Source organism: Providencia sp. PROV156 (assembly GCF_028480905.1).
GTDB classification, from domain to species: Bacteria; Pseudomonadota; Gammaproteobacteria; order Enterobacterales; family Enterobacteriaceae; genus Providencia; species Providencia hangzhouensis.
The window spans coordinates 115,343-173,013 of sequence record NZ_JAMPPE010000004.1 but is presented as its reverse complement, the minus strand read 5'-3'; the positions used below and the strand labels follow the sequence as shown (position 1 = coordinate 173,013).

48 protein-coding genes, 1 other RNA gene and 1 pseudogene (2 of these 50 running past the window's edge) are annotated in these 57,671 nt (G+C 42.7%); 14 read left to right on the top strand and 36 right to left on the bottom strand.

The features are described from left to right. Positions 1-917, top strand: the end of a protein-coding gene (locus tag PSF31_RS04350) for an ATP-dependent nuclease (protein ID WP_255254441.1). The gene continues 952 nt to the left of window position 1, outside the view; only the last 917 of its 1,869 coding nucleotides appear in the window; its start codon lies off the left edge, out of view; the stop codon is at positions 915-917. A 141-nt stretch (positions 918-1,058) separates the two neighbouring features. Here the strand turns inward: PSF31_RS04350 and PSF31_RS04345 are convergent, their stop codons facing one another. The 12 genes from PSF31_RS04345 to PSF31_RS04290 form a co-directional block, all read right to left on the bottom strand. Continuing rightward, entirely contained in the window at positions 1,059-1,511 is a 453-nt protein-coding gene (locus PSF31_RS04345; RefSeq protein ID WP_096863348.1) for an IrmA family protein, read from the bottom strand. A 65-nt stretch (positions 1,512-1,576) separates the two neighbouring features. Continuing rightward, on the bottom strand, positions 1,577-2,065 hold the full coding sequence (locus PSF31_RS04340; RefSeq protein WP_096863349.1) for a hypothetical protein: 489 nt from the start codon (positions 2,063-2,065) through the stop codon (positions 1,577-1,579). A 143-nt stretch (positions 2,066-2,208) separates the two neighbouring features. Then, entirely contained in the window at positions 2,209-2,682 is a 474-nt protein-coding gene (locus PSF31_RS04335) for a hypothetical protein (RefSeq protein ID WP_096863350.1), read from the bottom strand. A 4-nt stretch (positions 2,683-2,686) separates the two neighbouring features. Continuing rightward, a complete protein-coding gene (locus PSF31_RS04330; protein WP_164561163.1) occupies positions 2,687-2,863 on the bottom strand; it encodes a hypothetical protein in 177 nt (58 codons plus the stop codon). Beyond that, entirely contained in the window at positions 2,860-3,567 is a 708-nt protein-coding gene (locus PSF31_RS04325) for a helix-turn-helix transcriptional regulator (protein WP_096863351.1), read from the bottom strand. Before PSF31_RS04325 ends, PSF31_RS04330 begins: the two co-directional genes overlap by 4 nt. A gap of 211 nt (positions 3,568-3,778) precedes the next feature. After that, positions 3,779-4,615, bottom strand: coding sequence for a DUF932 domain-containing protein (locus PSF31_RS04320; protein WP_096863352.1), 837 nt, complete (start codon positions 4,613-4,615; stop codon positions 3,779-3,781). Between the two features lie 13 nt (positions 4,616-4,628). Further along, complete coding sequence (locus PSF31_RS04315) at positions 4,629-5,054, bottom strand: antirestriction protein (protein WP_096863353.1); 426 nt, start codon at positions 5,052-5,054, stop codon at positions 4,629-4,631. Positions 5,055-5,145: 91 nt separating this feature from the next. Continuing rightward, entirely contained in the window at positions 5,146-6,018 is an 873-nt protein-coding gene (locus PSF31_RS04310; RefSeq protein ID WP_096863354.1) for a GTPase family protein, read from the bottom strand. 243 nt (positions 6,019-6,261) lie between these two features. Beyond that, positions 6,262-6,642: a hypothetical protein gene (locus PSF31_RS04305; protein ID WP_096863355.1), complete on the bottom strand. Its 381-nt coding sequence runs from the start codon at positions 6,640-6,642 to the stop codon at positions 6,262-6,264. Positions 6,643-6,914: 272 nt separating this feature from the next. After that, the gene (locus PSF31_RS04300; protein ID WP_141395895.1) at positions 6,915-7,154 is read right to left on the bottom strand and encodes a hypothetical protein; all 240 of its coding nucleotides are present in this window, start codon (positions 7,152-7,154) and stop codon (positions 6,915-6,917) included. After that, positions 7,126-7,764, bottom strand: a complete 639-nt coding sequence (locus tag PSF31_RS04295) for a hypothetical protein (protein WP_096863357.1) — start codon at positions 7,762-7,764, stop codon at positions 7,126-7,128. Before PSF31_RS04295 ends, PSF31_RS04300 begins: the two co-directional genes overlap by 29 nt. A gap of 167 nt (positions 7,765-7,931) precedes the next feature. Continuing rightward, positions 7,932-8,417: a hypothetical protein gene (locus tag PSF31_RS04290; protein WP_164561162.1), complete on the bottom strand. Its 486-nt coding sequence runs from the start codon at positions 8,415-8,417 to the stop codon at positions 7,932-7,934. Between the two features lie 127 nt (positions 8,418-8,544). On the opposite strand from PSF31_RS04290, the gene PSF31_RS21080 reads away from it, so the two are divergent. Next, positions 8,545-8,625 carry a hypothetical protein gene (locus PSF31_RS21080; protein WP_336431805.1) on the top strand — a complete coding sequence of 27 codons (81 nt, stop codon included), beginning with the start codon at positions 8,545-8,547 and terminating at the stop codon, positions 8,623-8,625. Positions 8,626-8,667: 42 nt separating this feature from the next. Here PSF31_RS21080 and PSF31_RS04285 read toward each other — a convergent pair whose 3' ends face one another. From PSF31_RS04285 to PSF31_RS04275, 3 genes are all read right to left on the bottom strand, one after another. Further along, positions 8,668-9,117 (bottom strand): hypothetical protein, encoded by a 450-nt coding sequence (locus PSF31_RS04285; protein ID WP_096863358.1) that lies wholly within the window; start codon positions 9,115-9,117, stop codon positions 8,668-8,670. After that, on the bottom strand, positions 9,117-19,934 hold the full coding sequence (locus PSF31_RS04280; protein WP_164561161.1) for a hemagglutinin repeat-containing protein: 10,818 nt from the start codon (positions 19,932-19,934) through the stop codon (positions 9,117-9,119). The genes PSF31_RS04285 and PSF31_RS04280 overlap by 1 nt, the downstream gene beginning before the upstream one ends. A 78-nt stretch (positions 19,935-20,012) precedes the next feature. Further along, positions 20,013-21,740 (bottom strand): ShlB/FhaC/HecB family hemolysin secretion/activation protein, encoded by a 1,728-nt coding sequence (locus PSF31_RS04275; protein ID WP_096863360.1) that lies wholly within the window; start codon positions 21,738-21,740, stop codon positions 20,013-20,015. Between the two features lie 528 nt (positions 21,741-22,268). On the opposite strand from PSF31_RS04275, the gene PSF31_RS04270 reads away from it, so the two are divergent. Continuing rightward, positions 22,269-23,201 carry a hypothetical protein gene (locus tag PSF31_RS04270; protein ID WP_164561160.1) on the top strand — a complete coding sequence of 311 codons (933 nt, stop codon included), beginning with the start codon at positions 22,269-22,271 and terminating at the stop codon, positions 23,199-23,201. 45 nt (positions 23,202-23,246) lie between these two features. Then, entirely contained in the window at positions 23,247-24,677 is a 1,431-nt protein-coding gene (locus tag PSF31_RS04265; protein ID WP_232062906.1) for a DNA translocase FtsK, read from the top strand. 99 nt (positions 24,678-24,776) lie between these two features. On the opposite strand, the gene PSF31_RS04260 is transcribed toward PSF31_RS04265, so the two are convergent. The 4 genes and pseudogenes from PSF31_RS04260 to PSF31_RS04245 form a co-directional block, all read right to left on the bottom strand. Then, positions 24,777-25,331: an inovirus Gp2 family protein gene (locus tag PSF31_RS04260; protein ID WP_096863364.1), complete on the bottom strand. Its 555-nt coding sequence runs from the start codon at positions 25,329-25,331 to the stop codon at positions 24,777-24,779. A gap of 299 nt (positions 25,332-25,630) precedes the next feature. Continuing rightward, a complete protein-coding gene (locus PSF31_RS04255) occupies positions 25,631-26,215 on the bottom strand; it encodes a resolvase (protein WP_226617211.1) in 585 nt (194 codons plus the stop codon). A gap of 39 nt (positions 26,216-26,254) precedes the next feature. Continuing rightward, positions 26,255-26,992 (bottom strand): hypothetical protein, encoded by a 738-nt coding sequence (locus tag PSF31_RS04250; RefSeq protein WP_164561159.1) that lies wholly within the window; start codon positions 26,990-26,992, stop codon positions 26,255-26,257. A gap of 163 nt (positions 26,993-27,155) precedes the next feature. Further along, positions 27,156-27,364, bottom strand: a pseudogene (locus tag PSF31_RS04245) (helix-turn-helix transcriptional regulator). A 111-nt stretch (positions 27,365-27,475) separates the two neighbouring features. On the opposite strand from PSF31_RS04245, the gene PSF31_RS04240 reads away from it, so the two are divergent. The 3 genes from PSF31_RS04240 (at position 27,476) to PSF31_RS04230 (ending at position 29,637) form a co-directional block, all read left to right on the top strand. Then, entirely contained in the window at positions 27,476-28,267 is a 792-nt protein-coding gene (locus tag PSF31_RS04240) for a hypothetical protein (protein ID WP_164561158.1), read from the top strand. A 247-nt stretch (positions 28,268-28,514) separates the two neighbouring features. After that, entirely contained in the window at positions 28,515-28,739 is a 225-nt protein-coding gene (locus tag PSF31_RS04235) for a hypothetical protein (protein ID WP_096863367.1), read from the top strand. Positions 28,740-29,400: 661 nt separating this feature from the next. Beyond that, positions 29,401-29,637: a hypothetical protein gene (locus PSF31_RS04230; RefSeq protein WP_096863369.1), complete on the top strand. Its 237-nt coding sequence runs from the start codon at positions 29,401-29,403 to the stop codon at positions 29,635-29,637. A 35-nt stretch (positions 29,638-29,672) separates the two neighbouring features. Here PSF31_RS04230 and PSF31_RS04225 read toward each other — a convergent pair whose 3' ends face one another. The 8 genes from PSF31_RS04225 to smpB form a co-directional block, all read right to left on the bottom strand. After that, positions 29,673-30,350, bottom strand: coding sequence for a DUF1963 domain-containing protein (locus PSF31_RS04225; RefSeq protein WP_096863370.1), 678 nt, complete (start codon positions 30,348-30,350; stop codon positions 29,673-29,675). Positions 30,351-30,557: 207 nt separating this feature from the next. Then, a complete protein-coding gene (locus PSF31_RS04220) occupies positions 30,558-34,172 on the bottom strand; it encodes a DEAD/DEAH box helicase (protein WP_096863371.1) in 3,615 nt (1,204 codons plus the stop codon). Positions 34,173-34,726: 554 nt separating this feature from the next. Continuing rightward, positions 34,727-35,692, bottom strand: coding sequence for a 23S rRNA (adenine(1618)-N(6))-methyltransferase RlmF (gene rlmF, locus PSF31_RS04215; RefSeq protein WP_176489277.1), 966 nt, complete (start codon positions 35,690-35,692; stop codon positions 34,727-34,729). A 682-nt stretch (positions 35,693-36,374) separates the two neighbouring features. Further along, the gene (gene mcrC, locus PSF31_RS04210) at positions 36,375-37,526 is read right to left on the bottom strand and encodes a 5-methylcytosine-specific restriction endonuclease system specificity protein McrC (RefSeq protein WP_096863373.1); all 1,152 of its coding nucleotides are present in this window, start codon (positions 37,524-37,526) and stop codon (positions 36,375-36,377) included. Next, a complete protein-coding gene (locus tag PSF31_RS04205; protein ID WP_096863374.1) occupies positions 37,523-39,478 on the bottom strand; it encodes an AAA family ATPase in 1,956 nt (651 codons plus the stop codon). Before PSF31_RS04205 ends, mcrC begins: the two co-directional genes overlap by 4 nt. Positions 39,479-39,735: 257 nt before the next feature. Next, entirely contained in the window at positions 39,736-40,977 is a 1,242-nt protein-coding gene (locus PSF31_RS04200; protein ID WP_096863375.1) for an integrase, read from the bottom strand. Positions 40,978-41,160: 183 nt separating this feature from the next. Continuing rightward, positions 41,161-41,524, bottom strand: a transfer-messenger RNA (tmRNA) gene (ssrA, locus tag PSF31_RS04195). A 48-nt stretch (positions 41,525-41,572) separates the two neighbouring features. After that, positions 41,573-42,055 carry an SsrA-binding protein SmpB gene (gene smpB, locus PSF31_RS04190; protein ID WP_004265004.1) on the bottom strand — a complete coding sequence of 161 codons (483 nt, stop codon included), beginning with the start codon at positions 42,053-42,055 and terminating at the stop codon, positions 41,573-41,575. 153 nt (positions 42,056-42,208) lie between these two features. On the opposite strand from smpB, the gene PSF31_RS04185 reads away from it, so the two are divergent. Continuing rightward, on the top strand, positions 42,209-42,643 hold the full coding sequence (locus PSF31_RS04185; RefSeq protein ID WP_269473159.1) for a type II toxin-antitoxin system RatA family toxin: 435 nt from the start codon (positions 42,209-42,211) through the stop codon (positions 42,641-42,643). Next, positions 42,627-42,932, top strand: coding sequence for an RnfH family protein (locus PSF31_RS04180; RefSeq protein WP_004265002.1), 306 nt, complete (start codon positions 42,627-42,629; stop codon positions 42,930-42,932). Before PSF31_RS04185 ends, PSF31_RS04180 begins: the two co-directional genes overlap by 17 nt. Positions 42,933-43,105: 173 nt before the next feature. On the opposite strand, the gene bamE is transcribed toward PSF31_RS04180, so the two are convergent. The 3 genes from bamE to nadK form a co-directional block, all read right to left on the bottom strand. Next, on the bottom strand, positions 43,106-43,498 hold the full coding sequence (bamE, locus tag PSF31_RS04175) for an outer membrane protein assembly factor BamE (RefSeq protein ID WP_004265001.1): 393 nt from the start codon (positions 43,496-43,498) through the stop codon (positions 43,106-43,108). 112 nt (positions 43,499-43,610) lie between these two features. Continuing rightward, positions 43,611-45,272 (bottom strand): DNA repair protein RecN, encoded by a 1,662-nt coding sequence (gene recN / locus PSF31_RS04170; RefSeq protein WP_096863426.1) that lies wholly within the window; start codon positions 45,270-45,272, stop codon positions 43,611-43,613. 86 nt (positions 45,273-45,358) lie between these two features. Then, on the bottom strand, positions 45,359-46,258 hold the full coding sequence (nadK, locus tag PSF31_RS04165; RefSeq protein ID WP_110591985.1) for an NAD(+) kinase: 900 nt from the start codon (positions 46,256-46,258) through the stop codon (positions 45,359-45,361). Positions 46,259-46,359: 101 nt separating this feature from the next. Here nadK and grpE point away from each other — a divergent pair, with 101 nt between their 5' ends. Beyond that, positions 46,360-46,953 (top strand): nucleotide exchange factor GrpE, encoded by a 594-nt coding sequence (gene grpE, locus PSF31_RS04160; RefSeq protein ID WP_004264998.1) that lies wholly within the window; start codon positions 46,360-46,362, stop codon positions 46,951-46,953. A 53-nt stretch (positions 46,954-47,006) separates the two neighbouring features. Here grpE and ung read toward each other — a convergent pair whose 3' ends face one another. Beyond that, the gene (gene ung, locus PSF31_RS04155; RefSeq protein ID WP_096863427.1) at positions 47,007-47,687 is read right to left on the bottom strand and encodes a uracil-DNA glycosylase; all 681 of its coding nucleotides are present in this window, start codon (positions 47,685-47,687) and stop codon (positions 47,007-47,009) included. Positions 47,688-48,067: 380 nt separating this feature from the next. Here ung and grcA point away from each other — a divergent pair, with 380 nt between their 5' ends. Next, a complete protein-coding gene (gene grcA, locus PSF31_RS04150; protein ID WP_036959024.1) occupies positions 48,068-48,451 on the top strand; it encodes an autonomous glycyl radical cofactor GrcA in 384 nt (127 codons plus the stop codon). A 158-nt stretch (positions 48,452-48,609) separates the two neighbouring features. After that, the gene (locus PSF31_RS04145) at positions 48,610-50,055 is read left to right on the top strand and encodes an ankyrin repeat domain-containing protein (RefSeq protein WP_110591983.1); all 1,446 of its coding nucleotides are present in this window, start codon (positions 48,610-48,612) and stop codon (positions 50,053-50,055) included. A gap of 32 nt (positions 50,056-50,087) precedes the next feature. Here the strand turns inward: PSF31_RS04145 and srmB are convergent, their stop codons facing one another. The 4 genes from srmB to PSF31_RS04125 all read right to left on the bottom strand — a co-directional run bounded on the left by srmB (position 50,088) and on the right by PSF31_RS04125 (position 54,748). Continuing rightward, the gene (srmB, locus tag PSF31_RS04140) at positions 50,088-51,425 is read right to left on the bottom strand and encodes an ATP-dependent RNA helicase SrmB (RefSeq protein ID WP_004264992.1); all 1,338 of its coding nucleotides are present in this window, start codon (positions 51,423-51,425) and stop codon (positions 50,088-50,090) included. A 193-nt stretch (positions 51,426-51,618) separates the two neighbouring features. Continuing rightward, entirely contained in the window at positions 51,619-52,824 is a 1,206-nt protein-coding gene (gene gltS / locus PSF31_RS04135; protein ID WP_036959023.1) for a sodium/glutamate symporter, read from the bottom strand. A gap of 272 nt (positions 52,825-53,096) precedes the next feature. Then, complete coding sequence (hutG, locus tag PSF31_RS04130) at positions 53,097-54,014, bottom strand: formimidoylglutamase (RefSeq protein WP_096863428.1); 918 nt, start codon at positions 54,012-54,014, stop codon at positions 53,097-53,099. A 2-nt stretch (positions 54,015-54,016) separates the two neighbouring features. After that, the gene (locus tag PSF31_RS04125) at positions 54,017-54,748 is read right to left on the bottom strand and encodes an IclR family transcriptional regulator (RefSeq protein WP_004912819.1); all 732 of its coding nucleotides are present in this window, start codon (positions 54,746-54,748) and stop codon (positions 54,017-54,019) included. 158 nt (positions 54,749-54,906) lie between these two features. Between PSF31_RS04125 and trmN the strand changes: the two genes are divergently transcribed. Further along, positions 54,907-55,641: a tRNA(1)(Val) (adenine(37)-N(6))-methyltransferase TrmN gene (gene trmN, locus PSF31_RS04120; protein ID WP_096863429.1), complete on the top strand. Its 735-nt coding sequence runs from the start codon at positions 54,907-54,909 to the stop codon at positions 55,639-55,641. Positions 55,642-55,671: 30 nt separating this feature from the next. Here trmN and nadB read toward each other — a convergent pair whose 3' ends face one another. Beyond that, complete coding sequence (nadB, locus tag PSF31_RS04115) at positions 55,672-57,267, bottom strand: L-aspartate oxidase (protein WP_164561154.1); 1,596 nt, start codon at positions 57,265-57,267, stop codon at positions 55,672-55,674. A 394-nt stretch (positions 57,268-57,661) separates the two neighbouring features. On the opposite strand from nadB, the gene rpoE reads away from it, so the two are divergent. Further along, positions 57,662-57,671, top strand: partial view of an RNA polymerase sigma factor RpoE gene (rpoE, locus tag PSF31_RS04110; protein WP_004264984.1) — the 5' end (the start) only. The gene runs 569 nt beyond the window's last position; the window shows 10 of its 579 coding nt (coding positions 1-10); it begins with the start codon at positions 57,662-57,664; its stop codon lies beyond the right edge, outside the window.

Below are 57,671 nucleotides of genomic sequence, written 5' to 3'. Positions count from 1 at the left end.
GATCACAGTTATTACCTGTAATTGGTAAAGGACAGATGCCTACTGTGGCAAAGTTGCTACGACTACTTGGCAAAAAACCAGTTGCGTTGGCTGATGCTGATGGTTTCGCAGATGGACTTGAACTTATCAACTCATACCTTAATGAAAATTCCACTGCAGAGATACGTGCAAATTCGTTAGGTTTTTCATCCTCTAGTCAAATGGTTAGTGCGATATTTGCGGATTTTTGCAAATTAGTAGATTGTCGATGGAATGAAATTTCTGCAACTGCCGAATCGCATCCGTATTGGGTGAACAGAAAAAACGAAGAAGAGACACAAGCAAAGCGTCGCTCTGCTTTCTGTACACTTTTCATTATCGATGGCAACGCATTATCAAATTTAGCTAATGATGATGCATGGTATAATATGAAAACACGTTTAACTGTGCTGCTTGATTTGCTGGAACAGTGTGGCCTATTTATTTTACGCAAAGGATCTATAGAGTCTTACTATCAAAGTTCAGACCCATTCACTTCGATTGGGAAGCCAAGTGCAGCTGTAGATGAAATCGATCATATCAATCAGTTATTGCATCATGATGTTTACACCGGATATTCTGATTTGATTCGCTGCATCCAGCATGCCTCAAGCACTGAAGTAATATGTGAGGCTGATGCAATGAGAGATCTTTTACTTTCGATAGTAGCGCCTGCACACGCCAGACTAAGGAGTGGAGAATCCTCCGAAAATTTTAATAGCTTAGCGCGTTCAATATTGGGGGAGCGATCAAACATATTTGGTTTGGCTGTTGAAAGTGAAAAGCTTATTATCTCAATCGAGAGTAATATTCTCAACTTTACAGGTTTTCCTGTGACTATTGGAAAGGATGATGACGTACTAAAATGTATCAATGCAGCTCTTGCCGCTAGCCTTTGACCAACTAATTGCGCAAAAATTAATTAAGTAAGCTTATTCAGTGCTGACGTCCAGTCACCGCTCAAAGCCGACAAATCAAGGTAACGTATAGCAGATCATGTAACCTCCTACACGTTACTTTGATAGAAAGCTAAAAAGTGATTATTTATTTCCTGCTATCGAAACTTTAGCCAACTCTGGATTATTGGCCTCAAAGATCGATAACGGTAATTCAACCTTACGACCATTTTGATCTTCCACCGCTTTAACTACTTCAAACTCAGCAACATCCTCACACGGTATTTCCAATCCTGCAAAAGTGGCACGCGTTGCGCTAGAATCGCCAAAAGGTTCCACTTCCAGTACCGTATCCCCTAATACTTTTCCTTGCCCATCTTTCATTCTCAAGGTTATCTCAAGCGCACCAAACTCCGCGTGGTCTAGAACCATATGGTTACCGCCATTATCGAGGGTAAATGAGTAACCACAGTAACCTTGGTTAATAAAATTTGAGCTCGTATGTGTGATGCTCGCATAACGCTGTTGTTCTTCAGCCAAGCTAAATGCACTGACTGCCAATAAACTCATCGCAAAAATGCTCTTTATCTTATTCACTACGTTACCTTTAGTTATCTTGTATCGTCCTCGCTACCGCCATTGACGGCAGCGAGAATATAGATTTATTGTTGGTAGGTTTGCAATCCGCCTTTAGTACGGTCCTTTTCTTTCCAGCGTGGTCGATTCTTGCCTGAGAACTCTTTTTGCATACTCCAATACCCAATGGGGTAACGAGCTACAATCGTCCCACCAACACCAATATCGACCGAAGAGTACTGGCCATTATTAATGGTTCCTTTTTGGACATAAGCGTTAGGGCTACAAGTGCCCGTATCGCGTTGTTGCCAGTTTCCGTCAGTTCTTGCCACGATGTAGAAATCACCAAATGCGCAACCTGACGCAGATTTATGATTCAGTACAGCAACATAATGCTTGGTTGAGCCCACAATCCTACAGGTACTATTTTGGCTTCCACACACTTGCCATAAGGTTTTACCGCCATCACCTTTATGCTCCCAAATGGCATTTTTAGGGGGCTGGCTGGTGGCAGAGGCGGGTGATGTCATTAACCACAGTGAGGCTAATGCAGTTACGAATACATATTTTTTCATTATAAATTCCTATCAACATAAATAGAAACGTCAGATTGACGCTTGATGAACACCGTCTAATGGGCGCTTGGTTTTCCCTGATATGGCGTATTCGGTGGTTATCTGGTGAATAAGGCACTCACAACAAAAATGGCTGATCATGGTTAATGTGATGACTGACGGTTTAGTCGCACTGAAATCCAGTGACGAATTCGCCGATGAAGATAAAAGGCAGTGCCAGTGGCGATAAGCAAATCAACCAGTAATATCGTGGTGGCGATACCTTCAGTAAAACCGTATAGCCAACCGGATGACATGATAATCAGTAGGCTAGAGAGGGCTAATCCGATAATGATGGACGAGATAATGGCAATTAATTTGGGGTTGAAATGGATTTTATAATCAATCCCTTTAAAGGCACTTAAAACCCACAAGCCTAATTGCGCCAAGAGTTGTGGGATAACCAACGCCAAGAGATATAAAACGAAGTACATCAATGTGATCCCATACGGGTTCATGATGAGAGCGATAAGCTGGAAGTGAGTTAACAATACGCCAGTGATCCAAAGGCATAACAAAATACTGATAACAATAGCGATGCGTTCTAAACCCAGTTGTAAGTGTGAAACGGTGTTCATATTTTTAAGCTTCCTTATGTGATGATGAATTCACGATGTGAGGGTGATTTTGAATAGGCTCGGCCCATTCGTGACCGCAATCGCGGCACATCCAGCCCGTACCCCATGCAATGATGTCTTGCTCAGAAGAGCAGTGAGGGCAATGTGTTGGATGTAATGCTGGTGGGGTTAATAGCGTCATGGTCGGCTCCTTTCTTTGTGTGATGGAAGAGAGGTAAGTACTTGTGATATCAATCGAAAATGCGGTAAGGCTGCGATAAAACTGTTTTGTTGTGACAATTGCGTCACTGCGTGTTTCGGTGTGAAGGAGGTATTGAGCGGCTGAACTTGCTGGATATCCTCCAACAACAAGACATGCACTTGCTGGTGGTATTCCGCCAATAAATACCACTGGCCTTCACGGTAAATCAGTTGATAAGGTTGTAGTGGATTGAAGCGACGCTCAGGCGTAAGTAAGCTAATAGATTGCTTACTGGTAATGGCATACACCAATTGATAGAAATGGTCGGCATGCAAAGCCGAAATCTTATGGGCATGATGCCAAATCAAACAAGGCGCATGGGGTTGTTGGGTTAACAGTAACCCCAGTAAGCGGCTGTCTAGCCCCGGAAACAATCGAGTCATTCCAATCTGTTTCACAAAGGTAAGAACATCTTTGTCTCGGTAAGCTTTTAGCGTATTGATGGGCAAGCGATAACAACCTTGCCGACCTTCTACACCCAGATAAGCCAAGCGTTCACGTAAATCCCGTTGTAACGTGCGTTCAGAAACATTGAACTCTTGTGCTAAACATGAGAGCACAAGGCTTTCTCCTGCCATTAAGCGGGCAATCAACGCAGAGAGTCGCACAGCCATGCGGTCATATTTTCGGTTAGTCTGAAACATAACGTATTGCTCTCAATAACAGACGTTAGGAAATTAAGAAGTGAGGGAGTTTAACTTAGGGGATTGACAGGTTATGTCTGTTGGGAAAAATTCTCATTAGGCATTTTAATGAAAAATCACTATAAGTAATTCATTGATAAATAAAGTTATGCTTTTTATTTGAACGATAAGAAAGTAAGGCGTAACGACACAACCTGTCAGGGTGGGAAAATTAGTTGGGTTGGCGAGGAGCGAGTTGGTTAAATAAGGTATCCGCCATCACCCACAGGGCTTTATTGAGTTTGATATCTCCATCAATCCCATTCACCGAACGAGTACGAGCGCGTTTACCTTTTGCAGTGCGGCCTGATAATCCTCCTTTAATCAGGTTTTCTTGTAGACGTTGGTACACCGTCCAAAGGTCTTCTTTTTTATCTTCAAAGCGTCGAGGCTGTAGAATTTGCTCTCGTGTGACGGGCTGGAACTCTTCACCAAAGCGGTAGGTCAACGCCGCTTCAGCAAAGGCTTGCTGGGCGGGTGGAGGTAACAATAACGACTGCATACTTTCGCGTTTTTCAGCGACCTGCTCAAACGTATCGAGTACCTCATATGCCCCTTCAATCACTTTACCCACCACATCCCCTTTATGGGGTACACGCACTTCCCCCAATACATCACCGCACACCAAACCGTTAGAGCACACGGCTCTAAAGAGCCCCGGCAACATCTGATAGCTGCTTGAGCCATCATGGCTATTGAGCAAAATAATTTCAGGGACTTGTACGCCCGTGATTTGGTCATGACGCCGAAGTCGTAACATGTGCTTTGTATGCTCTCGACGACTGATATCACGTACACGGGTCTGGCAAGCAAAGAACGGATAGAAGCCTTCTTTTTGCAGGCTGTCTAACAAGGTGATGGTGGGAATGTAAGTATAGCGTTCACTGCGTGACCCATGCTTATCTTCGGAGAAAACGCTCGGTACAGTACGGAATAATTCTTCGATGGTCAGTGGACGCTCACGACGAATACTGTTAGCAGAACCAAAACGCGAAGCTAATAAACTCATGATAGACTCCAAATTAATCAATTAATTGGAAAATGGCTGAGGACTCGGAATGTTGTGAAGCGTAGTCGCGCAGTTGATAAAAGCGGTCGCACATCACTTCGCTTTCTGTTTGGAATGACCAGATGCTGTACAAGATAAGGCATACGGCAATGCCTGCCGCTTCTTGGCTCACTGTGGCTTCATTGCCGTTGTGCATGTTAAATAGCGTTAAGGTGTCCATGTTGATATCGGGGTAGATAAAGGCACCGCCATTACTAAGCGAGCCATACTCCCAGTAACCGCCATGATACTCATCGCAGAATTGATCCATCGTGGTGAAGATCACCACTTCAAAGGTAGCCCAGCCTTTCACAGCACCAAAATGGTTGAACCAAAAATCAAGGCGTTGTTCATTAGGGACTAATTCCATTGTGATAGTAGATTCAGTTGTGTTACTCATAAGTTGATACTCCAATAAAAAGAAATAAAAAAGCGCCAATCCCGTTAAGGACTGACGCTGAGAGTGATAAATAAGGAATTAACGTAGGAGATTAAAAGAATAGGCTCCACAGGGATTTAGCGACGGAGACGATGCTGTTTTTGACCGTACCAATCGTACTTTTTATCAAGACAGGTAAGGGAAGGATGTCTATCAGCGTATCGACGATATCACTGACACATTGCCCAAAATCGTTACGTGCCGAATTTTCCACAGATTGCGTCCGGTAAGTGCTGTTCAGTTGCCTTGCTATCCCGCTACTGGCTTGCGCCGGTAACGCCTGTATTAATTGCTCTGCTAATTCAGTGAGTTGAAAGCCTTCTGCCGCAGAAACGGTCATCACAGGATGATGCGGCTTAAATACTGTTATCGCTGCTTGTTGCTTTAATTCCAAGTTAGCCGCTTGCTCATGGGATGGCTGGTGGTACTGTTCATCCCACTGTCGGCAGGGCTCTATTTTGTCGGCCTGATTCAATACAAACAGAAATCGTTCAGATTGGTAGCCACATTGCTCAGTAAGAAAGCGATAACACTGTTCATCAGAAGACCATGCCCTATCATCCGCCTTGAGTACCCAGATGATTAAATCCAGTTCTGGTAATAAGTTACGATATAGTTGGTGGTACTCTTTATCTCGCTCAAGGCTTTCACCTACGCCGGGTAAATCTATAAAGGTAAGCGTGTGATTGTTCATCGTCATACTGAAACGTTGGGCTTGGCGCGTGCAACCTGAAACATTACTCACAGAAGATAGTTGGGACTGGAACAGCGCATTGATAAGACTGGATTTTCCAACCCCTGTTTTACCCATCAGGCCGATGGTAGGGGAGTAGTTGATTAGGTGGTTGAGTTGAGTGAAAAAAGAAGTTTGGAATGAATGAGGTAGTGCTGATAAGAACTGTTTAAAGTGAATTTTACTAGGCATATTACCCCCTTGAAATAAAAGAAAATGACAGCTATTCAAGAAAGTAATATATATCTGAAATTTATTGAAATAATGCTGATTTATAAAAAGGGATTATAAATATCAACTCCAGCCTGCAAATGAAATTTAATGGCAAGTGGTTGAGTGAGTTAAGGTTTACAGTGGGTCTCCAGCTTACCCTCTCTCGCCAAGTCGGACAGTTGATTATCCAGTTGGCGAAGGAGAAGTAAAATTACTTTGATATCATGTATAGCGCTCTTTAAGCTTCGTCATAGAGCGCTCTATTGTATCTTTATTCTCTGGATACTCAGTTATATAACTATCCGTTATGACCTGCATTAGTTCAACAAATTTTTGAGGAGATAATGTAGAGCTTTCATAGTCTCCAAACATAAAGCTAACCTCATCAAATTCTTCAGGTATATCCCAATCTTGGTCTAATGCATAACCATTACCTTCTGAAGGAGAAAAACCATGCCCTTCACTAGCCATATTTAAAAATGTGGGGTATGTCATTTTATTTTTTTCTAACGTTTCAAAAATAATATCATATAAGTCCCTGCCATTGTTATCATACAGCTCTTTCTTTACATTTATTAACCAATTTAATTTGTCAATAATCATTTTTTATCTCTCGGTGGCATTGTTATAAATGCGTTGTTAATTTCTCCAGTTTTTGCATCTCGAGTTACTTGAAACCAGTAACCATCAACTTGAGCTGAATATTGCCTATAATCTGGATTGTTTTTGAAAAAACTCTCCGCTTTTTGAGAAGCCTTATAGGACATATCGTTAATTTTTGAGTCAGACAATACGGTAGGATCATATGTTGTTTTTGTTTGCTCTGCCTTAAATCCAATTTGCTGGCCTCTACCATTAACAGCTGGAATTTGATATTAATACTCCACTAAACTAGGATACTTTTTATCCGTTATAGTTAGATTTATTTTAGCCCCAGTCATTTCAACAGACTCTAGGAATGCGTCTTGTTTATGGGCTCCTGAAATAGTTCCTTGTCTGCGATTTAAGACACCTAATTGAGTGTTATGCTCTGCAATTTTATTGGTAAGATTTTCTGGAATTAGTTTATTTATTTCATTAGTCTTATCATAAATAAGGTAATGAATTTCCATCATATTTACCTGCATTAGTGACTGTTCCATTATCTTTGGGGCTATAGGCTCCATTTTTATCAACGGTCCAATTATTACCTATCTCACTGGAAACTTTACCTTCAGTCGAAACCGTTGTAGTAATCATCTCTCCAGTTTTAGCGGATTTAAACACTAACGTTGTTGTTCCTGCTAAATTAACACCAGTATAAACAACTTCTGAATATTCAGGTGGAACGCCTAATGTTTCCAGTAATTCAGCACCAACAGTTTTAGTATATTTCCCTGTTACAACGGTATTCGAGCCAGCATACAAATTATCAAAACCAGACGAAGCAACGATGGTTCCAGCAGCACAAGTCACTACCCCCACACAACTTGCTCCACCAGCGATGATTTCAACAGCACCACCGCTAGCTTGAATTAATCCCATTCCTCGCTCTGTGAGCTGATAGGTTCCGTCCATATAGGTTGCCCCATCAATAATGGCTCTAGCATTATCATATTGAAATAATGGAATAGAATACGTAATTGTTGCCCCAGTGTTTGGGTCAACATAACTTACTGTAAATTGCTCATTCGCAAGCTTATCACGTAATTCAGCATACTCTGGCTGATTACCAATTTGTTCCAACTTTTCGTAATACGCCTTTTCAGGGGTACCTTCTGCAAATCCAGCAGAGCATTTTAGTAACGCACAGGATGCGGCATCTAGCTCTTCTTTTTTTGCAATACCTTGAGTTGTAAATTTATCTATAACGTCTTTTTCTAAATGGTTAGCAAGGGCATTATTCTCAACCGTTAAACCCCATAAGCTCGAGAAAAATTATCAAATGATTCAGATAGATGATAAAAATCTGCATTAGGATCATTTTTTACTTCTTGGTATCTAGCTATTAGTTTGTCGATGAGCCTATCCGGTATTGGATGTGATGCGGGATCATTTTTTGCGCAATAGAAATAAAATAAGGCTTTTTCTAAGCAAGGAATACTTAATTCATGCGCATTCTTATTTAAAAATTCAAATGCATAACTCCATTCAAATTCGGATAACAATAACCGATTTAGACATAGAGACTTCAAAAAATCATCATTTATGTTTTTATCAGTTAATATTTTTTTATAATAAAAAAAAGCCTTTTTACTATCTAATGAGGTCAGCTCAGACAAATAGTCAAATAAGTCATCTGACGCTTCATTAAATGACATGGAGTCAACGTAACCATATGTTATATAATTATTTATACCCGTTAATAATCGTTCAATACTTTTATTTTTTTCGCTCATAACTACACTTCTTATTTAAAAGCCCCAGCTTCGACAGTCGATAAACGTTTCGAGCCATCAGGTAGGATAACCGCGGTAAACCCAACCCCAGCTACAACTCACTTTAAGCGATAAGTGGCTGAAAGAGATGGGATTTGAGGTGGGGAGTCACTACAGCCTCTCCCACCAAGCCGGACAGTTGATTATCCAGCTGGTTGAGAACGAGTAAGATATTTAAGGACGATCCCAGCAGATAACTGGGATCGTCTCATTAATTAATAGAGTAAAGATCTTGAATGTAACGCTCAACAAATAGTTTTAATTCAGAAGATGGATAAGGCTCTTTAGCTTGGATTAAATAAGCATCATCATAAATTACTCTTGAATTCAATGAGCTAGATATTATATACAAAATTAAAACTGAAAACTTTAAGTTGCTCTCACCTCTTGTGGAGACACTTACCATGTATGGGTACTCCATATCATCTATATCACGTAGATTTTCTTCAATAAAGTTAAAACTTATCCAACAAAAATAATCATATTGGTGGTCGTGTATATAGATAAACTTATCAAGTAAATTTAGTCCTTTTTTAGCTGATATACCTATAGTTAATTGTTGTGTAGACAAAGAAAAGTCATTAAACCCATCGACGATACTATTGAGGATATCTTCAAATTGAGGAAGCTTTTTAATTGGAAATAAAATTTCGTTAGACATTATTTTCCTCCATTGGTACTAATTGAGCCACTTGTAACATTAAGCCAGCCATCTTGGGTTTTAATGTAAATATTATTTACCGTGCCTTCTTTTGTGATATTGCTAACTGGAGAGCCAGATTTAAAGTGGTCAATCATTTCTTTCATGCTTACACCTGTTTTAGATGCATCCACATATAGATCCCCTTGATAGCCAGCTTTTTGCATATCTTTGGCACCACTCACAATATTGCGCCTAACAGCGTTGATGCTCTGCCCTTCTACTAATTTTAATTGGACCGGAACACCATCTAGCCATCCATCTATTCCTTGGAAATTTTCTTTTTCAACTCCTTTAAAATTACCGCCCTTATATTTAACAATATCTAATGCTTGCTGGTATTCATGAGGTTCTAATGCATTCTGTATGACTGTCCCTTGTTTTCCATTAGGTAATTTAAGGATATCTTTACCTGAGTTTATTACTGTTGACTCCGCACTCGTCAACTGATTCAAGTTAATCTTACCAGCCTTGGCTTCTGACTGTATTACTTGTTTAACTGTCGAGACTTCTTGTGCTGTTTTACCAATAATCAATGCACCGCCGGCACCAGTTCCTCCCGGTGTTACTACCTCTGCTGTAAATATACCCACTTCATTTAAGCATATTACAGGTGCTGCTTTACAGCCTGTTAAAGCAGCTCGAACAGTTGCTATCATTTCTGGTGCTATAACTAATGAGTAGCCAGCTGCAACGACGCCCATCGATGCTCCAGACACAACTAAATTACCATTATTAATGCCTTTAGTTATGTCTGCTTTACAGCTCGCATCACAATCTGGGATATCAGCAAATAAGAACCCAAGGTTTCCACCAAGTGCCATTGAGTTATTCTCAACCGCATTCTTCGCTGCTTGCGAGCCAGTAATTGCACCCGCCACATCACCCGTAGTAAGACCACCCGCTAATCCTGCTGCCAATTGGCTCAATGCACTGACTTGCTGTTTCTCACTTTCGGTTAAGTCTGAAACCTTCTTGCCCGGGAAGAGGGTGTTTAAGATAACATGAGCTGATAGCTCACCGCCACCGGCACCTAATCCACCAGCAACGGCAGATTGGTTATTTAGCTCAGCGACCACGGCACCCAATACTGCGTGCGCCATGGCATTGGTTGCTTTGTTAACTTCACCAGTAGCAGGGTCAGTTGTAAGCTCTTTAATCTTGGTCGCTAAGTACGGTGAAGAGGAATTAGCCAATGCACCTGCTAAATTATCACCTGCTAGGCCTTGTAGCAAGCCAGTGACGGCTTGGGCGGCTTTTTGGAAGTCGCTGCCCGTGCCATATTGTGCCATGGCGTTGTTGTAGGCTTGCTCTTTAATGGCTTGCTCGGTGGGTGTTTTACCCGCTGCTTCCAGTTGTTTTTTGGCGATGGCAAGCTCATCAGGGTCTTTTTGTGCTTTCAGGCCGGCTATCTCCCCTTCAGTGCGGATGATATCCATGGTCTGATTACCGATTTCACCAATCAACTGGGATTGTTTTAAGCGGTTTTGTTCTTTCTCTTTATCGAATATCGGGTTGATGCTACCGTCATTGGCATGTTCCGTATCACGGTTGAGCTCGCTCACATCCTGTTTTTGTTTGTCCTCATTACGCACAATGACAGTGCCTTCACTGACGGCAGATTTGGTGGTGCCTTCGGCATGACCGCTGTTATTGGCGTTAGAGAGTAACCCGCCCGCAGCATTGGTCACCAGTTGGCTACCAATTGGGCCACCGGTGCCAATCGAGCCGCCCGTGTGCTCGGCGGTAAAGTCGGCTTTGTTATCGATATCTTTCCAGCCCAGCGTACCGGTATCAAGGCGGTTTTTGTCTTTGTCCGCCGTTGAGGCAATCACCGCGCCATCAAGCTGAGTGTGCTCTTTGACGTTGACATCAAAGCCGCCTTTGCCTGCAAAAATACCGGTTTGTTCTTTCACACTGTCGTAGTTACTGTGTATCTTGTCTTTGCTGGCACTGATGTTGATGTTTGGCGTGCCACCTACCGTGTAACCGCCACCGACACTGCTCTCTTGCTGTTTGGCGTCATAGCGGTCGCTGTCTTGCTGGCTTTGCAAGGTGAGGTCACGACCGACATTGACCGTGACTTGTTCACCACTGACTTGTGCTCCTTTGAGGGTGGTATCTTGCCCACTGTTTAAGGTGAGCTTATTGCCTGCATCCAGTGTGGTTTCGGTGTGGGTAAGGCCATTACCTTTTTCATGGCCTTTGCCTTGGTTGATGGAGGCAGAGACATTGACCCCGTAGCCGCCTGCTCCCACGCCCACACCAACCCCGACACTGCTGCCTTTGCTGCTGTTTTTACTGGTGGTCTGCTCCGTGTTTTGGGCAGAAACAAGGTTGATATCTTGCGTCGCAGACAGTGACAAGTCTTTGCCCGCTTTGAGCTCACTGCCGACGACCGTGATATTGCCGCTTTCTGGGTTGCTGTCTTTATTTTTACCCGTTGAGGTAATCGACAGGTTCTGCCCTGCATTTAAGGTGCTGCCTTGCGACTGGCGACTGTCGGTATGCGTTTCGCTTTTCGACGATTGGCTGCCATAAGACACGCTGACGCCAACCGTATTGGTCGCGCCTTTTTGATAACCTTCATCGCCCGGTTTGAGGTTGTTGGCAAGGTTGTGTGCATTTGCCGCATCGGTTTTCAGCCCATCCAACTCATAAGCTTGCTGCGCTTGAACACCGGATAATACCGCTTTGGTATTTTGCAGGGCACTTAAACGACCGTCACTTTCTTTGCGAGCTTGCTGTGCGGTGCTGACGGCGGTATTGAGGGCGCTGCCTGCACTGCCAGAGAGCGAAATACCAAACCCACTTTGCTTGGTTTCAAATGTCTCAGTGCGAGTACGCGCATCATAGCCCGGGTCGATTTGGACGCTGTCGCCTGTGAGATTTAAGTCTTTTTGGGCAACTAGGTCAGCCCCACCCACATGCAGTTTATTTCCAGCTGTGATGTTGACATTGCCTTGTGTGCTGCCAATGGTACTGACACTTTGGCTTTGGGTGGTGCCTTTTTCATCCACTTCATGGCGGGAGGATTGTTTACCCACACTAAAGCCAATGCCACCGCTGCTCATGAGGCCACTTTTTTTCTTCTCTTCGAGGAAATAATGCGAGTCGGTTTCCGTGGCGGCGGTGATATCGACATTGTTGCCAGCGGTTAAGCTGACATCATTCTCTGCAACCACGGAAGAGCCTTTAACGGTCAGGTCGTTCCCTGCGGTAATGGTGACTTTTTCGCCACTGAGCAAGCTGCCTTTTTCTCGCGTGGTTTCATCGTTTTGGATGGTGTGCTCACTGCTGGCGCTTAAGAAGCCTTTACTGCTACGCTGCTCTTCAACAGTTTTTTTATTTTCTTCCGTGGCGGTATTGAGTGTCACATTCTGTTTTGCATCAAGGGTGATTTCGCCTTTTTCACTGTGGATGGTGCTACCCGTGACGGTGATGTCTTTATCACGCGCCGTGATTTCGATGCCGTTTTGCCCGCTGAAGGTGCTGCCGACCACCTCATGGGATGAGGTTTCATCGACTCGGGAGCCTTTGCTGCTGCCATTGCGCGTTTGCTCTTGGTCTAGCGCGTGGGTGTCTTGAGTTGCTGCCGTGATAGTCACATCTTGCGCTGAGACGCTGATTTTACCTGCTTGGCTATCGACTTGGGCGCCTTCTGCCACCAAGTTGTTACCTGCGTTCAATGAAACGCCTTTGTCGCCACTGAGCGTACTGAGCACCAAACGGTCTTCTTCACGGGTGTTGCTGACGGAAGAACCGTTGCCTTGTGCATCGAGTTGGCTTTTATTGGTGGTTTTATCCGATAGGATATTGATATCGCCACCCGCGTTGACATCTAATGTGCCGCCAGCTTGTGCTTGGCTGCCTTTGACGGTGACATCTTTTCCGGCATTGAGGCTGAGATTGCCACCAGCGCTGAGTTCACTGCTTTGTGCGAGTTGCCATTCGCCGCTGATATGCGCGAGGCTACCAGTCGCATCCATGCCTTCATTACCGCGTTCACCCATTGCCCCCGCAATCACATCAATACTGCCGGTATGGGTGCTTTTCACTGCGGTAATGGATAAATTGTCACGTGCATTGAGCTTGATATCGCCTGTTGCATCCAGTTTCGCGCCTTGCAGTTGAACGTCATGCCCACTTAAGGTGATATCGGTGGCGCTCATTGTCGCTTGACGCAGTGCATCTTGTAAGTTGGTGCTTAACGTGAGGCTATCGGCTTGGATATTGATAGTATCCGCTTTGATATCCCCATCACGGTGCATAAATTGTTTCGCATCGACCTCAAGGCCTTTTTCAGCTAATAAGTTCCCTGCATTATCGATGCTGTCAGCGGATAAGTTCAGTGTCTTACCGCTGATCATCGCCCCTTGCTGTGTCAGGCTAAGTGTCGTGTTAGCTAAATAGACTTTCGGAACCCAGACCGTTTGTGGGCCTTGTGGGGTGTTGATGGTCTCGCTGACTAGCCACACGATGTCCTGTTGCAGGGCAGCGATTTGTGCCGGGGTCAAAGCAACACCGGGACGCAAGTTGAACTCTTCCGCGACTTTAACACCATTATTCATCAGGTATTGATACTGTGCCATGGCATCTTCTTCACGCAGAGAAGGGCGACCAGTAAGTTTCAGCACCTGCTCGCGGACGAGACGTTGTTCATAGAAACCATCCCCTAAACGCTTATGCACATCGGCAGGGGAGTAGCCAACCCGCTCAAGTAGGTAGTCGCTACTGATAAACTTATTTCTGTCGGTAAAGCGCGGGTCGGTGACCACTAAGAATGGGCTGTCTGGGGTTAAGTTCGGACGGAATAAGCCATTATCTGGGATTGAGGTTGCCACATCACCAATATGCTGTTTTTCGGTTAAAGCCAGTTCAGCAGGAAGCAGAGGGCGGTCGATTGGCGAAGTGCCATCTGCTTGATTGAGTTCAGATTTCCCCTGCTCAGTAATTGCGGTATTGAGGTCTTGTTTATTCACGCCGTCAATATCAAACGCCAGTGGGTTACGTTCCCATTCGGCACGTTCGGCTTTAGCGGCATTCATTGCCGCTTCTAGCGCGGTGATTTGCGCGGCATTGACGGTGGTATTGGTGAGATTGGCACTGGTAATGGAGACATTGCCATTACCGGAAATAATGCCATCGATGGTCGCGAGTGCGGTGGTTTTGTCACTGCTCGATTCAGGGTACCAATGGCTTTTACTGACATCATAATGGTCAACATAGAACTCTTTACGGCGCTCATTCACGGAATAGCCAGTATTTTCAATGCGTCCTTTGCCTTTGATATCCAAATCACCCGTTGAGGTGATGGTGCTAGCATCATTTTTGAGTAAATCCGTGATATTGAGCGTCATATTGCCGCCCGACAAAATGCGCGCGCCAATGCCTTCAGCGATCAGTTTGTCACGGGTGACAGAGCCTGTTACCGAACGTTCGCGTATCCAACTAAAATCATCAATACCGGTTGCGGTCGCCACATCAATGTGTTGATTCGGATCCCACACTTCATAGCGATATTGGTTGTGCACGCGCCATACCGCACCATGGTAAGGGGTTGGTGGGGTTTTGATACGTCCCGGTACCCCGCGCGACTCATAGAAAGTCATGGCATAACTGCCATCGCTATTGGGGGTGAGCGCCAAATAATTGACCCACAGGGTGGTGACTTGACCATCCTGCTGTTTCACCTTCATTTGAGCGCGTTTATTTTTGGCATCGATGTCTAAGATAGTGCCATACTTGTTATCCAACGCGGCCTGATCGTTTTGAAAGGTCAACTGCTGCGTGGTTGGTGCCATCGCACTGGGGTTTTTATGGGCCTGCGTTTCAAATGAACGCCAGTAGAAGTTATATAGGTGTTTTTTATAATTTTCGACTTCGGCCTCTCGCTGAATATCTAACCCTTCACGTAAATTATTGAGCTGACGCGCCGTGATGGAAACCGCACCTTCCGCTTCAATAAAGCTGGCGTTATTTTCAATCAAATCTTTGCTGGTGAGAGCAAGGGTATCACCACTGTAAATCAGTGCTTGGTCGCGGTTGGTGAGGTTTTTTTCTGTTTGCAGGTCAATGTGTTTTGCTGCCGCAATGACAGCTTTTTTCCCCTGATTATCAATGGTTTTAGCTTTAACGCGGATCTCATCGCCCATCAATGTCGCACTATTATTTAACGCGTCGACGTTGAGCGTCATCTTATCGGCTTCTAACCGATTCAGGTTATCCAATTTACCGGTGGAGATAGCGAGGTTTTTACTGACCAGTGAGCCTTGGTTGGTGAAGTGTAGGCTCGACAGGGTGAAATCACCCGGTAATAACCAGTCAGTGAGGTTGGTTAATGTACCTGCGATCTTCAGGGTGACCGATTGGTTACTGGTCAGCGTATCGCCTGCGCGGTGCGTGTAGTCCTGTGCTGCGGTCAGTGAAAGCGCCTTCTGGCTTTTGATTGTCCCGCCTTGATTGTTAATAGACTGGGTATTGATGGCGAGCGCCGAACCACTTTGCAGGGTACCTTGTTGGTTTGAGAGGGTAAGCTGAGCCGGGGTGGACGCTGCATCCGTATTCAGTGCAATATCGCCATTGGCTAACACCTGACCGGATTGGTTATTGAGGGTATTCACCCCTGAAAACGTCAAGTTTTCATTGCTTTGCAGTCGTCCTTGGGTATTTTCGATATTTTTGACGGTTAGGGTGGTTTCTTTACTGCCGTGAACCAGTCCATTTTCGCGGTTATCTAAGGCATTGAGTAACAGACTGAGGCGACCTTGACTGCTTAAAATACCGTTGTGTCGATTATCTAACGTGAGTGCAATCAGTTTCAGTGCGTTGGTGGAAACCAGTTGCCCTTGTTGGTTTTGGATATCGGTAGCCGTTAACGTTAAGGTATCACCGCTGTGAATCTTCCCTTGTGTGTTATTGAGCTGCGCGATGTTGTAGGTGCCCGCGCGTTGGCTAATGAGGGTGCCTTGGGTGTTATCAAGCTCTGTTGCATTCATGGCAAACTCGCCGAGGCTGCTCACCGTCCCTTGTTGGTTTTTAAAGGTTTTGGTTTCCAGTTGTTGGTTCTGATTGCTGAGGATTGCCCCTGATGTGTTATCAATCCGCTCTGTGCTTGTGATATTTAGGGCTTGCTGGCTTTCGATTTTGCCAGACGTATTGTCTAACGATTTACTTGTCAGCGTGAGGTTTTCGCCGCTTTGCAGTTTGCCGTGGGCGTTATTCAGCGCATTTTCAATAGATAGCAACAGTTGTTTTTGGCTATACAGTAAGCCACCTTGTGAGTTGTCGACATCCGACGCGCTAAGCTGCAATGTGCCGCCAGAGAGTAATTGTCCCTTCTGGTTCTTGACGAATTGCCCTGTGGCCGTGAGGCCTTGGCTGGCACTGATTTTACCTTGGGTGTTATTGATTTCGTTGGCAACCAACAGTGATGCAGAGCCACCGGCTTGCAATGTGCCTTGCTGGTTTTCCAGTGCGTTTGTCGTGAGTTCGACATTTTTCTGGCTTTGAATTTCACCGTTTTGGTTATTCAATGACTGAGTCGTGGCCTGCCATGAATCTAAGCTACCCATCCAACCCTGTTGGTTGAGAATATTGTGTGCGTTGAGTGCTTGCGCTTGCTGGCTGAAAATGCGCCCATCTCGGTTATCAATCAACTGTGCAACCTGAACATTCAAACGACCAAGGGCATTAATCGCGCCTTGGGCATTGTTGACAAGGTTAGCGCTAATCGCGGTATCGCCTTGGCTGGTCAGAATACCGCTTTGGTTATTAAAATCGCCACTGAGGGTGAACGATAGTGCATCTTGGCTGAGGATTTGGCCTTTTTGCTGATTACTCAGTTGGTTACCGGTTAACGCTAATGTGCCACCACTTTGCAGCAAGCCCGCGGTATTATTGAAATGATTACCTTGCCACTGCAATGTTTTACCCGCGCTGACTTTTCCTTGATTATTATTGAGGTCATTTTGCGTGTTTACGACGAGTTGGTTGCCCGATAACAACTGGCCTTGGGTGTTATCAATATTCTCTGCGTTGAGGTCCGTCTGTTTTCCTGCTTGCAGTGTGCCTTTTTGGTTGTTGATATCCCCTTGGGTATTGAGGGTTAATTGATTGCCTGCTTCCAATAACCCAGACTGATTATTCACATCGCCTTGGCTGATGAGGTCGAGATTTTGGGTCGCAATCACTTTCCCCGTTTGGTTATCCAAGTGAGCGGTGTGGATATTGACGTTCTGGCTGCTGATTTCGCCTTTGGCATTATCAATTTGCGCGCTGGTTGTGATATCAAGGGCTTTACCTGATAGCACTTGCCCGTCACGGTTATCCAGTGCTTTGGCAGTGATGCTTGCTTGATTGCCGCTTTGCAGTAAACCTGCTTGGTTGGCGAGTTGCTGACCGATAGACGCGGTTAACGACTCATTGGCAATCACTTTACCTTTGGTGTTATCTAAGGCATTTTTTGCTTTGATATCAACACTATTTTCGCCAACGACTTGCCCTTGCTGGTTATTAATCTTGTTTGCATTCAGCGTAATATCTTTGCTGTAAAGCGTTCCACTTTGGTTATCGAGGTCAGTCGTTGCATTAAGAACAAGTTGCTCACCGGACAGAATTTTTCCGCTTTGGTTATCAATACGTTGTGCATCTACCGTGAGCTGAGTATCACTTTGCAGCGTGCCTTGTTGGTTGTTAAGCACATCTTGAGCGGTTAAGGTTAATTTATCACCCGAACCGATAAACCCGTTGGCGTTATTCACTTGTTGGTGAGCAACAATATCTAACGTGGTTTGGCTGATCAGTTTACCCAACGCATTATTGAGATTGTCCGTGGTGACAGTGACTTGCTGGCTGTTAATCGTCCCCGATTGGTTGTTCAGCGATTTGCCTGCTTGCAGGTTGACGGCATTCCCTGCAACAAGGTTACCTGCGCGATTATTAATCTTCTCTTTGGCATTCAAGGCCAGTTTAGTTTGGCTTTTAATGGTGCCCGATTGGTTATCAATCGAGTTTGCGGTGAGGCTTAAATCACCATTCGCCCCGATTTCACCTTGCTGATTATTAACGCTATTTTTCACCTCCCAATCTTGTTGGCTCTTGCTTAACGCAACCAGCCGGCCAGCTTGGTTGTTCAATGAGTCGGCATTGAGCTTGAGGCGATTGGCTTCAATCGCACCGCCTTGGTTATTCAGTTGTCCAGTGAGGGCAAATTGGCTCTCATTTTGCCCTGTTTGTACCCATGTGCCTTTCTGGTTAAATAAGTTGTTAGCGCTGACGTTCCATTGCGCGGCTTTGACTTGCACTTGCTCGGCATGAATATCGCGCGCACTGTGGAGTTTGACGTTGTTGGCGTCAATTTTGCCTTGGGTGAGGGCGATATCCCCTTGTTTGGCGGTGAGTGCCAACGTCGAGGCGGCGACTTGTGTTTGGCTTAAATCCAGTGACTGGCCTGCTACTGTGACGTTTTGTTTACTTAAAAGTGTGCCTCGGGTATTAATTTTACCGTCGCTGTTTAAGGTGATATTAGCATCTTTAATAATATTGCTTTTGTTATCACTGCCTGCGAGCACGTTGCCTTGGCTGCGGATATCGCCTTTCGCATTGATATTGACATCTTTTAGCGCAGCTAGTGTGTCGGTATTGCTCACTGAGCCTGTTTGGCTTTCAATGTTTAAGGTGCCGCCGCTGTGCAATTTACCTTGGTGGTCGATGGCGTCTTTAGCGGTCAGGGTAATATCACTGCCGGCTTGGGTGGTGGCTTGCTGCGATGCACTGCCCCAAATCAGCTTACCGTTGCTGCTGACTGTTAAGGTTTTATCCGCTTGGATGTGCCCGCCTTGGTTACGCACGCCCACGCCTTTTTCGGTGCCTACCATGTGGATATAACCGCTGTACATGCCGCCCATTTGCCCCATGTCGATAGCAAACTCAGGTTGCGCAGATTGGCTCTCCATTGGAGTAGCTTTATTTTGCGTATCAACCTTATTTTTACCCGCGACAACCGCGATTTTTTCTTTCGCCCACACGCCGGAGTTGATTTCAACGGCGCGGGCGAGCAAATCCACATATTGGGTATCGTGGCGGCTATCGGCATTCAAGCCACCGCCTTCAACACGAATAACACCACGCTCGACTTGATACCCCGCGAGGCTGCCATCTTGATTAAATTGCGGTTTACCTGTGGTGAGGGTCATTCGGCCTGCATTGATGGTGCCACAGCCATTACAAATAATTCCCGATGGGTTGGCGACAATCACTTGTGCTTTACCGCCAGCCACTTCGAGGAAGCCTTTAATTTGGCTAGGGTTATTACTGTTGACTTCATTCAGAATAACGCGCGCAGGAGCTTTGTTTGGGTCAAGGTTCGGGTTGCCTTGGATCATCCCTGCGGTTTGCGTCGAGGTCATGACCGCCGAGTTATTGAGAATGGCGCCCCGGTTATCGACATCGAATTGTTTATATTGGTTATGGGAAATGCCCGAACCATTCGGTGCCGCAATATTGACTTGTGGAATGCCATTTTGCGTATTGATCACATCCGGACGCTGGTTTTTAGGGGCATTGTTATCGGCAATAATGCTGCTCGCCATGGCTGAACCACCCCACAAGGCTAACCACAGCAGCAGCGAGGTGCGGCGCAACGTTACCCACAGGCGACCGCCATTTGAGCCACGCGTTTGGCCTGATTCGGTGCTACAGCTTTTGGCCAACTCGGATACAACACGTAGTTCCCCGTGAGTGCGGCTGAAAATTAAACGATAACAATGCTTGTTCATGATGGTATTCCTTTAAAAACAGTACAGACACGGGTAAAACTGAAAATGTCTATCGACTATTAAATCAATAATATGCGATTAAATTTCAAGGTTGAGGCTAAAGCCTGCCGTAGCTCCTGACGTATCGAATTTTTTCGGCTTATATAACGGCACGCCGACAAATAGGTCGTAGCTTAAACGCGATGAAATTGAGCCGCGCAGCCCTAATGCGGTACCTGCAAGTTGGTGTCCAACGAGGTATTTAGTGCTCTGGCCTTCAACACGCCCGTAGTCAGCGGCTAAATACAGTTCTTGCCCTTGAGAGAAAGCATTCCATGCCAGTTCGTTGCGCCATAACAGGCCTTTTTCACCCGACAACACTTGCTCTCCATCAAAACCGCGGACGGTATAACGTCCACCGATGGACATGCGTTCTTGTGGTGTTAAGGCGTGCTGCGTCCATTGACCGCGTAAAGCGGTATTCAAACGCCAAGGTTGTTCGCCCAACGTGAAGGGTTGATTGAAACTGATGTCCCCGAGGAATATTCCCACGCGGGCACTGCCGCTGTGGGTATCTTCTTCAGGGGCTCGGCGTGCACCATAGGCTCCAGTGCCGCGACGCCAGTTGATGTTGGCATCGAGTGTGGCATTGTCTAAGAAGCTGCGCTGATTAACACCGACCTCCCACCCCGCAGTACGGCGGCGTTGCTGCTCAATATCAATGTCATTGACCGCGTTACTGGCAGTTTTTCGATAAGTACGCAGGTTAAGGGTGGTTTTGTGGGTTTGATCGCGAAACAGGAGCCGTGAAACGGTAAACTGTGCGGTATCGCTCTTGCCGCTATAACGCAGCACTTCGTTAGCATTGGGAATATTTTGGTGATAGTTATATTCATTGTAATTGGCGGCAAAGCCCCAATTGCCAACGGGAATAAAGTAGTTCAGAGTATAAGAGCGGTTACCGAAAGGGCCTTTATCAAACAAATCTTTACTGATATTCGCGTAAAACATATCGTTTTGGGCAAACGGCGCATCAATGGCGAGAGTTGCAGAGCCTAAATAGCGCCCGGTACTTTTTGAACCGCTATCATCCAAACCCAAGCTTAATCGCACAGGGCGTTTTTCTTGCCAACTGACCACTAAGTCACTGGTGCCATCAATTGGGCCGGGTTCGATACGAATATCGGCAGTGACATTCGGCACGCGTTTAAAGTTTTCCAGCCCTTGCTCAATATCACGCAGATTCAGAATATCGCCGGAGGAAGCAGGAATGGCATTCCATAAGCGCCCACGCCATGAAGTACCTTCATCAAAACGGATGGCGTTAATGCGTCCCGGCTGAAGAGTAAGGACTAATTCACCTTGGTTCAAGTCTTGCTCTTGTGCCATCACACGGGTGGTCACATACCCTTTTTCTAAAATGGCATTTTGGACTTTATTGAGGACTAACAAAATCCCTTGGCTACCCAAACATTGGCCTTTGGCATCGTTAACGGCCTTTAACGCCCATTGAAAATCGGCAGCGGATTCACCGTCAAGGCGAATAGTGGAAATGGTAAAACAGGGGTGTTCATTTTGTGGGTAATCGGGCAGTGACAAATCAGGCTGTTGAATACGCGTATCCACAACCGGGTTGTTTTGCTGTTGTAACATTCGCTCACGTTCTTGCTGGCGTTGCTGCTCGCGTGCATCGATAGAGAGTGCTTGGTTTACGGGGTCAGCTAATAATGGTGCTGATATAAAACATACGCTGAACAGAGTCCATTTTAAGAAACGGTTTTGCCCGCCACTTTGACGATGCGCGGTGGGTAATACTTTTTCCTGCATATTTTTGCCTAATTCATTAATCAATACATGTAGTTATCTAACTCAATGAATTAAGGCGGTGCCAGCGATGAAATGCATATAGGAGCATCCTTACTAATGAGTCCACAAATCCGTTGCTAAGTTAATTAAAGGTGAGCTTAAAGTACGGAATAGAGGGAACAACTTACTTTCATTGAGAGTATTATCTTAAGTTAAATTTACTGTTAACATTTACATAAATTGACAAGAAGGACAATAAGATGGAATCGCATTTTTTGGTAAATAAAATTTAATATCAGCTTTTAATTCCGTGATGGGTATTTATTAGTGATTAGAACTGGATTTTCGGTTTATACAGAATTTAAATTTAATGAGTGTAGGGTGTTTACTATTCGACATACACAATAATACTTATTATTTTATAATAAACTCTTTTTTATTGTGACATAAATAATTAACTCATTATTTTTATCTGATTTTTGTTGCTGTATACGTGTGATGATAAGGATATTTTTACCTTATTAGCAATAAACAGATTGGGGAGATGGTATGGCAAAAGGTTTAAAAATGTTTTTTGCTAGGCAATCTAAAAACGATGATCAATTGGTTTCTATTTCTGCGATTACAAAAGACAGTAAAGATGGGCTTATTTGCGAGTATTGCGATGCGAATGTGATTTGGGTAGATTCGTTTGTGCGTTTAGGTAGAACGATATCGCCATATTTACGCTTAGGCCCTAATCAAGAACATTCTGCTTCATGCAAAAATAATGTTAGAACGGCGGTAGAAGTATTGGTTGCAAAGTCTACAAATATTGAAGATACCAAAGATATTTTTCTTTCAGATCAAGGTACATTCACATTTCGGATGAATGTATTGTTAGAGGCTGAATCAGATTTCAAACGAGCAAAAAAAGCGTATGAAGATGAATGTGATAGTGAAGTTAGAGAGCGTAAAAATCGAGAGTATAAGGCATCTGAGAGAAGGCTTTCTAATTATTTTAACTCAGCAGCAGGCATAGCAAAAATTTGGGAAAGAATAGAAGAGAGTTCAGATAAAAAGCTGTTATCTGAACTTGTCGTTATCGAATTTAATGGCAAAAAAATTAAATGGAATAATTTTTTTTATGATGAAAGTCGATATCCTATTTTGCATAAAAAAGGGGATGGAATTGAGCATCCCGTCGCTATTGCTTTTACCGTGAAGGAAACAAGCAAACACATAGATACTGATAGCTCAAATTTTTATACGGTCAAAGGGGACAAGTACATTGTCCATTCGGCTGAAGACCAAGTAATACATTATGTACCGTCATTAAATGCTCATACAGATGATTATTTTAATAACTTACAAGAGGGAGATGAGCTTATTATTATTGGTAAACCTAAGTGCCCAAGAGGAGAACCTTGGCGTCATCTTATTTATAAAAATCTAAAATTTTGGGTATCGAATGAAAAACAACTGACAAAGCTAAGTGAATAACGCCTTTAGTATTTCTGGTTGTTTCATGTTTAGGAGAGAGTGGTGATGCAACCATTTATTTATACCTCTGAACTTTGCTGGTCACCTCAAGAATTAGACTTAATGGCCCAAGCGATTGAATCTTGCTTTTTGCAATACCAAATAAAAGGTGAGGTTGTCGGTTATGATGAAGGTGCAACATTTACACTCTTTAGAATCGAACTGGGCAGAGGTATAAAAGCCTCTCAAGTGACAGCGTTAGTGTCAGAATTGTGTCGTTCCTTGAGTGTCGTTGATATAAAAGTTATTGATTTTATAGCGGGTACACCTTACATCGGATTACGAGTCACTAACACCTATCGTAGAGCGGTGCCTTTTGTTGAATGCTTTAATCAATGGAGCGGAAGCAATGGTTTATCTTCGCTTTCTATCATGTTAGGAGAAGATATTATAGGGGATCCAGTTGGCTGGGATCTGGCTCAAATGCCGCATTTACTTATTGCGGGTGTGACGCGCTCAGGTAAGTCAATGTTAATGCATTCCTTGGTAATGAGTATTTTGTATAGAAATCCACCGGATAAAGTTCGCTTTGTTATGTTTGATACAAGCCAACTTGAACTCAGTTTATACAACGATATACTTCACTTATTATTTCCTTCCGTTTCTGACTCCGTTGAATCAATAAAGCCATTAACGTTTTTAGTTAATGAGTTAAAGCGTAGACAAAAATTATTTGGAGCATTAAATCAACGTAATTTGAGTGGTTACAATAAGGTAATCTCAAGTGCGAAAGAGTTAGGTAGGCCTATACCTGATCCCTTCTGGCGCCCTAATGAAAATTATAGCGATCATCCTTATTTAGGCTATGAGCCTGAAATTGTTGTTTGTATTGATGATTACGTTCAACTTATTGGCAAGTATAAACAAATAGGGGAAATGTTAGTTCTATTGAGCCAGCAAGGTCATGCGGTTGGTATTCATCTAATTCTAACGACTCGCAGCCCTTTATCCACCAGTATCGGTTCACAGCTTCGAATTAATATTCCTACGCGTATTGCTCTTTCTGTATCATCTAGGGCTGACTCTAATTTAATCCTTGATCAGTATGGGGCAGAATCACTATTTGGTTTGGGGGATATGCTATTCGCATCACCGAATTTATCTGAACCGACTAGGATCCAAGGTACTTATGTGAGTGATTCAGATATCAGGGATACAGTCGATTATTGTAAACGATGGGGAAGCGCGAGTTATCTTAATTTTTATGGGGATGCCCAGAATGAAGATGTGGCAGAGGAAGAACTTGACCCATTATTTGATCAAGTAACTGAGTATGTTGTAGAAAAACAGCGCGTTTCTATTTCAGGGATCCAGCGGCAGTTCCGGATCGGTTATAACAGAGCCGCAATGATTGTAGAGCAGCTAGAATTACAAGGCATAGTTAGTGAACAAGACCACAATGGTCATCGTGAGGTATTAGCTCCACCGTATGAGTAGCTACTAATATCGATTATTGTATAGGTGGCCCTAAGGCCACCACAAATATCAATACTGACTACGCCCTAAACTACGACGGACAGGACTGTACTGCTTGGATTATTCTTTTGCTAAATAACTTAATCGTTTCATGACTAATTGGTAATCGTCAAAAAATGATGATGAAAGTTTATTTAAACAATATCGGCAGTTTTCTGGGTAGTGTACTAATGTGCCTGTATCAAAAGAAGGATCAAATTCGAGCTGTAATGCATTGTACCAAGCTGTGGTGATCATGGCCCGTAAGCTAGGCTCGAACAAATTGTAGTCCCCTAAATGGTAGTATGCGTCTTTATTGAAGACTAAAAATACATGGTAGTGAGGCTGTATTGCAGTTGCAATTTCTTTTACCCACATATAACGCATAGTACGTTTACCTTGAAGCTTTTTACGGTGTTGATCGTGCTTAAGTTTAGCCTTTAAGGAATCAGTAAATCGGGATATAGGACTTCCTTCTAAATAAGGGAAACATGTCGGCATATCACCATTATCGATAATAGACGGAAAGCGAAGGTCAACTCGTATTACCGTGATACGAGGGTATTCCTTTAAAGCATAGTTCAATGTATCAGCAATGCATTCTAGATAAAATTCATTATATTCATTTTTAGACATGAGTATTCCCTAGGGTAATATTAACTTACCCTTTAATATGATTAAAGTAATATCGGGATAGGGCAAAGGAGCTGCGTTATCCATTTTTTTATAATTTAGTTAATAAGGTTTAAAATGGTTTTAATTAAATTAGATATCGTCTCCTTGGTGGTTTTTTATGTAATGCATTTCCACTATGGTTTTTTATTATTTATTTAGCTATGATAGATGGCATATATAATACCTATCCAACACGAAAACTATATTTAGAGTCGCACTGTAACTGCATTTTCTATTAATTGATTACTCTGGAGTTAGCCCTATTCGAAAATATCTTTATTCCAGTGTCGCTTTATAGTTGAAAGACTAATATTAAGTTTATTTGCTATCTCCTGCTGTTTATATCCTTTGCACTTCAGCTCGTAAATATAATACTTATACTTACTTCCTGCTGGTCGACCTAATGACTTATTTTGGGATAACGAAATGTAATGTCGCCTGCTTAGTTTTAGTGCTTCATAGCTTTCTTCTAAATCATTTAATAGATTCAGCACGTCTAGCAAGAAAAACTTCTGTTCAAATATATTCGTGATAGACTGATTAAGGATGATAACAGCCATACCAAGTTCGTGGCATCGAGATAAAATCTGTGCAGCCTGCTGAGTATTATTTCCTATATCATAGAGATTCCTTGTTATTAAAGTGTCTTCTGGTGTTAAAATATGGTCAATATGCTCCATAAGTTGTGGTGGAGGAAGTTTCACATCAAGCAATGGTTGACGTTCAATGATGATATTATCCTTAACCTCAGGGCAAAACGTGACAATTTCCTGTGTGTATTGCTCAAGATTTGCTAAGGCATCACTGTCATCATGTCTTACTCGGATGTATGCATATTGGCTCATTTTATTCCCTTAGGTGTCAAAAAACGTATTAATGATCTGTTATAGTGGGTTTATGATTATGGTGTTTGAGCTTTTGTCTATTCTTCTGCTGGCATTGTTCCTATCAATAACCCCAATTAGAATGCACTGATGGTTTGTGTGATAAATGGGTATAAAAGCCTCATAGGTATGTTTTAACTGTACCTTACTTTTCTTTATCGCTTCTTCAATGCCAAAAAAAACAATATCATTCATCGGTATGTTAATGATTCCATTAAAGTCAAAAACATAATTTTTATACTCAGTATTTTTAATTAAAATCGTATTTGATAATCCACCTGCTTTATGTAGCTTATAGTGAACATGCCTATCAGTATAAATAAAGATAACTTTCTTAATATTGGGTTCGCTAATATAGTGCTCTAGTTCTTCTTGAATGCTTATTTTTTCTTTGAGACCAACTTTAGGGCTTTTAAATGCATGAGGATAAGCATGTTGATCAATAATGACACCTTTTTCTATTATGTGCGTTTGCCATATGTCTAAAAGATGTTCAGCTAAAGAAAATGTCGATGCTTTCCCTTGATAATTCATTGCAGATTTATCTGGGGAAAATAATTTACTTTCAAGCTCATTAGTTAATTGAGTGTATTGGTTTATCTCTGAAAGTAATGGGCAAGCACTCCTTAATATACTGGATATTAAAGATGAACGTGAAGTTTTATGCTTATAGCAGTACTCATCTATCTGTTTTAAACTGTCTCCATTTTTTACAGTAATAGTTATCCGTTGAGACATGATAGTTATCCTCTCTTAAGTTTTTTATAAAAAAAATTTAACGTTATTGAATAGTCAATATTCGATAATTTAGGCCTGTTTTGGTTTTACCTCTTTAACTTCTTCACAATAATAAACATTTTCAATAAAACATTAATATCATTAATGATAAAGTAGCGACTAGCTAAGTTGACTCTCGTTGAAGTAACCAATCGTTGATTTCGAATTCGATCCAACCAACAGATTGCTTCCCTAATTTTTTTGTTTAGGAAACGTTGGGTCATACCTTGGTGATGTTGGGTTGATCCAGTCATAGATGGTGGAACGACCGATACCAATACGTTCGATTACAGTGGGTAGTCGTAACATTATAATATTAGATGTGTTTGTCATACTTTAGTTTCTCTTGGAATGTTTTAGGTAGTAGAAAGAATAATAAAAAAAATAATAGATGAACATGTAAGGGCTGAGATTTTTTTATGAATACATTTAGCAGGTAAATATATGAGTGAATTGAATGAAATATATATTCTTCTGGAAAGTGAATATATAAAGCAAAAAAATAAAGCAGTTTTACATTTAAATAATTGTTCATTTATGTCAGAAGCAGCTAAGAAAAAAGCTATTGATTTGATGTCGCCTGAAGGGGCGTTAGCATATAAGGATAGGGGGCTATATACAGAATACTTATATTTGGATGATGCTCAGCATTTAAGCCCTCAACTTTATGAAAATATTTGTATGGAAACTCGAATACTAGAAAATTGTATGGAAACGTCAATTTTAGGTAATAGCGCTAATGGCTATGCCAAAAACTATTGTTGGGTTATTGGTATTTATGCAGCTTGTGCTAATTACTTTTGGAAAACAGATAAAAAGATATCTATTGATGCTTTTATGAGTGCCATCCGTCTTCTTTCAGGTTTTAATTCAATCAATATCTATCGTGATCTTGTGAAGGTGGAAAGAATAAATCGTACAAAACGCAAGAGAATTTCATCCAAAGGGGGTGATGCGATTTCTAAACTAACTGAAATTTTCCGAATGGAATCTATCCGGTTACTCAATAAACATATGTCAGAAGGTAAGTTCCGGAAAAGTCGTCGAGAAGCTGTAGATGAAATAGCTGAAGAATTATGGCAATTCATTGAATCTAAAATTAATGAGGGGTATAAAACTCTGCTTAAGCAAGATACCTTAAACGAGGCGGTAGTGCGTTGGGCTGCAAAGAATAGTGATCTTGAGTGTGTATTTGATAGAGCCGTAAAGAAAAGGGCGAAAAAAAGTAAAATATAGTTGGTTTATATCCGAAGGAAAGTTAGTTTGATAGGCTAACTTTCTTCATTACGATGAAGGCTGGAGGATATACATTAGTCGGATTATCAAAGCAGGTGGATATATACTAGCTCAGCCTTGAATTGACAGGTTTTGCTGAAAATATACAACTATCCCCCTCTGATGAATTCAACAAAAGCATAATGTGGCGATAGTAGATATGTACCAAAACGATTAAGTATTAAACGGTTAATGGAGTTTGATTGAAATGGCTATTGTATTCATTCCTTCACTTATTGCATTACTTGAAGCAAAAGAGAAAGAGGCTGGGTGTGAATTGACTCAGTGCGAGGTTGAATCTATCCGTGATAATGCTACTGCTATTGAGTTACCAGCAGAAGTTGTAGACGATATGGACAAAAGCCGTGGCTATCAGGATCTCAATGCGAATAATGTCTGGAATGATTGGTTAATTTACAAGAAAATTAAATGATTATGAAATACGTTGAATAACTAAGAACTGTACTTCTCAAAATCGGTGCCTCAACCAAATAAGGCATGAATCAGCCTACCCAGTAAGTCGGTAATTCATTTACATATTGGTTAATTGTTGTTGTAAGTTCAGGCTGAATGACCAGTGTTCATCAATAGGCATTGTTTTTCGTGAGCGCGGATTTTACACAACCACTTGTTACTGTAAACAAATCAAAAGTTAGGTAACCACCTGAAATGATGTTAGCTACGTTCGTTTTGCAAAGTGGGCAAGTTTATTAAACCTGTAATCACAGCGATGTGTGTACATAGTTTCTTGAGCAAGATAGTTGCTATGAAAACTAATTGTAATGATAGTATTCAATCGATATAAATCGACAAAGATAAGAAAAGGGAGGTGTGATGTTTACCCCAGAATTAATAAATGAAGATCTAGGCGAGTTTATCCTTGTCGCTAACCACAGCTTGGCATCCCCGGAATCGATAAAGCTCAGTATTGCGTACAATCTAGCTAGAATATCCTGGGGAGTCACGCAGCTTCCACCGCACATTCGAACTTGCCGGATCGTTTATGACATCAGAGGACAATCAATCTCTGATCAAGTTCAAGCCCAGATTAGACTAGCGCTTGAGCATGTAGCTATTATGGAGTTTAAAAGCTAATGGGACTCCAACTAATTGTAAAAGCCGATCTTAAGAAGATAGAAAAAACACTGGGATCACTGACATCAGAATGTGAGATTTTCCCAGTCGCTGAAGGCCTTTTTGGTATCTCAATTCCGGAGCGAACTCTCTCATCCGTGGGTGAGGATGTCGTTCTACACAAGCTTGAAAAACTCAAGCGTTTTGACCTCTGGGAAGGAAGCTGGCAAAAATCTAAGCGACGTTGGCTCTGGTGAGTTTAGGTTTTGAGCAAAGACCTGACGTTGTACTTCTAATAAAACTGACATGAAAATGTCCAGACCCTCTCTGGTGACTTGTGAAAGTAACCGATACCATTGTCTGCCCACATCCAGTTTACTTTTTCCTCTGATCCCACCTGAAAGACAAAATCTTGAATTCCTGCACCATGTTGTATCTCCATCGGATAGCCTCCGACTTTGGTTCCTCTATATCGGTTAAAATCATCAAAGAAGCAGTCACTTGCTTCCTCATCCTCGTTTACGTCGGAAAGGTCAACAATATCCCAAGCATCCTCCCATCCTGGAGCATCATCATTGACATGCAACCATCGAATCGGAAATGCACGGTACGGCGTGTCTATTGCAGGCAATAATTCCAGTCCCTCAAGGGTGGTATATTCACGTATTAGCCAACCTTCCCCATGAGGTTTATCAAACGGGTGGCTTTCCATATTGTGGTAGAGCACCAGAAGTGCAATGTCCTTCAATTGTTTAGGGATCACGGGAAGCTCATCTACACGAATCTGAAGAAGTGGAAACATCGGTACTCCTTTCCAGACTGGTAATCCTTCACCCGGTAGAGCGACTCCTTTCAAAAACCAAGATGTAATGGGGTCTGCTGTAGGGCGAAAACCACCTACCTGTGCCACCGATGCGGGACGTAATTTAGATCTGAGTTCTTCTAAAACTAGTGCACTCTTGGATTTCATGTTTGTAGCCTTGCGTATGTAGATATTTTTTAGTTTCTAAAATAGCGCTATTTTTATTATATATCGTAATTACTACCTAACAGGGGGCACGAATTTCTGGATTGCTTCTTCTAACACAGAGCGTTTAGCCCGTTACTGACGTAAGTTGAAGATTAGTTACGAGTTGGCATCCATTATTGAATACCAGCTCATATATTGTCAGGCTGATTATGCTAATTGCCGTTGCAGGACCTGCAGGCTAGTTCCTGCTCCAGCCCATGCAACAGCTGAACCAACCACATATAGGTTTTGCTTAGCCCGTGAGACGGCTACATTAATAATGTTTGGCGGGCTAGCTGCCCACTGGCGAGCCCTTTGCTGACTGGCTTTCGGCGCACCTAGCAGCAGGATAACCGTGTCTGCCTCTCGGCCTTGGAACGTATGAATAGTGCCTACACGATCACTGCTCCACTCATCCAGCTTTACACCCAACGCCTTCAGCAGACTTGTCTCACTGTTGAGACGCCGACGCATTTGCTGTTCTACGATCTTGAATGGTGTGATGATAAAGACATCTGGGTTTGTAATGCCCGATGCCGCTAATTTTTTAAGAATTTGCACAACCATGTCTCCCTCGTCTGCGCACCATTTTGTCTCGGCATCGCCATTGACGTCGAACCAGCGTGATTGTCCTAACGTTGAGCCAATAGAACCCGGTTTTTTAGGCCTGACGGCATGGACCATCTGCCCAGAATAGGCGATAGCATTAGAGACATCGAACATTGGATTCTGGCAGCGCCTGTGAACAAGGAGTGGTAATCCAACCTCTCGATCACCGGCGTCCGTGATGAATGTGGATTTGAAGCGCGATGCTTGATCCGCGAGTGTCTGCGTAGATGCTGTGGGGGCAGACCATTCTAACTGGTCAATATCGAAGAACTGGCAGATAGCGGCGTTTAGCTTCTCGGGAAGAGAAACCACTGGAGGGATCTGCAACGGATCGCCTACCACAATAGAACGCTTTGCCCGCATGATAGCGCCAATTGCCGCCTGAGGAACGGCTTGACCCGCTTCATCGACTAGAAGCCAGCCAATACTTTCAGGAGGCAGATCCCCGAACATCGTCCGGACGGAGGCAAAGGTTGTGGACACTGTCGGTACTACCATGAAAAGGCTTGACCAGAGGTCAGGGAGAAGTCCACGGTGAGCGGGAGACTGAAATGCGCCAGCTACCATGCCCGACATCAATAACCCAAGATTGTGTTGCAAGTGGTTAGCCGAAGCATCGATGAATGCTTTATGCACAGCCAAAGCGGCGGCGAAGAGATCCTCACGCAGGCGGTGAATTTCATCGGGAAGCCATGGTGCTGTCAGGTGGATAGCCTCGTGCTCTCGCTCGAAGAACTGCTCATCAACAACTCTGTCACCCATGAGATTTCGAGCCCGAGCCGCTGTTGCCTTCAATTCCTCTACTACCTGCCATTTACTTGAAATTTCATGTTCGAGCTGCTGTAACTGGGACTGAGCGTCGTTCCACCTAGCTCTTGCAAGCTCAAGGTCATCATTCACAATCAGCACCTGTGAGGCAGATTGCTGTAAGGTTTCCGAGAGATTTTGCAATGCCGACTTCCAAGACTTCCAGGCTGAAGTCCCGAACAAGCGAGAGAAAAAACCAGGGCGGCCAGCAAGATGGCTATCGAGCAAAGCTTTGTTCAACTCAACTTGCGACTTTGCCTTCTCCTGTTCCCTATGGGTAGATTCAGCAATCTGGTATGTCTGTTCGATGGCTTCATTTAGGCTAGGACGAAGCAGTTCCAGTTTTTGAAGTTCAGTGGTCGCTCCCTTGAGAGCCTGAATATCTCGGCGCATCATTTCGATACTGGCTATTTCAGTATCTATCGTTTCCTTTAGTTTAAGGAATATGGCTCGTGATTTTTGCCAAGCAGCAGCGGCGTCTGCTTTGTTGGTGCTGGGCTGCTCATTGATGACTACGCTAGGCATCACTCGATCAATGATTGCACCCGTTTGTTCATCCTTGATTTCACGCATGACGTTCATTCCGCGAGCAGCTTTCAGGTAGGTAAGAAAACCGCTGTCCTCGTTCCACCAGAAATTTTGCTGGAAAGCACCTCTATTGCTGCTATTACCAAGTGTGGCGGCAATCAATCCCCAGGTCTCGATAGGATCGGATAGGGTAGCCTCCTCTGGTTCGAAGGAGCCTATGCGTTTGGGGTTTGCAATTAAATCACTGATGGATCGGAAATAGGCAATCTGTTCATGGCGTCCATTAGCTTCTTTGAGGGGAAGCTCTTTGCTGACGTTTTCGACCGCTTTGTTATTGGAGGATGCTACGACGATTTCATGGCCCTTCAAGGATTCATGTAACCTGTAGAAATGCAGAAAAGCATTAGAGCCAAATGCCTGTTTCTCGCCTGTTGTGGAAAAGGCATCCTGTGGTTTGTTGAAGGCGACCATAGCTGTGGCCCGATCAAGAATGCAACTAACAACGATATCTCGGAGAAGAGTTGTCTTTCCTGTGCCCGGTGGCCCATTTATGCCAATGATACCTGGAGCATCAACCAGCTCAACACGTGCCGCATTCACAGCGGCCTGTTGAAGTAACACTAATGGGTGACCACCTTGTGAAGGCCAACGAGCCTGCGGTATGAGAGATGGTGCGACGAACGGCTCGACTGAGGAAACGGGGGACAACACATCGATTTTCTGGTTAGGTCTGCCTATTCCCATGTAGCGCTGCAAACCAATTCCTGCATTATCCGCTTCGATCAATTTTACTGCTTCGCCAAGATCTTCGAGATAGAAAGAATTCAGCAACGAAGGCTCAGGTGGTGTTTTGTTCTTGAAATAATGAAATACTTTGATTACAAATGAAGGTGGTTCAACCAAATGCTCGGGTACATTGAATTGTGATACAAGCCATCTATGAGCATTAATAATAGTATCCAGATCGACCGGTATGGGTTCTCCATCCTCGTTATGGCGGCGAACCATCTGCTCTAAACGCTCGATAATGCGCCGCTCTACTTTCGGCCAAGCCCCTAAGCTACCAAGTTTCAGATCGAGTACTGGCTTGAGCGCCCAAGCAAAACTGGAAACGGCGACGCCGTTGTTTTCAAGTACAAAGCCTTCCTTGTCGACCAAGATTGAGCCTATGGCTGCTTTCTTTCCATCCGGCCTTGATTGCTCCTCATCCTCACCAAAAACCTTGACCAATTCGTCTGTCGCCTTGTCGAGTGCTATAGCGCCGAGGATGATTTCGAAATAAAGCTTATGCTTAGGCTTGCTGCGGGCATTTGGTCCCCATGGAATGTCTCGATCCAATAGGGTAACCCTGGAACGGTCTCCAGCTGCCATATCTTCTGGGCGCTTATAGCTTTGAGGTGATAGCGCTTCGAGCGCTGTCCATGCCGCCAATATCGCGGGCGCATCATTCGCCTTACCTGATGGAGTGAGAGACGGGAATGAACCTAGATCAATTTGCTCGTTGCTGAATTGCTGTCCTATTACTGTGTCTGGAGTAGGCTCAGGCTTTGGTTGTACCGTCGTTTCGGGTGTATTGTGGACAACAACTTCGGAAGATTGCGTGAATGCAGAATCGGAATGAAATGCTGGCGCGATGGAATCAGGCGTGGAGACTACACTGCAATCGTTAACGGCGTTTAGGGCCTGCTCGACTTTAGTCGTCAGCGTTCGCGCCTTAGTAGTGTTTCGAAAGGTCAGCTCGTTCAACAGGCGTTCAAGTTCACTAGCGTTGTTGTGTGACCGTTCGAATATTGCTTCCAGCTCGAAAATTGATTTTTGCAAATACTCTCTTGTCGTCATTTATTTCTTCTGCTCTAAATTTCATCAATTGAGAGATATTATACTGATTAGATTGATTTCTAAAACTGTTAACTTCCTTTGTTGGTCCTAAGTGAGCTATATCAGAAGATAGAATGTTCGCTTAGAGTGAATAGCGGCCATTCACGCTCGGTGAATGAGGACCTTGTTTATCGGGAAGGTTAATCTGATTAACCCAACATAGGCATAAATGATGAAGTTGCCAAAAAAACAGGTTATCAATACATTGTCGCTGCCACTTGTATTACCTAGCCCCCACCTGATGTTCTCGTTGCTGATAGAGGATTACGAACAATTTTAAGCACCAATAAATGGGGGCTGGCTAAGCTGCTTGACCGTGAATTACGTCTGAGCCTCTTCATGTACGATAGATTTTAGCAGAAACGGATTCGATGAATAATGCTGCAGTGAGTACTGCCTAGTGCTGCTAGTCATTTAAAACAGGAGGGAGGAAAGGAGACTCATGGGATGTGTAGAAATTGAAAGAGAAATGCGAAGTTTTATCGGTGCCGATTAAATAACCGGCACTAGGGAAATTAACGCCAGCGTTCTTCCGCCCAGGCGGCCTGCTGTTGTGCGTCGTGGAACGTCCAGGCCACGAAGCGACTGATTTTTTGCCCCTGCGCCATTTCAATGGTACGGACTTCGGCCGCACCCACCAGCTTTAACGCGTGATAAATCGAAGGCAGGGTAGTGTTTTTAGAAATCAACGAGGTGAACCACAGGCAGTTTTGTGCCAGGCTAACGCTCTCCTCTACCATTTTACGCACAAAAGCTTCTTCACCGCCTTCACACCATAGCTCTTTATTTTTGCCGCCAAAGTTCTGTACCGGCGTGTCGGCTACCTCGCCTTTACCCAGCTTGTGCAGTTTGCGACGGGTGCTGGCTTGCGCTTCCTGTTCAGAGCTGTGGAACGGTGGATTACACAGTGTGGCATCAAATTTCTCCGCCACGCCGATGATGCCGTTCAAAATAAATTCAGGTTGTTTTTGTAAACGCAGGCGCACGCTGTTTCTCAGTGTCGGATTCATCTCCACGATCATTTTGGCCGAATTGAGCGATATCGGATTAATCTCCGAACCGGTAAAACGCCAGCCGTATTCACGCAGGCCAATAATCGGATAAATACAGTTGGCGCCAACACCCACATCAAGGATCGCCACGCCTTTACCGCGAGGGAACTCACCGCCGTTGCTGGTCGCCAGTAGGTCGGCCAGATGGTGTAAATAGTCGGCACGCCCAGGGATCGGTGGGCACAGATAATCGGCGGGAATGTCCCAGTGTTCGATACCATAAAAATGTTGCAGCAACGCACGGTTGAGCATTTTAACCGCCGCAGGATCGGCAAAATCTATCGAGATGTCGCCCCAGGCGTTCGGCTTGACGAACGGCTCCAGTGCCGGGCAACTGGCGATCAGCGCCGGGAAATCATAGCGTGAACGATGACGGTTACGCGGGTGTAAGCCGCTTTTCTGCTGCAGGAAGGTTTTCTTTTTTTCCACCGTGAAGGGCTCTCTTAAAGGTATTTCTGACGCGTACGATACCATATACCCTATAGCTTTCAAGTTGCAGCTAACAGCTCGGGATGAAACCGTATTAAGCCTGCATTCAGAGTTTATGCCGGAATGTCCTACTCTTTATACCCAACGTAATTCAAGATGCAGGAAGGCGGCAAGGGAAGATAAACAGGGAACATACATCAGTATGTGATCTGGCTGGCTGAGTGCGGCCAACCAACCTGCAGTTTGAATGAATAAGGATAAATATCGTCCGTTTTCAGCAATAAACTGCCTAGATGTAAGATTCAATAAACTGATTTGGCCAAATTGAATACATTAACGCCAAACATGGAATAACTAACACAAAATGTAAATCGGCCAACTAATAATATATGCACATAATTGGATTATATTCCATTATTAAAGTGTCCGGTTTGATTAAAGCAGATCAGTCAGAACATATCGATTTAGTGAACAAAAGTATCCTTGTAGCACATAACTAGCTCATGTTTAAACAACATCCGCCATTGGTACTAAACAACCCATATGTAAAATTCAAATGGCTGTTTTGAGCGAGGAGCGGAAGTGCTCCCAGGATATGTCAATATATGGGCTGGATGATTACACAGTGGTACGTCATGTGATGATTAAGCACGGATAACAGCTACGTGGCTGCAATAGTAGATTATATTGCATCCACTGCTTTATGAAGTGGTAAACCATCAGCCACAACTCCCGCACAATCATAGGCTAATTTCAGTAATTGTCTTTTAATTGTTTTGGCATCTACCGCCATATCTACTGTAGCAAAATGTATTTTATGTCCCTGGATGACAACATACTCATTGAGCATATAGCCAACGGCCGGATGAAGCAGAAGGCCAGCGGTATTAAGCGAAAGTAGGTCCGCCTTGCTCTCCTGTGTTCTAAGGTAGGTATATAACTGATAAATATAGTTATTACGTAGCGATTTTTCCCTATACCAGCCCTTTGTCAGGATCGCATTAAACTTGGTATCGATAATAATGCGCTGCTGGGCCATCTTGTGTTCAAGAATAATGTCTGATTTCATCGTCGGAAAAATCGCTGCGCTGCCAGCACTCTGATCGCTCAACGCCCATTTCAGCTCTTTCCCAGTTGAGATCTGCCAGGTTGTTTTGGCGAGGTGTACACGATAAAAGCCCGCAATACCTTTTTCAAATAGCCTTCTCATCCAGTAAAGATTATCTGAGGGCGCGGGCAAAAGATGTCGCCCTCGATCTTCGGTCGGCACCAGCAATTCAAAAGCTAATTGTGCGGCATCGACCATTGGTTTATCAGCGGCATCATGGCGTCCAAAACGCCGCACCGAGGGCAGTTCGTGGTTGTCAGGATACCCTCCGTTTATTCCCTCACGCCGAAGTGATATTGCCATAACGTGGCAATCTGCTGCTAACGATGGCTTCACTATGATCGGGATCAGATGCTCTAATGCGCAGCGAACATAGCGGTTTCGCGGGTTGTCGAGGGTCATATCCTGAAAATGACAGGCGACCCGCCCCCGCTCCAGCAACTGATGACTGGTCGTATACAGTACATCAATACGTCCTCTCACCCGGTTCAGGGCCGCATGACGAGTTTGGTATCCCATGCTTAAATTGCGACGACGGCGCAGCGTAATCTCATGTAGCAAGATTGTCGCCACCAGGTCGGGTATTTCTGCCGGGTTATCTTCAACCGCAATATGACTGCGTCCCAACTGACGGAACAGATCTGAAGCGTACAGCATCAGCAGCCAAAGATTTCGCACGGGAATGCGTGACGCTTTATGTTGCTCACACTTGGTGATTATCGTCATTCTGTTAATAACACTTTTCTGGCTTCATCGACTTTGTTTGGGGCATCAAACCAGTATTCGGCGAGCAAAGGACAGATCTCTGTAACGACGACCTGTTCATACCAGGCCTGAGCGTCGTTGATTTGCTGGCCGGTGGCTGGAGTGAAATAGCTGTGACCGATACAAAACTGCGGCCCTAAGGTGACATCTTTCGCCAGCATCTCGTTTAGCGCCGTCAGTCGAGATTCGATGATGGCTAACAGGTCTAAATCAATTGCGAATTTATGATTTACCCAGTTTTTCCACGCGTCATTAAACGCTGGCTTTAGATCGATAAATGCGAAACGGCGTCGCAGCGCCAGGTCGAGTAATGCCAGGGAGCGGTCAGCAATATTCATCGTGCCGATGATATACAGATTCTCAGGGATGTAGATTTTTTCATCAGAACTTTCACTATAGGAGAGCGACAGCGCTTCAGTCGGTGTGCGTTTATCTGCTTCCATCAACGTGAGTGTTTCACCGAATATTTGCGCCGGATTGCCACGGTTAATCTCTTCAATAATCACCACATATTTTGCGGCAGGATTATTGATTGCTGTTTTGATTGCATTCACAAAAGGTCCATCGATTAGCGTTAATCGCCCCTCTTTCCCTGGACGCCAGCCACGAATAAAGTCTTCGTAAGAGAGGGTTGGGTGAAATTGCACTGCACTAATACGCTCAGGTGCTTGTTCTCCCATTAAGCAGTACGCCAGACGACGCGCCAGCCAGGTTTTTCCGGTTCCTGGTGGCCCTTGTAGGATCAGGTTTTTCTTGTCGATCAACCGCTGAAGTGTGAGTTGAATCTTCGCCTTTTCCAGGAAACAGCCATCCTGAATCAGATGACTGATGGCGTAAGGCGCGTGAGTGAGTTTTGGTGGCGGTGCACTCTCTTCGACTGTATCCTCAGTTATCGTCTGGGATTCGTTTTTTTCAAAATTTAGATATTCATAATTTCCGCGCTCAACGAATTTTAACTCATCATCATCGCGTAATTTCTGCAGATAAAAGGAGATTGAGCTTGTAACCGTTTTGCTTTCAGGACGTTCTGCCTTGAATACGTCCAGATAGTGTTCTTTCAACTCCGAAGCAGTGAAATAAGGGCTCTCTTTTTTCAGGCATAACGCCTTAATTTTATTCAGTAGAGAGGCTTTCCACGTTCGATTTTCCACTTCATCTTTAAACTGGCTAAGATCGGTATGCCACGCTGACAGAGATAGTTCCGGGAAGGAATGAACTGGATAGTTGGGTTGGGTAAAGGCCTTGTTAAGCGCCTGCATAATGCTCAAGTAGCTTTGCCCACTGCAGCGACCTTTTACCCCGTTTTTAAGTATCTTAATATTTAACACTTTCTGGATGTAATACTGCGACTGGCTATCTAAAGTGGGGTAAAACCAAGGACGGACCCAGTACAGCCCCATGGTCAGATTCCAGCCAACATTCCTCACTGCAGAAGCGATGTCATATGCGGAAGTGAAGTCTGCGGAGTTAGTATTCTCGTTATCTGCAAACATCATTGCCTGTGAGAACATCTCCCACAAGCGTTCAATGTCATCAGGATCACGCGACCTTTCATAACCAAAGAACCAGGACTTTTGGTTATTCAGCAGCGGGATACCAGCAAAGGAGTCAGGAACCGGCTCGCTCACGCCCAACAAATTCGCCAGCCTAGCGGCAATAGTTTTTCGATTGGTGTCGGTCAGACTGCGATTGAACAAACCCATGGTAGTAAACGGACAAATGTCTTTTAAAGGAGAAGCTTCCCCCTTAGCGGGTTTGTCCTGCAGATGGGACATCCCGTCGACATCTGCTGCAATCAGGTGAATGCCTTTGACTAATTCATCTCTCCGGTTCCGCCAGGTCAGTAACTCGCTGGCAAAAGCCTCATAAAAACGAGCCCATGCAAATTTAACGTCGTGTTCTGCTGTGTCCACGGTGGCTCCTTTATGCTTGTTAGGCATTAATAACTTATCTGTGCGAATTTTAATATATTACTATCAATCTCGGGAGACTTAAACTACCTGATACGTGGATAGGCATGCGGTTTTCAAGAAATCATACCGTCCGAATCTCCGTTGATTAACATAGACTGATTTAGCAACTTCCGCTCTTGGCACAGAGCCGACATCTGGATGATATATAACTCTGTGTTGTTATAGTACCCGCTCAGATTAGAGCGGGTACACACAAATCACCCAACTAGCGATATTCCCCTTATCCCGCCTTCAATAATACTTCCCCTATCAGCCGATTCAATAAAATCAGCCCACCATTGCATCATAGGGCGTCTTTGCTCTAGGTAATCACTGCGGTTATAGGCGCGCCTAACTTCATTTTTATCAACGTGGGCGAGGGCGGCTTCGATAACATCAGGTGGGAAGCCTTGTTCATTGAGAGCGGTACTAGCAATTGAGCGTAGACCATGTGAAACAAGTACACCGCCGAATCCAGCACGTTTCAATGCTGCATTGACGGTTTGGCTGTTCATGGGTTGGGTAGGTTTAATGCGGCTAGGAAAGATAAACTCACGATTACTACTGAGTGGTTTCATTAGTTCTAAGATAGCTAAAGCCGCGTCAGATAACGGAACAGTGTGCTCACGGTTCATCTTCATTCTAGCAGCCGGTATCTTCCATTCCTTGGTTTCAAAGTTGATTTCGTCCCAACGGGCTTCAGCGGCTTCGGTAGGGCGGGATATGGTAAGCAGCTGCCACATAAACAAGCATCGAGTTGATAGGCTAATACTAGCTGTTCGCATTGTCTGCATGAGCTTTGGTAGCTGATCAGGGGGAATACTTGGCATATTCTTTTTCTTGGGCTTTTCAAAAGCTTTGCCAATATTGATACTAGGTACAGCATCAATTAAGCCAGTATTTTGAGCATAGATCATCACTTCGTTGATACGCTGACATAGGCGACGAACCGTTTCTAGCGCACCTCTAGCTTGAACCGGTTGTATTGCTTGTACCAATATATGTGCTTTGATATCAGTAACGCTGATGTCACCAATGGCAGGGAACACATCTCGTTCGAGTGAACGCCAGATATCATTACCATAATCTTCGGTTACAGTGGACTTCTTCACTTCCCACCAACGTTCAGCGACAAGTTGAAAGGTATTTGCCTTAGCTTCTAAGGTGTTACGGACTTGCTCTTTATGGTGATCTTGTGGGTCTATCTGCTTAGCGAGTAGTGTTCTTGCTTCAAGGCGGTAACTACGTGCATCAGCAAGACTGACGGCAGGGTAAGACCCAAGGCTCTTTTTAGCTCGCTTTTTAGTGAGAGGGCGAATGTAGCGAAATGACCACAGCTTGCTACCATTGGATTTAACCAATAGTTCTAATCCATCGCCATCATAGAGGACATAATCACTCTGTTTTGGTTTTGCTGCGTCGATCTCTTTTGCTGATAACGGTTTGGTTTGTCTTGCCATTTTTGATGTTCCATTGTTTTTAGGCACCTCAAAAACTATAAAGGTTTGCGAGGTGCCTATCAAGGTGCCTAAGATGATTGGATTTAATTAGGTGACATCAGACTGTGCAGGACATAAAAAAGCCCGCAACTCATTGAGTTAGCGGGCTTTTCAGTCTTCTTTGGACGTCCTTAGAAGATAATTTGGTGGAGCTGGCGGGAGTTGAACCCGCGTCCGAAATTTCTACATCCTCGGTACTACATGCTTAGTCTAGTCTTTGAATTCATTTGCCAGCTGCGGACAGACACGCCACCAACAAACTATCCTGATTAAGTTTAACGCTTCAACCCCAGGCAAGGCATCCACGCGATCTCTTTTGGGTTTGACCTCTCTTGATCCCCGTCCTAAGAGCGGAGGCTAGGGAGAGAGGGCTCTAAGCAGGTTATTAAGCTGCTAAAGCGTAGTTTTCGTCGTTTGCGACTATTTTTTTGCGGCTTTTTACGAGGCCAACCGCCCCTCGGCATGCACCTTGGGTTTCGCAAATCCCGTCGAATCCAGAATCAGCCCCAAGTTGTTGAGCGTAGTATAACAGAAAAATACTCTATAAAGCTAGAGGTTAGCGGTTAGAATGTTTCATTATACGTGCTTTATCGAGTTGCCATTCACGTTCTTTAATATCAGAACGCTTATCGTGAGATTTTTTACCTCTGGCAACGCCGATTTTAACTTTACACCATGCATTTTTCCAGTAGAGAGAAAGCGCAATAACGGTATAACCTTCGCGGTTAACTTTACCGTAGAGTGTATCTAATTCACGTTGATTTAAAAGTAATTTTCGGCTACGAGTTGGGTCGCACACAACGTGCGATGATGCAACAGTCAGCGGTGTGAAGTTTGCACCGAATAAATAAGCTTCGCCGTCCCTTAAAAGAACGTAGCTATCTCCAATGTTGGCTTTGCCTGCACGGAGTGATTTGACTTCCCAACCTTGTAGGGATAGACCCGCCTCGAACTCCTCTTCGATAGAATATTCGTGGCGAGCACGCTTGTTCATAGCAATTGTTGCTGAACCGGGTTTATATGGTTTTTTCTTTGTCATAGTGCAATCATTATACTGTAAGCTGAGTTGAAAGAAATCTTTCTAAGCTGATATTTTTTTGATTGTGCAAATCTTGCCCTATGTGGGTTTTGTTTTTTGTTTAACCAATCAAAGATGGTATTATACGCTCAGTTTTTGGGGATAGGAATTGATATGCCACAGATTAGTCGCTCTGCGTTGGTCCCTTTTAGCGCAGAACAAATGTATAAACTCGTTAATGACGTTATTTCATATCCGAGCTTTTTGCCGGGGTGTGTGAGTAGCAGAATTATTAGTCATAGTTCTGAAGAAATGACCGCTTCTGTTGAAGTGTCAAAAGCAGGCATTAGCAAAACTTTTGTCACAAAAAATGTGCTAGAGGATAACAAGTGCATTCATATGCAACTTGTGGAAGGGCCATTTAGTAAATTAGCTGGTGGTTGGAAATTTATTCCTTTAAGCCCTGATGCTTGTAAAATCGAGTTTCACCTTGATTTTGAATTTACAAATAAATTGATAGAACTTGCATTTGGCAAAATTTTTAAGGAATTAGCTAATAATATGGTTCAAGCCTTCACTTTAAGAGCAAAGGATGTATACAGTGTCTGAGCTGAATATTGAAGTGACATATGCGCTTCCTGAAAAGCAATTTTTGCTATCAGTAAAAGTGAAAGAGGGGGCGACAATAGAAGAAGCAATACTAGCTTCTGGTATTTTAGCTCTTAGAGATGATATTGATCTTAAAAAAAATAAGATTGGTATTTATAGTCGCCCTGCTAAATTGACAGATTTAGTGCAAGATGGGGATCGTGTTGAGATTTATCGACCTTTGATTGCAGACCCAAAAGAATTACGTCGCAAACGAGCGGAAAAGTCTAAAGAAGTTAAAAATAAGTAAACCGATTATACGTAGCGAACCGAGCAAAGCTCGGTTTTTGTCTTTAAATTTATTTATACAAGTTGAGTCTAAATAAATTTTTAATAAAGATACTCATAATAACAACCCGCCTGAATAAGTCCTTCAGAAAACAGGTTGTTATTATCACACTAGGTGGTTCTTAGTGTTTGTGGTTAGTCAGCTGTTTTAGTTTCTGATGCTTTTGTTTCAGCAGCTTCCATTGATTCCTGCGCGGCAAGATTTTTCTCGTTTTTGATGTCAGTAAGAATACCATTGCGATCAAAAATCAGAGTCAAAGTTTCTTGCTGAACTGGGTCATGCCCTAGTTCTTGGCGGAAAACATAATACCAAGTCTGAGTACCAAACGGGTCAGATAACATTGGCGTGCCCAAAGTATAAGCGACCTGTTGCTGTGTCATTCCTTTTTGGATCTTAGCAACATCTTTCGCTGTGAGGTAATTACCTTGGTTAATGTCTGGATGATAGACAAGACGTTCCATCATTGAACAGCCCGTAGACATTAATGCGAGTGATAGTGCGGCAGCAGTTAACAATTTATAACGCATGGATATCTCATTCCTTTTGGAGTCAGAACATCAATGATAATCGACATTGATACAATTTAAAACCTTCCTTATCGACTCTAAGACCACATGAGCGTAAAAAAGTTGTCAAAAATTATGCTGCAAGTAACTCTTTTGCGTTGGCTAGTGTATTTTTGGTGACTTCTAAACCTGCTAAAAGGCGCGCAAGCTCTTGTAATCTAGATTTTTTATCTAATAGCTGCATATGAGTTTCAGTTTCAACGCCATTAGTTTCTTTGCTTACATAAAAATGATGATGTCCACAACCTGCAACTTGAGGTAAATGCGTTACACACATGACTTGAGTTGATTCACCTAACTCACGTAATAACTTACCAACAATAGCGGCTGTTGGTCCGCTAATACCCACATCGACCTCATCAAAAATTAACGCTGGAGTATCCATTTTCTTAGCGGTAATAACTTGAATAGCTAGTGCGATACGCGATAGTTCACCACCTGAAGCAACTTTAGCGAGCGCCTGATGTGGCTGACCTGGGTTCGTTGTAACATTGAATTCTATCTTACATGCACCATCAATCTGCAATTGTTCTGATATAAATTTCACATCAATAGTAAACAGACCATGAGGCATTGAAAGTTGATGCATACTGTTGGTAATTAGTGTGCTTAACTCTTGGGCATAATGCAGTCGCACATGGTGTAAACGCTCTGCACAAGCTAATGCTTTTTGATGATCGATAGTAACTTGCTCGTTTAAAGTTTCACAATCTTCGTTTTGATTAGCAATTTGTTCTTGCTCAGTCAATAACTGTTGAAATAGTTCAGGTAGTGCCTCGGGGCTAACATGATGTTTTCGAGCTAAGCTAATTTGTTTAGAGATACGTTGCTCAAGTTCAAATAAACGGTTGGGATCAAGTTCGTATTGATCGCAATAATGTTTTATTTCATCACTGACTTCACTGACTTGTATTGATGCTTCTTCAAGCATATCGAGAAGTTCTGAAAATTTCGGATTGAGAGCAACGAGATCAGTCAATTCATTTTTTGCCATATTTAATAAACTAATGACGTTCGCATCATCATTTTCAGATAGTATATGCGTGGTTGTTTGACCAATAGATAAAAATTGCCCATGATTAGCGAGTTGTTTATATTCTTGGTCTATCTCTTCAAATTCTCCTTGAACAGGAAGGAATTCGTTCAGTTCTTTTAGATGATATTCCAGCAACTGTTGTCGAGATTCACGCTCTTGCATCTCTTTTTGAAATACGGCTAATTGTTGGCAGGAGTCGTGCCATGTTTTCCATGCTTTTTTCATTTGAGCAAGTAGTTCTTGCTGGTTTGAATAGGCATCAAGCAGGGACTTTTGATGAGTGTTATCTAGCAAGAGTTGGTGCGCGTGCTGGCCATGAATTTGGATCAGTAATGTACCGAGTTCTCTAAGTTGTGATAAAGGTACAGAAACGCCGTTAATAAAACCTCGGGAACGGCCGTCAGGAGAGATAGTCCGACGTAATAAGCACTCATTTTGGTTATCAAGTTGGTGCTCAATAAGCCAATTAGCAGCCATCTCAGCATCAACTAAGGAAAAACGGGCACAAAGATCAGCACGCAGTGCACCAGGGCGTACCATATTGGCTTCCCCCCGATTACCTAAACATAGGCCAAGAGCATCAATAGCAATGGACTTACCCGCACCTGTTTCACCGGTTATGGCTGTCATACCATTACGGAAATCAATTTCTAATTCACGTACGATTGCAAAATTATTGATTGTTAGTTGGGTAAGCATCTGCGCTCTCCTGTGAAAATACACACCTGTGTTTTAATACAGTGTATGACTGTTTTTTTATACAGTAAAGAGGCAGAATGAAAAAATTAAAAAGTTTTTTTAGCCCAGCCTAATTTTGAACTTAACGTATTGAAATAATTGTAATCTTGTGGATGAACTAAATTAAGATTTTTATTACTACGTTTAACAATAACTTCCTCTCCATCCTGAATAGGGAGCATAATTTGGCTGTCACAGCTGACTTCATAATCAATATTTGTTCGTAAAAACTTCAACCGAATACTGCTGTCGCTGCTAATCACCAGTGGTCTGGAGGATAAGGTATGTGGAAACATTGGAACTAATACAATAGCATCCAAGTTTGGGGTTAAAATAGGGCCACCTGCGGAAAGAGAATAAGCTGTAGAACCTGTTGGTGTGGCGATAATCAAACCATCAGAACGCTGAGAAAAGGCAAATTTTTCATCAATGTAAACCTCGAATTCGATCATATGCGCAACTTTGCCTGGGTGCAGAACAATCTCATTAATTGCGGTGCTTTTACGTGCTTTTTGGTTAGCTTTAATGACTTGTGCTTCTAGTAAAAAACGTCTTTCTTCGCGGTATTTTCCTTCAAGAACACTTGAAAGTTGTTGCAATGCATTATCAGGGTCTAAATCAGTAAGAAAACCGAGATTACCACGATTTACACCGATCACTTTATTATTATAGCGGGATAAAATACGAGCAGCGCCAAGCATATTGCCATCCCCGCCAACGACGACAACTAAATCAGCCTGTTGGCCTATTTCAGTTAATGTACCAGTGTTGGCATTAGCTAATTTTAAATCTTTAGCAACTTGTTTATCGATAATGGCATGATAATTTTTTGAAATTAACCAATGGTATATTAATTCATGAGTTGCCAATGCTTCAGGATGCCTAGGGTGCCCGACAATGCCTATCGTTTTAAAATGTGGTAGTGCTGTATTATTGTCCTTTCGCATACTTTTTTGGCCTCTGATTGTATGACTTCCCTTGAATCCCTGTATTAGATCCCCATAATACTCTCATATATGGGATTAATGCTAAATACGCGGAGATATTCATGAGTAGTAAAGACCAAAACATGCATGATGAGCAAGCTTTTGAACAAAATGAATCACAAAAAGTTCAAGCTGAGCAAGAAGCCAGCGTTCAACAAGCTGATGAGTTACAAGCAGACGAACAAGCGTTAGCCGCGCGTATTGCTGAGCTTGAGCAACAGTTAGAAGCTTCACAAAAAACTGAACGTGAAGCGATGTTACGTGCACACGCCGAAATTGAAAATATTCGTCGTAGGACTGAGCAAGATATCGAAAAGGCACATAAATTTGCACTGGAAAAATTCTCAAATGAATTATTGCCAGTGATTGATAACTTGGAACGTGCAATAGAAGCTGCTGATCACGAAAGTGAAGAGTCTAAAGCGATGTTAGAAGGTTTAAATTTAACGTTAAAAACCTTTTTAGATGCAGTGGCTAAGTTCGGTATTGAGCCTGTCAGTGAAGTGAATGTGCCATTCAACCCTGAAGTTCACCAAGCGATGACGATGATTGAGTCACCTGATCACCAAGCTAATCATGTGATTGATGTGATGCAAAAAGGGTACACGTTAAATAACCGTTTACTCAGACCTGCAATGGTTATTGTGTCTAAATAATCGATGAAATGGGATACGTGAGTATCCCATTTTTTCTTGTCCGCAATTTGAAATTATTCGCTAATTACAGGTGTCCAATCTATAGGTTTTTTGCCTTGCTGAGCTAAAATTTCATTTGTTTGTGAAAAATGCCCACAACCTAAAAACCCGCGATGAGCAGAAAGTGGGGAGGGATGTGGGGCTTTCAGAACATGATGGCGTTTAGTATCAATAATTTTACCTTTTTTCTGGGCATGAGAGCCCCAGAGTAAAAAGATCACGCCCTCGGTATTTTCATTAATTGCTTCAATAACTTTATCTGTAAATGTTTCCCAACCTAAATGCGCATGGGAATGGGCATTGCCTTGCTCGACGGTGAGGACGGTGTTAAGGAGTAAAACACCTTGTTGAGCCCAACTGAGCAAGTACCCATGATTAGGCCTTTGAAAGCCACTAATATCTTTTTCTAGCTCTTTATACATATTGACTAATGATGGTGGTGGCTTAATTCCTGGGAGTACGGAAAAAGAGAGGCCGTGAGCTTGCCCTGGCCCATGGTAAGGGTCTTGCCCAAGGATAACAACTTTAATATCAGAAAGCTCGGTATACCTAAATGCATTAAAAACGTCGTCTTGAGCAGGATAGATAATTTTACCATTTTTGCGTTGTTCTGCTACATAAGCCAACGTTTCTTTGAAATAAGATTTTGATTTTTCAGGGCCAATAACATCGTGCCACGTAATGGAGTTTGACATGAAATATTCCATAACAATGAATTTAAGAAGGAACAATTATATGAACCAGTTGATAGCTATAAGCTTACTGGTTCATGAGGGAGAGATAAAGCCCTGATATTGAGTATTAATCTTTAAAAAAAATTGAAAATATATAAAAATAGTTAAAAAAATGAATTGTGAATTTTGATTTAAATCATAATGTTGGGTTGGTTGAATTAGTTACTAAGCGGAATAATTGATAAATATCAAAGAAAATAGGGGATCTAACTGGTATAAAATACCTATATACATTGGTTAGACCAAATATCCAATTACAAGTTTTCATAAGATTGATGGTTAATGTAGCTTCGATTTATTAAGCAAATCGAATGCAATCTAGCTCGAACGTGGAGGTCGACATGATTACAGGTATTCAAATTACTAAAACTGATAATGCAGCATTGATGAATTCGTTTTGGTTACTGGATGACGAAAAAAATGAAGCTCGTTGTGTTTGTGCAAAAGCCGATTATAACGAAGGGCAAATCGTTGCTAAAGACGAATTAGGTGCTTTTGAGTATCGTGAAGTTCCTTTAGAAATGAAACCAACTGTACGTGTTGAAGGTGGTCAGCACTTAAATGTTAACGTATTAAGTCGTGAAACATTAGAAGATGCAGTTAAAAACCCAGAAAAATATCCACAATTAACAATCCGTGTTTCTGGTTATGCAGTGCGTTTTAATTCATTAACGCCTGAACAACAACGTGATGTTATTACTCGTACTTTCACTGAAAGCTTGTAATAAATATTAAATGTAATTACATCTAGTAATGCATAATAAATTCTAAAGCCATTGTTACCAATGGCTTTTTATTTGTTCCTAATAAAGTTGATTATTTCCCACCTTGGTTATTTGTATTTCAATATTCTTCCAACAAATACACTTGTTAGGGAGAATTCATGTCACTATCAACACTACAAACATTATCAAAAAAAGATGAATATATTTTTGTTAGAGAAAACTTAAATATTTATTTGCAGCACCAACATCAAGAAATTAAACCTTGTATAACAGATTTATGGCCTAAAGAGATATTAAGAGAAGACTTCTTAGGAGGTCATGCACAACAAAATGACTATATTTTGGCTCTATTAGCACAAGGTGCTTATCATAAAAATTGGCGGAATATTCAAGGTGTTGAAAGATTAAGTAATAAAGAGATTTTTGATCTCGGAATTAATGCGGAACTATTAAACGACGAGCAAACAGGTTTTCAAGCTAATATCTGTCGATTTAATGATTTATATATTCTTTGTTTTGCTGGTACTAACGATATTATCGATTTTTACAGTAATATTCGTCAAGGCCTTGGTTTTTATGAGTCTCAATATTTTCAAGCTGTTGGTTTGATGAATGTTTTATTCAATGCAGTTAATGGAAACACAATTTGTACAGGGCACTCATTAGGTGGAGGATTGGCATCAATAGCGGCGTTAGCGAGTCAATCACCCTGTATCGCATTCAGTCCTGCAGGGCTGGCAAAAAATACTATTAATAATATTGGGATTGATTATCACGTTGCTGAAAAAATGGCACAAGAAGGGTTGATACGTTATTACACGGTGCAATATGATTGGCTCGATGGATTACAAAACTCTTTACCGATCCCTTCTGCGTTGGGAAATTGTATTAAAATGGCTTATAGCGAACATAGCTCTTGGAAAAATTGGTTACCCACCCGTTTATTAACAAGAAGTTTTATTGCTCATTCAATGCTTAAAATTATTAGGGTTATGTGCAAACATAAGCCATGGAATAATTGGAATGCAATCACAGGTGAATATAATAAGGTACAAGAAATACCACTAGAAATATTTCCAACTAAAGAAGAAAAACAGGAAATGAGTTGGCAGGAATGTTGTGAAAGTGCTATCAAAAAAGGAAATATAACGGAGTTTTCAGCACTTTTATCATTAGACCACAAACCTTGTGACATTAGTTTATTGGCACAACAATCAGTCAGAACAGTTAATGGGCAATTTATGGCAGCCCTAATGGAATCTCAATATGGTCAAACAATTAAAATGTTTCAATCCAGAGGCCAAAAAAGTATTTTGCATTTAGCTGCGCAAAATGGCCGTCTTATACAATCGCAACTTTTATTAAAAAATGGATTAACAGTGAATATTAAGGATAGTTTGGGGAACACACCTTTACATGATGCGTTAAATAGCCATGCACTTGATGTTGCTACATTACTATTGGAAAATGGAGCCGATTGGCGAATTAAAAATAATAAAGGCTTAGATTGTAAGGATATACTTGGTAGCCATATTATTAAGTATGATTTGCTAACTCATGAAGGCAAACAAATGCGAGATAAAGTTTTTCAAATGATGGGCTAAATAAAAAACGGGCCTAAACCCGTTTTTAGTGACTAGCTTTTATCGCTAGCTGTTGGTATAGAAGGGCTAGCAGGAGTACGACGTTTACCAATATTTTTCTTGTCGCGATGGCGTACTTTTTCTTTTTTCTTAGCTTGTTCTTCTTTTTTCTTTTCTTTACGCTTAGCAAGCACTTTCTTTGACGGTTTTGGCTTATTTAGCATCGCTTCTGAAGGGGCTTTAGTTGTTGGACGTAAAGAATCAACCACACGAATTTTGATAGGTTCTTCAATATAACGAGTAATTTTACCTAATAATGGGAAGTCATGCGCTTCGACTAAGGAAATTGCGGTTCCTTTACGCCCAGCTCGGCCGGTACGGCCAATACGGTGTAAATACACATCTGCAGTTCTAGGTAAGTCAAAGTTAAAAACATGGCTAACGTTTTCGATATCTAAGCCACGGGAAGCAACATCTGTTGCAACAAGTACTTTAACTTGGCCATCAACTAGGCGACGTACCGCTTCATTACGCTTAGCCTGCGGCATTTCACCTTCAAGATAACAAGGTTCGATACCCGCTTCACGTAACCATTGGACTAATTCGCGCAAACGCTCACGCTTACGCACAAAGACGATAGCTTTGGTGACTTCATCTTGTTTTAACAAATGGCACAGTAATGCCGTTTTATGCTCTAGTGTGTCAGCACGGTAATGAAATTGCTGAATTTTTTTACGTTCACGGCGTGAAGGGTCGGCGTCAATTTCAATTGGGTCTTCTAATAAGCGCTCAGCAAAGTCACGAATAGCTTCGCCTTCAAGAGTTGCAGAAAATAGCATGGTCTGCTTGCGCCAACGTGTTTCACCTGCAATTGTTTCTATGTCATTGGCAAAACCCATGTCGAGCATGCGGTCAGCTTCGTCAAGAATTAAAATCTCAACTGCACGGCAGTCAAAGTTTTCTTCTTTAATATATTGGAGTAGACGGCCTGTTGTTGCGACGACAATGTCTTGATTTTCGCTGAAAACTTCAGCGTGATTCATATAAGCAACACCACCCGTGATTGTTGCAATATCGAGGTGATTATGGGCACATAATTCTTTTGCTTGGTCAGCAACCTGCATGGCTAATTCACGAGTTGGCGTGACAACTAGAACGCGAGGTGGCCCTGATTTCTTTCTAGGGAAATCAAGTAAATGTTGGATCGCAGGTAGTAAAAACGCGGCGGTTTTACCTGTACCTGTCGGGGCTGAACCTAATACATCGCGGCCATCCATTGCAGCAGGAATAGCTGCCGCTTGAATCGCGGTTGGACGTTGATAGCCTTTATCTGAAAGCGCATCAATTAGGCTTTCATCAAGTTCAAGTTCAGTAAAAGTGGATGCAGTCATGATATACCTCTATTTGGGGCGCTGATTATAAACAGGTTAGCAAAATTGTTCACCTGAAAAAATCAGCTTTGCTCAAGTGTAACTGTTTTCACTGTGGACAGGGAGCGATATATCAATGTATGTGAGTGAAATATAGAGAAGATAAATAATTGAAGGAGGAAAGAGCTTTTCCTCCTTTATATGCTTATCTAACTTAGCTAAGTATATTAATTAACCATGTATGATAAGGAATACCAACTAAGTCAATGAGCACGGCACCACTGAGTGGCACAATCATGAAAGCTTTCATTGACACTTGTTTGTAACGTTCACAAACAGAGGACATATTCGCCATTGCATTTGGCGTCGCACCTAAGCCGTGCCCCATTAGGCCTGCACACATTACTGCGGCATCGTAGTTTTTGCCTAATAAGCGGAAAATGACAAAGACAACTAATAGAATTAAAATAATCACTTGCGCCAATAGAATGGTGAATAATGGCAAAGCAACAGCTTTTAGCTCCCATATTTTCAATGACATCATCGCCATAGTCAAAAATAGGCCAAGCGAAACTTCAGAGATAAGGTCAACCGACTTTTGGTTAATACGGAATAATTCTACTTGGTCATTAATATTGCGAATAACAATCGCAATGATCATTGCTCCAACATAGCTCGGCAAAGAAAACCCGGTTGCTTTGGTAAATTGCGCTGAAGCGAATTGACCAATAACCATAATTCCAAGAACAAGTGCTAGCATTTTTAAAAAGGCGTGAGCATCGATGGATTCAATTTTTCCAGCAATGGTTTCAGGAACTTGAACTCGCTCAACATTTTCATCAGCTTTAATCTGCACGTTAAATTTCTTAATTAAGAACGTTGCAATCGGACCACCAAGTAAACTTCCTGTAATTAGGCCGAATGTTGCTGCGGCAATTGCGGCAACCGTTGCGGATTGCACGCCAAGGCCCTCAGCCATGCCACCAAAGGCTGCTGCACCACCATGTCCCCCAGTAAGAGAAACGCCACCAGCCATGATACCAATAACGGGATCAACACCGAGTAAATGAGCAAGGCCTGCACCAAAGGTGTCTTGGAAAATAACCACAAACCAGCAGATAAACAGGTAGATAAAGAGTAACCGACCACCACTTTTTAAAATACGGAAGCTGCCGTCAATACCAATAGTGGTAAAGAAAGCGACCATTAAGAAGGTTTGTAAACTGGTATCAAAATTGATTTCGGCCAGATTAAATGATTTGAGCCCCCAAATAATCAAACTAACCAGAAAGCCGCCAATGACGGGAGAAGGGATACAAAAGCGCTGTAGCCATTCGATACGTTTCTTTAAGTGGATCCCCATGAGTAGGCAGATCACCGTTAGGAAGAGGGTGGAGAGTGTGTCGAGGTGTAGAATCATATTTTTCCCTTTTTAACTGTTGTCTTTCACGCTACAGCGTTGTTGGCCGCGCTCCGTTACCCTAGTCACATACTTTTGTATGCTCCTAGGGATAACGTCACTTGCCGCCTAGCTGTAACGCGAAATTCAATAGTTAAAAACCATTAAGTTATTGCGCTACGGCTAGTTTGATAATCAACTTCAAAGCTATTTTTATTGTGGTGTTTGAAAATTAATAATCTTAACAGCGTGAGAAACAGTGTATTTATCAGTCGAGTTGTTGTGTTGTTTTATTAGAATAAATATTGGTATATCAAATAAGCCGCGAGTTTGGCAGTATGGTTGTCAATATCAAATTCAGGATTACATTCTGCGATATCAAAAACCGCAATTTTTTGGCTGCTCTTGATAATGGCAAACAATTCATCAAAAATTTCAGTAGAAATGCCTTTTGGTGCTGGTGCACTAACGCCCGGTGCAATAGCGGCAGAAAAGACATCTAAATCAACGGTGACATATAAATAGTCTACTTCGTCAATAAATTTTTTAATTTTTTCAATCGTTTGAGGTAGCTTGGAATAAGCGAGTTCTTTATCGCGGATATATTGGCAACCTAGCGTATCTGCGGTATCGAATAATACTTTTGTATTGCCATGATCTGCGATGCCTAAACATAAATATTTGAAAGAGCGTTGGTGTTGCTGGCACAACATGGCTGATTGTAAAAATGGAGTGCCAGAAGTGGCGACAGGGGCTTCACGCAAATCAAAATGTGCATCAAAGTTAATAATACCAATCGTTTTACCCGCTTGATGTTGTTCAACGTAGTCAAACAGGCCCTGGAAGCTCGCAAATGCAACTTCATGACCGCCGCCAAGGACAATCGGTTTTTGGTTATCAGCGAGGAGGGCGATAAGTTGGTCGGATAAACGGCGTTGTGCTGCTTCTAAATTGCCATCATCACAGCGAATTGTACCGACATCTTTGATTGCAAGTGGTTGATGAATAGGCAAACCTGCCAGTTGATGACGAATTGCATCAGGGCCTGCTTTTGCACCTTGGCGGCCTTTATTGCGTCGAACGCCCTCATCAGAAGCAAAACCAATTAATGCAAACTTGGCAGGTGTGTGTTTATTAATGACTTGGTGGATGCGCAAATGTTCTTGTGTTTCACCATCTGTGCGCCCTTGCCATTGGAAAGGTTGTGTCATAGTTACTCCAAGTTAATTAATTTAGTGATGTTATGCGCTGTTTGGCAGGTGTGCGTGATAAATTCATCCACGCGATGTGTAGAGCGAAATTCAGGTGCCATAACTGAAACGACAGCTAACACATCATTACCTTTGAAAATCGGTGCAGAAACACCCAGTACGCCTTCATCGATTTCACTCACAGACATGCCGTAACCTTGTTTGCGTATCTGTTGTAAATCTTGTTGTAGCTTTATTTTTTGTTGTTCAGTGGTTAACTGCTTTGTATGAGCTTCAAGTACTTGGTTTTGATAGAGTTCATGACGAAAAGCTAACAATGTTTTCGCACTTGCTCCTTTAACTAAAGTATTGCCCCGGCCAATAATAAAAGAACAGCGTAGCGCTTGTTCACTCTCAATCATATCGACACAAATGGTCTCTCGTAAATTTGAGGTGATAATCGCCACGGTTTCTTGGGTTTTTTTCGCTAAAGTTTGCAGTTCTTGTTTAGACGCGCTCATCAATAAACTGTGGTGATAGTATTTTTCTTGATTTTTGATACTCTGCGAGCCAACACAGTATGTTCCATATTGTTTTGCGTGAGATACAAATTCCCAATCTATGAGAATTGTTAGTAAACGATAGACGGTTGATAATGGGATCTCTAACGCTGATGAGATAGACTGTGGCGTCACTGGAGATGCGCAAGTTGTGATATAAGACAAGATGTCTAAGGTTCTATTTATACTGTTCATGGCATCTCCTTTTTTTCGAACTTATCAGTAAATTTTTTTCGTCTCAAATATAATTCTCATATTATGAGAATTATATTGTAGCAAATAGGTTAAATTATGACTTTTATATGCTTAGTATGAGAATGTTCGAACAAGTATTAGCCAATTAGAGTGTTTGCATGTGTAAGCAAAAAAAGAATTACCGTAAAGGCGGTTTTACGTTTAAACAGTTTTTTGTGGCTCATGACCGATGTGCGATGAAAGTGGGGACGGATGGCGTGCTATTGGGGGCTTGGGCTCCTGTGGACAGTGTTCAATCTGTATTAGACATTGGTAGCGGTAGTGGGTTAATAGCCTTGATGTTAGCGCAAAGAAATACAAAGTTACGTGTTGATGCGGTCGAATTAGATAGCGATGCGGTAGTACAAGCACAGGAAAATTTTATTGAATCCCCATGGGCGGATCGTTTACATGTCATCAATCAAGACATTGTGAGTTACAGCCAGTTGTCATCGGTTCAATATGATTTGATTGTTAGTAACCCACCTTACTTTGAACCTGCGGTTGCGTGTCGGGATGAAAAACGAGACCAAGCGAGATATACCGCGACATTAACTCATGATGTATTACTCGAAAGTGCAAAATCCTGTCTTACATCTCATGGACTATTTTGTTTAGTGCTGCCCTATGAAGTTGGTGAAAAAATACAGAAGATGGCTGAGAATTCAGGTTGGTTTACCGCTTTTCGCGTCAATGTTAGTGATAAACCTACAACGGTCTACCATCGCATGCTATTGGGTATTCAACTGCAAGAGATACAAACACAAGTGACATCGCTGGCACTCAAAGATGAAAAGGGTGAGTATACCGATGAATTTCGTAAACTAATTCAGCCATTTTATGTGAAATATTAAAGCCGGCTCAAAGGCCGGCCCTAGCTCACGTTATTCAGGTTTTAAAATAGTGGGGCCTGAATTAGGAAGTGGTTCTGGGTAATCCAAGGTGTAATGTAACCCACGGCTTTCTTTGCGTTCTAATGCACAACTAACCATTAATTCAGCGACTTGAACTAGGTTACGTAATTCAAGTAAGTTATTTGAAATGCGGAAATTTGCATAGTAGTCGTGAATTTCTTGCTGCAATAGATGGATGCGACGCAGTGCGCGCTCAAGCCGTTTTGTGGTTCTCACAATTCCCATGTAATCCCACATAAATAGGCGTAATTCATGCCAGTTATGTTGAATAACAACCTGTTCATCTGAGTTATGCACTCGGCTTTCATCCCATTCAGATAAATAGGGAATTTCGTCGATCTGTTTGATCGTTTTATTAATATTTTCAGCCGCCGCCCAGCCGTATACCAAGCATTCTAATAGTGAATTGGATGCCATACGGTTTGCACCATGTAAGCCGGTGTAGCTCACTTCACCAATTGCATAGAGATTCGTGATATCAGTCATACCCGTTTCATCGACAATTACACCACCGCATGTGTAATGGGCCGCTGGGACGATAGGGATGGGCTCTTGAGTGAGGTCTAACCCTAAAGTCATCAATTTCGCATAAATAGTCGGGAAATGGTTTTTAACGAAATCGCTAGGCTTATGGCTAATGTCCAAATACATGCAATCAGCACCAAGGCGTTTCATTTCATGGTCAATAGCTCGTGCAACAACATCGCGAGGAGCAAGTTCACCACGATCGTCGTGATCTGGCATAAATCGGCTACCATCAGGACGCTTGAGGTAAGCTCCCTCACCACGTAATGCCTCAGTTAATAAAAAATTACGTGCTTGTGGGTGAAATAAACACGTTGGGTGGAATTGATTAAATTCAAGGTTAGCAACACGGCAGCCAGCCCGCCACGCCATTGCGATACCATCACCAGAAGAAATATCAGGGTTAGTGGTATATTGATAAACTTTAGCCGCGCCGCCCGTTGCTAGAACAATCGTTTTCGCTCGAATGGTTTCAACTTGCTCTTTTTGGCGGTTCCATACGTAAGCGCCTAAAATTCGTGGCGATTCAGCCTCATTAGAAAGGATAAGGTCGACGGCATTATAGCGTTCTTTAATATGAATGTTTGGGTGGGCAAAAGCGAGGTCAACTAACGTGGTTTCAACTTCTTTTCCTGTGGCATCAGCATGATGGAGGATCCGCCGATGACTATGGCCACCTTCACGGGTTAAATGATACTGTGTTTCACCGCTTTCGGTAATTTCAGTATCGAATAAAACACCTTGGTCGATAAGCCATTGCACGCAATGTTTCGCATTGGAGGCAATAAACTCAACAGCTTCTTTCTGGCAGATACCTGCACCAGCAATTAGCGTATCTTCTACATGGGATTCGATGCTGTCAGTGTCATCAAAAACGGCGGCAATACCACCTTGTGCGTAATATGATGCCCCTTCGCTGAGGCTGCTTTTACTGAGAATGGTCACTTGATGAAAAGGGGCGAGCCGTAAGGCAGCTGAAAGTCCTGCGACACCACTCCCAATGATTAAAATATCAGTGTAATGCTGTGTGGATTCGTTCATAAGTGTTTGCATGTATATAATAGTATGTATTGAGTTTTTTATGTTAGCCTATCGAGTGTCCTATTGCTATTAGTGGATGGTTGTTAATGCACAGTATATTGACCTAGCGCTATTTACGTATTCAAATGCTTTTAGTGTGATAGCTATCGCATTCGCGCCTAAAATCTGTATGCTGTCTTATAGGCCTGAAAGAATATTATAGGCAGTTGTTTTAATAAGGATCTTTAAGATCGTCTCAGTAATTTTTTTATCGGTTTTGTAAATTTTTGACTATTTTTTTAGATTAAATTGAACTTCAACGAGTTCTACTACTCAAAGTAGTGCTTGCTTTAGGAAGGGAGAACATGATCAAGTTAACATATTATCGGCCTGAATTCGGGAGATACTTCCTGGAATGAGCGAGC

Excerpts from the sequence above, each read along its gene's own strand:
- PSF31_RS04340 (WP_096863349.1), bottom strand. The coding sequence starts at position 2,065 with ATGAAAAAATATGTATTCGTAACTGCATTAGCCTCACTGTGGTTAATG.
- PSF31_RS04335 (WP_096863350.1), bottom strand. The coding sequence starts at position 2,682 with ATGAACACCGTTTCACACTTACAACTGGGTTTAGAACGCATCGCTATT.
- PSF31_RS04330 (WP_164561163.1), bottom strand. The coding sequence starts at position 2,863 with ATGACGCTATTAACCCCACCAGCATTACATCCAACACATTGCCCTCAC.
- PSF31_RS04325 (WP_096863351.1), bottom strand. The coding sequence starts at position 3,567 with ATGTTTCAGACTAACCGAAAATATGACCGCATGGCTGTGCGACTCTCT.
- PSF31_RS04320 (WP_096863352.1), bottom strand. The coding sequence starts at position 4,615 with ATGAGTTTATTAGCTTCGCGTTTTGGTTCTGCTAACAGTATTCGTCGT.
- PSF31_RS04315 (WP_096863353.1), bottom strand. The coding sequence starts at position 5,054 with ATGAGTAACACAACTGAATCTACTATCACAATGGAATTAGTCCCTAAT.
- PSF31_RS04310 (WP_096863354.1), bottom strand. The coding sequence starts at position 6,018 with ATGCCTAGTAAAATTCACTTTAAACAGTTCTTATCAGCACTACCTCAT.
- PSF31_RS04305 (WP_096863355.1), bottom strand. The coding sequence starts at position 6,642 with ATGATTATTGACAAATTAAATTGGTTAATAAATGTAAAGAAAGAGCTG.
- PSF31_RS04300 (WP_141395895.1), bottom strand. The coding sequence starts at position 7,154 with ATGATGGAAATTCATTACCTTATTTATGATAAGACTAATGAAATAAAT.
- PSF31_RS04290 (WP_164561162.1), bottom strand. The coding sequence starts at position 8,417 with ATGAGCGAAAAAAATAAAAGTATTGAACGATTATTAACGGGTATAAAT.
- PSF31_RS21080 (WP_336431805.1), top strand. The coding sequence starts at position 8,545 with ATGGGATTTGAGGTGGGGAGTCACTACAGCCTCTCCCACCAAGCCGGA.
- PSF31_RS04285 (WP_096863358.1), bottom strand. The coding sequence starts at position 9,117 with ATGTCTAACGAAATTTTATTTCCAATTAAAAAGCTTCCTCAATTTGAA.
- PSF31_RS04280 (WP_164561161.1), bottom strand. The coding sequence starts at position 19,934 with ATGAACAAGCATTGTTATCGTTTAATTTTCAGCCGCACTCACGGGGAA.
- PSF31_RS04275 (WP_096863360.1), bottom strand. The coding sequence starts at position 21,740 with ATGCAGGAAAAAGTATTACCCACCGCGCATCGTCAAAGTGGCGGGCAA.
- PSF31_RS04270 (WP_164561160.1), top strand. The coding sequence starts at position 22,269 with ATGGCAAAAGGTTTAAAAATGTTTTTTGCTAGGCAATCTAAAAACGAT.
- PSF31_RS04265 (WP_232062906.1), top strand. The coding sequence starts at position 23,247 with ATGCAACCATTTATTTATACCTCTGAACTTTGCTGGTCACCTCAAGAA.
- PSF31_RS04260 (WP_096863364.1), bottom strand. The coding sequence starts at position 25,331 with ATGTCTAAAAATGAATATAATGAATTTTATCTAGAATGCATTGCTGAT.
- PSF31_RS04255 (WP_226617211.1), bottom strand. The coding sequence starts at position 26,215 with ATGAGCCAATATGCATACATCCGAGTAAGACATGATGACAGTGATGCC.
- PSF31_RS04250 (WP_164561159.1), bottom strand. The coding sequence starts at position 26,992 with ATGTCTCAACGGATAACTATTACTGTAAAAAATGGAGACAGTTTAAAA.
- PSF31_RS04240 (WP_164561158.1), top strand. The coding sequence starts at position 27,476 with ATGAGTGAATTGAATGAAATATATATTCTTCTGGAAAGTGAATATATA.
- PSF31_RS04235 (WP_096863367.1), top strand. The coding sequence starts at position 28,515 with ATGGCTATTGTATTCATTCCTTCACTTATTGCATTACTTGAAGCAAAA.
- PSF31_RS04230 (WP_096863369.1), top strand. The coding sequence starts at position 29,401 with ATGGGACTCCAACTAATTGTAAAAGCCGATCTTAAGAAGATAGAAAAA.
- PSF31_RS04225 (WP_096863370.1), bottom strand. The coding sequence starts at position 30,350 with ATGAAATCCAAGAGTGCACTAGTTTTAGAAGAACTCAGATCTAAATTA.
- PSF31_RS04220 (WP_096863371.1), bottom strand. The coding sequence starts at position 34,172 with ATGACGACAAGAGAGTATTTGCAAAAATCAATTTTCGAGCTGGAAGCA.
- mcrC (WP_096863373.1), bottom strand. The coding sequence starts at position 37,526 with ATGACGATAATCACCAAGTGTGAGCAACATAAAGCGTCACGCATTCCC.
- PSF31_RS04200 (WP_096863375.1), bottom strand. The coding sequence starts at position 40,977 with ATGGCAAGACAAACCAAACCGTTATCAGCAAAAGAGATCGACGCAGCA.
- smpB (WP_004265004.1), bottom strand. The coding sequence starts at position 42,055 with ATGACAAAGAAAAAACCATATAAACCCGGTTCAGCAACAATTGCTATG.
- PSF31_RS04185 (WP_269473159.1), top strand. The coding sequence starts at position 42,209 with ATGCCACAGATTAGTCGCTCTGCGTTGGTCCCTTTTAGCGCAGAACAA.
- PSF31_RS04180 (WP_004265002.1), top strand. The coding sequence starts at position 42,627 with ATGTATACAGTGTCTGAGCTGAATATTGAAGTGACATATGCGCTTCCT.
- bamE (WP_004265001.1), bottom strand. The coding sequence starts at position 43,498 with ATGCGTTATAAATTGTTAACTGCTGCCGCACTATCACTCGCATTAATG.
- recN (WP_096863426.1), bottom strand. The coding sequence starts at position 45,272 with ATGCTTACCCAACTAACAATCAATAATTTTGCAATCGTACGTGAATTA.
- nadK (WP_110591985.1), bottom strand. The coding sequence starts at position 46,258 with ATGCGAAAGGACAATAATACAGCACTACCACATTTTAAAACGATAGGC.
- grpE (WP_004264998.1), top strand. The coding sequence starts at position 46,360 with ATGAGTAGTAAAGACCAAAACATGCATGATGAGCAAGCTTTTGAACAA.
- ung (WP_096863427.1), bottom strand. The coding sequence starts at position 47,687 with ATGTCAAACTCCATTACGTGGCACGATGTTATTGGCCCTGAAAAATCA.
- grcA (WP_036959024.1), top strand. The coding sequence starts at position 48,068 with ATGATTACAGGTATTCAAATTACTAAAACTGATAATGCAGCATTGATG.
- PSF31_RS04145 (WP_110591983.1), top strand. The coding sequence starts at position 48,610 with ATGTCACTATCAACACTACAAACATTATCAAAAAAAGATGAATATATT.
- srmB (WP_004264992.1), bottom strand. The coding sequence starts at position 51,425 with ATGACTGCATCCACTTTTACTGAACTTGAACTTGATGAAAGCCTAATT.
- gltS (WP_036959023.1), bottom strand. The coding sequence starts at position 52,824 with ATGATTCTACACCTCGACACACTCTCCACCCTCTTCCTAACGGTGATC.
- hutG (WP_096863428.1), bottom strand. The coding sequence starts at position 54,014 with ATGACACAACCTTTCCAATGGCAAGGGCGCACAGATGGTGAAACACAA.
- PSF31_RS04125 (WP_004912819.1), bottom strand. The coding sequence starts at position 54,748 with ATGAACAGTATAAATAGAACCTTAGACATCTTGTCTTATATCACAACT.
- trmN (WP_096863429.1), top strand. The coding sequence starts at position 54,907 with ATGTGTAAGCAAAAAAAGAATTACCGTAAAGGCGGTTTTACGTTTAAA.
- nadB (WP_164561154.1), bottom strand. The coding sequence starts at position 57,267 with ATGAACGAATCCACACAGCATTACACTGATATTTTAATCATTGGGAGT.